Genomic DNA, 56876 nt, shown 5'->3' with positions numbered 1-56876 from the left:
GCGGTGATGCGGTACCAGGTGAACCACCAGTCGATCGCGGCCACCCCGGCGATCACCAGCCCGACCGCCGCCCAGCTCAACGTGGTGATGACCAGGACCAGCGCGGGCACACCGGAGATCAGCATGACCGCCGCGGTCGGCACCAGCGGTGCCACCACCAAGGTGGCGACGGCGGCAATGGTCTTCGGGGCCAGGCGGTGCCACTGCCCGTCGATGACGGTGCTCATGTCGCGTCCCCCGGAGTTGCCTGGGTGATGGCCGTCAGCTGTTCGACCACTGCCACCGCGACTTCCCGGTCCAGTCCGCCGATCGTCAGCGGGCCGGCGGCGGAGGCCGTGGTGACGGTGACGCTGGAGAGGTTGAACATCTGCTGCAACGGGCCGCGCACGGTGTCCACGGTCTGGATCCGCGACATCGGCGCGATGCGCCACTCCTGGCGCAGCCATCCGGCGGCCGTGTAGACGGCGTCCTCGGTGGTTTCCCACCGGTGCACCCGGTATCGCCACTGCGGCATCACCAGGGTGTAGGGCACGCCGATGACGGCGACCACGACGAACGCGAGGATCAGCCAGAACCGCGCGGGTGGGATGAAAAGCGCCGTTACCGCCAACGCGATCAGCGGCGGCAGGACGAGCACCAGCGCCTGCGTCGTCCACCAGCCGATCGCGCGGCGTTCGACGCGGTTGCGCGGGGGCCGGAGCCGGAGCCCGGCCGAGTCGGTGTTGGGTTGGGTGGCCACGATCGGCCCCTCCTTCTTGCGCCTCGCTGAGGCCATTGTTGCAGCGCCTGAAAGCCTGTGGTCGAACTGGATTTGAGAACGGCTGCTTTCTACTCGAACTCGTTTTTGCGTGGCGGTGCGGGTGGCGGAACCACAGACGCCGTCACGACCCCGACATCACGAGAACAAGAGCAAAGACGCGCTCTCAGAGGTACCGGAGTTGTGGCCAGAGCTGCGCCCAGGTCCAGGTGCCCTGCTTGCCGGTGCACAGCCAGATCGGGACACTACCGGTCTGCACCTGGCGGACTTCGCTGAACAGCCGTCGCCCGTCCGCCGGATCCGAGCCGACGTACAGCACGGAGTCGATCTGCTCGGTCGGTGGCGCGAAGTAGCCGTAGCCGCGGTGCGGACTGTAGACGTTCGGCAGTTCGTGCTGCTCGCCACCGACTTCGAGCATCGCGGCCAGGATGTAGCTCTCGCTGATGACCGCGGTGCGCGCTCGCTGTTCGGATGGCAGTGCGGTGTAGGCGGCTGAGGCTTCGCGGGCCAACGAATCGGCCGTCGGCACCCCGAAGGTCGGGGTGAGCATTGTGGACAACCAGAGCAGGTAGCCCGCCGCCGCTGCCGACAGCGCGTAGACCGGCCACGCCGTCCACCCCCAGCGGGACGGCCTGGACTCCCGGCGGCGCTGCAACCCCACGATCCCGGCGGCCATCACCACGCCGTAGAGGCCGATCAGGTAGTAGGGACGCGCCGCGGTGATGACGAACAGGCCGTACAGCAGCACGGTCGTCACCGCGAAGAACCGGTACGAGCGCAGCTCCGGGGAGCGCATCAGCCGCCACAACCCGATCAGGAACAGCGTGGCACCCACGACCCCGGCGTAGAGCACGAGGCTGATCGCCGTGCCGCTGCGACCGCCGGAGAGCAGCGGCGACTCGCTGGCCACCACCGCGCCCATCTTCAGCTGCGGCCAGCCGTTGAACGCCTGCCACAGCAGCGTCGGCAGGGCGAGCACCGCCGCGATACCGACCCCGCCCCAGAACATCGGGCGGCGCAGGATGTCGCGCGGCCCGACCGCGAGCACGCTGATCAGCAACGCCACGCACAGGATCGCCACCTGGAACTTCGCCTGCATCGTGATGCCGAGGAGCACCCCGAACCACAGCAGCAGCCGATCGTCGGGACGTCCCAGATCGCGCAGGCGCACCCAGCGCACCAGCAGCCAGCTCAGCCCCAGCCACAACACCGGTTCGAAGGTGTACGGGGTGACGAAGTGCCCGACCAGCGCGGTCCACAACCCGGTCGCACCGGCACCGGCGGCCAGCACCTGGGCCCGCCGGTCGCCGCCGAACTCGCGGGCCAGCAGCGCGGTCAGCACGACCACCGCGGCGGTCGCGAGCACCGCGGGCACCCGCAGCGCGAGCAGCGATCCCGGCGCCAGCCAGCCCATCGCCGCGGCGATCAGCGGCACCAGCGGTGGCTGATCGACGTACCCCCAGTCCAGGTGGTACTTCCCGGCGGCGAGCATGTACACCTCGTCGATCCAGTAACCACCGAACGGGGTGAACGCCAGGTGCGCGACCGCGACGAGACCGGCGATGGTGAACACCGGCCACTTCCACAGCGGCGGCGGTTCGGATCTGATCGGCGTGGGTGACTGCGGGTCGAGCACAGCCGAGCTCATCGTTTCCCCCAGGTGTCGGTTGGAAGGTAACTCCATTCAAGCCCGGCTGATCATCTCGCCGACACTGCGCTTGGTAGTGGATGGGCCAACCGAAAGTCGTGATCAGTCGGACCGGCTGCAACTTTCGTCTATGTCTGACCCGACCAGCGGTCGCTTTCGGCGGTTTCCGCTGGCCGGGTGACTAGCGTGTGCCACGTGAAGCGCCCGCTGTGGCGGCTGCTGTGGGACTCCAAGCGGGAGGCCGCGTTCGACGTGGTGCTCGTGATCGGGTTGCACTTGCTGGGCCGCGTACTAGTTGTCCTCTTCCCCATGGACACCCCGCCGGGGGCGTACGCCTGGGTCGGCGGGCAGTGGGTGAACGACGTGCTGATGATCGGCCTGAACGTGGCCCTGCTGGCGCGTCGGCGCTTCCCGGTGATGCTGATGTCGGTGGTCGCGGTGCTGTCTATCGCGCAGGTGCTGCTGATCGAGTTCGGGCCCGGCCCGCTGTTGGTGATCAACCGGACCGTTGACCCGTGGATCCCGGGCCTGACGCCGTGGGTGATCTACGCGGTGGTCGTTTACACCCGCGGCCGGACCTGGCGGTTCTTCGCCTGGGACCTGGTCAGCATCGTGTCCCTCATCGCGGTCCGGCCGTGGGAGCAGCCGGGCGGCGACAGGATCGTCAACGCCATCGTGTGGACCATCCTGCCCGCCATCCTCGGGCTGTACGTCGGCGCGCGACGCCGCCTGGTGGGCGCGTTGCGGGAGCGCGCCGAACGAGCCGAACACGAGCAGGAGTTGCTCGCCGAGCAGGCGCGGGCCGACGAGCGGACCCGGCTGGCCACCGAGATGCACGACGTCGTCACGCACCGGGTGAGCCTGATGGTGCTGCAGGCGGGCGCGCTGGGCGTGGCGGCCAAGGATCCGGAGATCCGGCAGGCCGCCGAGGAACTGCGCACCAGCGGTTGCCAGGCGCTGGAAGAACTGCGCGATCTCGTCGGCGTGCTGCGGCGCGGCTCGGCGGAAGCGGACAACGTCCCGGAAGTGACCCCGCCGACCGACGTTCCGGATCTGACCGAGCTGATCGGGCAGTCCGAGGCGGTCGGGGTGCGGGTGGAGTTCACTGTGGACGGTGATCCGACGATGGTCTCGTCCGCCGTCGGGCGAACGGCCTACCGGGTGGTGCAGGAGGCGCTGACCAACGTGCACAAGCACGCCTTCGGTTCCCGGGTGACCGTGCACGTGGTCTACAGCGACGACCGGATGCGGCTGGTCATCCGCAACTCCGAGCCGCCGGTCGGGGCCGCCGCGGATCTGGCGGGCAGCGGATCGGGGTCGGGCTTGCTGGGGCTGCAACAGCGGGTTGAGCTGGTCGGCGGCACGTTCCACGCCGGGGTCGGTGCCGACGGCGGATTCGAGGTCGATGTGATACTTCCTGCGTACGTGCCAACGGGGGAGGCGATCGTCGATGAGTGACGCCATCCGGGTCGTCGTCGTGGACGACGAGCCGATGGTCTGCGCGCACCTGCGCACCATCCTCGGCTCGGCCGACGACATCGAAGTGGTCGACGACGCGCAGGACGGCGCGGCGGCGGTCGAGTGCGTGGTGCGGCACCGGCCGCACGTGGTGCTGATGGACCTGCGGATGCCGGGGGTGGACGGGCTGACCGGGATCGAGCGGATCTGCAAGCTGCCCGATCCGCCCGCCGTGGTCGCGCTGACCACCTTCGACGCCGACAAGTACGTGCTGCGGGCGTTGCGGGCCGGGGCGGCCGGTTTCCTGGTCAAGTCGACGCCGCCGGAGGATCTGATCGGCCTGGTGCGGGTCGCCGCCGACGGGCACACGGTGTTGTCCCAGGAGGCGAAGAAGCGGTTGCTGGCGGCGTCCACCGACGAGCAGAGCACCCGGCAGCGCGCGGTGGAACTGGTGCGGGACCTCACCGACCGCGAGATCGAGGTGCTGACCTGCCTCGGGCAGGGGATGTCGAACGCGCAGATCGCCGCTCGCCTCTACCTGTCCGAGGCGACGGTGAAGGGCTACGTGTCGCGGATGCTGGTCAAGCTGTCCTGCGAGAACCGGCTGCAGGCCGGACTGCTCGCCTACGACGCCGGACTGGTGCCCAAATAACCCAGCTGACCAGCGAAGCAACGGCGATTCGGCGGCGTTAGGCCGACAGGTTGAATGATCAAAGTGCGGATCTCCGCCGATTGGCTCTGGAATATTCCACCGAAGATTAGGTACACCAGACACGGCACGTTCAGCACAGGGCGGTCGGGGCCTTGGAGCGTGCCTGCCGTCGGTTCGGGGATCGATGGCGAACACCGGTCGGAGGGGTCCGGCCGCGGTTGGAGGTGTCCCCGGTGCAATCGGGGTGCGCCGGGGACACTTCCGAGGTTTCCCAGCTGTGCGGTCGTTTTCGGCATCGGCGGAGCAGGGCGATCTCGGATTGTCCGATGCGTGGCGTCGAGATCGTCCTGATCGCGGCGTCGGCACCGGCGGATTTCGCTTGCGGTGCAAGGGAAGCCGCAGTACGGCGCTGGCGGGCGCGCTCCCGATGCCGATCATGTCCGACTTCCGATCTACGGAAAGTGCTTGTCGTACTGGTTAAAACGGCAAATTCAGGTGCTTTCCCGCCAGGTGCGGGCGCCTATATCGTGCGATCAAGTTCGTCGCTGTGCGTAACCGCTCGGGGGAAGGCAGGCCGCCGGGCTCGACGTGCAACGACCCTTGGACGACAAGGAGAAGCACGATGGTCGATGCCCCACATCGCCTGGCCCGGCTCGCCGGAGTCGCCGCGATCGCCGTCGCCGCCCTGACCACGGCATCCGTTGCGCACGCGCAGCCAACGGACGTCACCCCGAAGATCATCGGCGGAGAAGACGCCGACATCGCGGACCACCCGTTCACCGTCGCGCTGGTCACCCCGGATGGGCAGCAGTTCTGCGGCGGTTCGCTGGTGGCCCCGACAAAGGTCGTCACCGCCGCGCACTGCACCGTCGGCTCGCAGCCCGGCGACATCAACGTGGTAAGCGGTCGCACCGAGATGAGCTCGCAGGACGGCACCGTCTCGCCGGTGACCGACATCTGGGTGCACCCCGAATACACCGACGCCACCCAAGGATTCGACGTCTCGGTGCTCACCTTGGAGGCACCGGTCCAGGAGACGCCGATCGAGCTGGCCACCGCCGACGACCCGGGCTACGCACCGGACACCGAGGCGACCATCCTCGGCTGGGGCAACACCTCCGAGGGCGGCCAGCAGTCGGACCACCTGCAGCGCGCCGCCGTGCCGGTGAGCTCCGACGAGACCTGCCAGGGTGCGTACGCGGAGTACAACCCGGACGCGATGGTGTGCGCCGGACTGCCGGAGGGCGGCGTGGACACCTGCCAGGGTGACTCGGGCGGCCCGATGGTCGTGAACAACAAGCTGATCGGCGTCACGTCCTGGGGCGAGGGTTGCGCGCGGCCCGGCAAGCCCGGCGTTTACGCCCGCGTCGGTTCGTACTACGACGACCTGACCGCACAGATCGGCTGACTTTTTCCGCCGCGAACTCGTTTTGCGCAGCACCGCAGGCCGTGGGTGGCATCGCCGCCCGCGGCCTGCTCACTTCCCGCCGCTCTTGCGCAACCACACCGCCAGGCCCAGGTCCGGATCGACGTGTTCGGTGAAATCCGCTGCGGGCGCGGTGGATTCGGCGATGTCGACGGCCAGCACGGCGGCGGCGATCTCAGCGGCGTGCGCGCGCAGCGCCTCGCGCAGCTCGCCACCCGCCTGCCAGCGCAGCACGATCCGGTCCACCACGTCCAGCCCGGCCTGCTTGCGGCCGTCCTGCACGAAGCGGATGGCCTCGCGAGCCAGCCCAGCCCGCTTGAGCTCCGGGGTGATCGTGGTGTCCAGCGCGATGGTCACGTCGCGCTGCGATTCCACCACCCAGCCGGTGCGGGGCACTTCGCTGATGGTCACGTCCTCGGCGGTGACCTGCTCCGGCTGCCCGTCCAAATCGATTGCGGCGCGCCCGGTCGAGCGCAGTTCCCGCGCCAGTGCGGCGGGATCCGCTGCGCTGACGGCCGCCGCGGCCTGCTGGGTGCGGTTGCCGAATCGCTTGCCCAAGGACCGGAAGTTCGGCTTCACCGACACGTCCAGCACTTCGGCCCCCTCGGCGGCGGCGCTGCCGAGCGGGTCGATGCGGCGGACGTTGAGCTCATCGGCGAGGTCGGTGAGCAGCTCCGCCGGTAGCGCGGCGCTGACCAGTACGCGGCCGAGCGGCTGCCGGACCTTGATGCCGCTGCTCTTGCGCGCCGCCCGACCGGCCTCGGCGAGCTGTCGTTCGGTGTCCACTTGGGACAGCAGAGTGCTGTCGACGAGTCCGAGGTCCGGGTCCGGCCAGGTGGCCAGGTGCACTGATTCGGGCGAATCCGGTGCGCCGGGCCGGATGACGTCCTGCCACACCTGCTCGGTGATGAACGGCACGAACGGCGCGAGCAGCCTGGTGAGCACGTCGAGGCACTCGTACAGCGTGCACAGCGCGTTGCGGTCGCCGTCCCAGAAGCGCTGCCGCGAGCGGCGGACGTACCAGTTCGACAGGTCGTCGACGAACTCGGTGAGTGCTCGTCCGGCCCCCGCGGTGTCGTAATCCTCCATCCGCGCGTCCACCTGTTCGGCGAGCCGGTTGACCTTCGCGAGCACCCAGCGGTCCAGAAACGGGCGCTGGGCGGGCGGATCCGCATCCGACGGGATCCAGTCGACGAGTGCGGCGTAGCGGCTGAAGAACGACGCGGTGTTCCAGTACGTCATGAGCACCTTGCGGACGATCTCCCGCAGCGGCCCGTGCCCCACCCGCCGATCCGACCAGGGCGAACCCGTGCACAGCATGAACCACCGCAGGGCGTCGGCGCCGTGCGACTCCATCAGCGGCAACGGCTCCAGCACGTTGCCGAGGTGCTTGCTCATCTTGCGGCCGTCCTCGGCCACGATGTGCCCCAGGCACACGACGTTCTCGTACGCGGAGCGGTCGAACAGCACCGTTCCGACCGCCATCAGGGTGTAGAACCAGCCGCGCGTCTGGTCGATCGCTTCGCAGATGTACCGCGCCGGATAGCTCTTCGCCAACTCCGCGACGCTGCCGGGAGCGTGCGGATAGCCGAGCTGCGCGAAGGGCATCGAGCCCGAGTCGAACCACGCGTCGATGACCTCGGGCACCCGCGTGGCGGTGCGCCCGCAGGTCGGGCAGGGGAACTCGATCTCGTCGAGGTAGGGCCGGTGCGGGTCGAGATCGGTGCTGTCCCGGCCGGTCAACTCGCCCAGTTCGGCGCGTGATCCGATCGCGGTGAGGTGGCCCTCGGCGCAGCGCCACAGCGGCAGCGGTGTGCCCCAGTACCGGGTTCGCGACAGCGCCCAGTCGACGTTGTTGTCCAGCCAATCCCCGTAACGGCCGTGCTTGACGTGTTCCGGGTACCAGTTCGTGCGCTCGTTCTCCCGTTGCAGCGCTTGGCGAACCGAGGTGGTCCGGATGTACCAGGACAGCTGCGCGTAGTGCATCAGCGGCGTGTGGCAGCGCCAGCAGTGCGGGTACGGGTGCTCGAACGTGCTGTACCGCAACAGCAGATCGCGGTGCTGGAGGTCGGCGATCAGCACCTCGTCGGCGTCCTTGAAGAACATGCCGCCGACCAGCGGTACGTCGTCGAAGAACCGGCCGTCCCGGCCGATCGGGTTCACCACGGGCAGCTCGTTGTCCCGGCCGACCGCCAGGTCGTCGGCGCCGAAAGCGGGTGCCTGGTGCACCAATCCGGTGCCGTCCGAGGTGGACACGTACTCGGCGAGCACCACGCGATGCGCGTTCGGGATGTCGACCAGGTCGAACGGCCGTCGGTAGCGCAACCCGGCCAACTCGGTGCCCGGCAGCGTCGCCAGCACTTCGCCGTCCGTACCCAGCACCGCGTCGACCAGCGGTGCGGCCACCACGAAGGTGCCGCGCACGGTCCGCACCACGGAGTAGTCGACGGCCGGGTGCACCGCGACCGCGGTGTTGGACACCAGCGTCCACGGGGTGGTCGTCCAGATCAGCAGGTCGACGCATCGGTGCCCGGCGACCGGGCCGTCGACCGGGAACCGCACGTAGGCCGACGGGTCGTGCACGTTCTCGTAGCCCTGCGCCACCTCGTGGTCGGACAACGTGGTCCCGTCCCGCGGGCAGTACGGGGCCACCCGGTAGTCCTCGACCAGCAGACCGGCGGCGAAGATCTGCTTCAGCGCCCACCAGACGCTGTCGATGTAGTCCGACGACATCGTCCAGTAGGCCTCGGACAGGTCGATCCAGTAACCCATCCGCCTCGTCACCGCCTCGAACGCGCCGACGTAGCGCTGCACCGACTCCCGGCAGCGCGCGTTGAACTCGGCGACGCCGAACCGCTCGATGTCCGGCCTTCCGTTGAGCCCCAACTCCTGCTCGACCGCGAGTTCCACCGGCAGACCGTGGCAGTCCCAACCGGCCCGGCGCGGCACGGAGCAGCCCTTCATCGTCTTGAACCGGGGGAAGACGTCCTTGAACGCCCGTGCTTCGACGTGGTGCGTGCCGGGCAGTCCGTTCGCCGTCGGCGGGCCTTCGTAGAACACCCAGCGCGGACCGCTGGCGGACTGGGCGAGACTGCGCTCGAACACCTCGTGGGTGCGCCACCAGTCGATGATGCGCCGCTCCATGGCTGGCAGTTCGATCGTGGGCGCGACCAGCCGAAACGGTGTACCGGACTGCTCCATCCCTATATGCTCACACCTTCGCCGCGCGCGGACCCGGTGGATTTTGGTGGAGGTGCGATGTCGCTGCCGGTGGTCTCCGAGGAGGTCCGGCAGGCCGTTTCCGACGGTCGTCCGGTCGTGGCGCTGGAGTCGACGATCATCACCCACGGTCTGCCGCGACCGGACAACGGCGAGGTCGCGCGGGCGGCGGAACAGCAGATCCGGGAAGCCGGGGCGGTGCCCGCGACGATCGGTGTCGTCGGCGGAACCGCGGTGGTCGGTCTCCGCGAGGCGCAGCTCGACCGGTTGGCCAGCGATCCCAGCGCGGCGAAGGCGAGCGTGCGGGACCTGCCGATCGCGGCGGCGAAGCGGATCAACGCGGGCACCACCGTCGCGGCGACGTCGTTTCTGGCGCACCGCGCGGGAATCCGGGTGTTCGCCACCGGCGGGATCGGTGGGGTGCACCACGGCGCGGCGGCCAGCTTCGACGAATCGGCCGACCTGGTGGCCCTGGCGGCCACCCCGCTGGTGGTGGTCAGCGCCGGGGTGAAGTCCATTTTGGATGTTGCCGCCACGCTGGAACGCTTGGAGACGCTGAACATCCCGGTGCTCGGCTACCGGACGCTGCGCTTCCCGGGGTTCTACGTGGCCGATTCCGGCCATCCGATCGAGCACCGCGCCGATGCGCCCGAGGAAGTCGCGGACGTGGTGACCGCGCGGGACGCGTTGGGCCTTCCGGCGGCGGTGCTGGTGGCGAACCCGGTGCCGACGGCCGAGCAGTTGGATCCGGAACTGCACGACCGGGCGCTGGCCGAGGCGTGGCGGTTGGCCGCGCAGCAGGGCGTCAGCGGTCACGAGATCACGCCGTTCCTGCTCGACCGCATCCGAACCGCCACCGGCGGGCGGAGCCTGGCGGTCAACATCGCGGTCTACCGGAACAACATCGCGCTGGCGATCGACATCGCGAGTGCGTTGTCCGCGGCCTAGGATGCGTCGGCTGCGCTGGTCAGCCGTCGTGAGTGCGGTGCGTGAAGAGCACTCGCGGGGCGCCGCAAGGGGAAACGGCGCGGCGCTGGGTCGGCTCGGGCGGACGAGCTGCGCGTACCTGGCGCTCCCGCTGTACTGTTCAGTAGGCCGTGCGGGGGCTAGTGCGGCGGGCAGCGGAGCAGGAGGAAATTCGGCGTGAAGGCGGAACCGGCCACCGCTGAACAGGCGGGCAGCGGGCAGAGCGTGGTCAAATCCGCCGATCGCGCGCTGGTGATCCTGGAGTTGCTCTCCCGAGGTCGGCATCGGCTCAGCGACATCGCCGAGACGCTGCGGCTACCGCTGTCCAGCGTCCACGGCCTGCTCGGCACCCTGGTGCACCGCGGGTTCGTCGAGTTCGACCAGACCACCCGGACCTACGGCCTGGGGTTGAAGGCCTGGACGGTCGGGCAGGGCTACACGGGGCACCGCGACATCGTGGGCCTGGCGCTGCCGCTGATGGAGCGGCTCGCCCAGGAGACCGGTGAGACGGTGCAGCTGTCCCGGCTGGACGGCATCGAGAACGTCTACATCGCGATCGCCGAGTCGCCGCAGCCGATGAAGCTGGTGTCCGCGGTGGGGATGCGGCTGCCCGCGCACGCGGTGGGGTTGGGCAAGGCGCTGCTGGCCGGGCTGCCGGACGACGAGCTGGGCCGCCGCTACCACGATGTGGCGTTGGAGCGCTTCACCGAGAACACCGTGAGCGAGTTGTCCGAATTGTTCGCCGAGATCGAGCAGACCCGGGCGCGCGGCTACGCCGTCGATGACGAGGAGTACATCATCGGCTGCCGCTGCGTGGCGATGCCGATTCGCGACCATTCCGGCGATGTCGTCGCCGCCATGTCGGTCTCGGCGCCGACGCCGCGCTGCGGGCCGAACTGGACCGACGAAACCCGCGCACCGCTGTCCACTGTGGTCGCATCAGTGGAGCAGCAGCTCCGCCGCTGACGCGCCGGGCGTTTTGTCCTTGTTCTTGAAGCGAAGGTACTGCTCACGAGCCGAACTGGACCGATCGTTTGGCCAGGCCTCGCCAGAATCCGTCGATGGCGCTGTGCGGCTGGTCGAGGTCCGCTCCGGCCGCGCCCAGCGTCACGAACAGCGGCACGAAGTGGTCGGGGCGCGGGTGGGCGAGTCGGATGGCGGGGGCTTTGTGCTCGAAATCGAGCAGGGCGTCGACGTCGCGCGCTTCGAGCGCCTTCTTGCCCCAGTCGTCGAACTCCATCGACCAGCTCGGGGTGGTCTTGGCGACCAGCGCGGCGAGGTTGTGGGTGAAGAAGCCGCTGCCCACGATGAGCACGCCTTCCTCGCGCAACGGCCGCAGCGCCGCACCGATGTGCATCAGGTGCTCCGGCCGCATGTTCGGCATGGACAGCTGCAACACCGGCACATCGGCGTCGGGATACATCTGCGTCAGCGGCACGTACGCGCCGCGGTCGAGGCCGCGCTCCGGGAACTCCTCCACCGGGGTGTCCGGTTTCTGCAGCAGGCCGCGGACGTGCGCGGCGAGGTCCGGGGCGCCCGGCGCGGTGTACTGGACCGCGTAGAAGCGATCGGGGAAACCCCAGAAGTCGTGGATGAGCGGCACGCTCGTGGTCGCGCCGATCGCCAGCGGGGCGTGTTCCCAGTGCGCCGAGACGATCAGGATCGCCTTCGGCTGGGGTAGCTGGCGGGCCCAGCAGGCGAGCTGGCCCGGCCACACCGGATCGTCGGCCAGTGCTGGAAAGCCGTGGCTGAGATAGATGGCGGGCATCCGGCTGGACGGCGCATCGACCATCGCGGTCCTCCCGGTTCTGGGTTGCCTTGCAGAGGCTAGCCGCTGGTTCGGGTTCGGGGAACTGGACGTGACGAAGCTGGCGCGGTGGGTCACGGCGTGGTGAGACGCGTGCCTCGCGCGGCTGAGCGCACTTGACGGGTGCCGGAATGACCTGCTCAAATTTTCATGAGATTGAACTTTGTTCATACATGTGAAGTTGATCTGGTTGGCATGAGGGGATCCGATGCGCGCTCTGGTGTTCCACGGTCCGGGATCGATCGCCGTCGAGCAGCGCCCGGACCCGGCACCCGGTCCGGGCGAAGTGCTGCTGGAGATCATCGCGACCGGGATCTGCGGCTCCGACGTGCACGGGTTCACCGGCGAGAACGGGCGGCGGCACCCGAACCAGGTGATGGGCCACGAGACGGTCGCGCGGGTGCGCGGCGGCGAGCCATCAGCCGGGACATCGGTCGGCGACGTCGTGACGGTGAACCCGGTCATCGGCTGCGGGCACTGCCCGACCTGCGCGGCAGGTGAGGAGCAGGCCTGCCCGCAGCGCCGGGTGATCGGAGTGGATCCGACGATCAGCTCCGCCTTCGCGGATCTCATGGTCGTGCCGACCCGCAACGTGGTCCCGCTGCCCGCCGGAGTTCCCGAGGAGCACGGCGCCCTCGTCGAGCCGCTCGCGGTCGGCTTCCACGCCGCCCGGCGCGGCCGGTGCAGCGGTGCGGACGCGGTGCTGGTGCTCGGCGGTGGGCCGATCGGTCAGGCGTGCGTGCTCGCCGCCAGGCGGCTGGGCGCCCAGCGGATCGTGGTCAGCGAGCCCGACCCGCAGCGGGCCGCGCTGGTCGCGGCCCTGGGCGCCCGACTGGTCACCCCGAGCACGGTCGGCACCGAGGCGGAGCGGCTGCTCGGCGGCAAACCGACCCTGGTGCTCGACGCGGTCGGCGCCACGGCCACCCTCGCGGTTGCGCTGGAGGTGGCCGCCCGCGCCGCCCGCATCGTGCTGGTCGGCATGAGCGAACCCAGCGTGACGCTGCCCGCCTACGAGATCAGCACTTCGGAACGTGAGCTGATCGGCGCTTTCTGCTACAACCGCGAGGATTTCGCCAGCACCGCGGCCTGGATCGCCGAGGCCGGGGCGCAGCTGGATCAGCTCATCAACAGCCGGGTCGGCTGGTCCGGCGCGCCCGGGGCGTTCCGCGACCTGGCCGCCGGAACCGCGCAGGCCAGCAAGATCCTCGTCGTACCCGCGAACCCATGAGGCCTTGCCTTCACCACCGGTTCCGATAGAAGGTCTTGGGGAAGCTGAATCGTGCTGGTCCAGGGGTGTGTCGCACCTCACCCGGCCCGTACCAGCCGGTGGTGCGGCGGCAGTGCCGATGTTCCGGTACCCGCACCGCCGAGCGAGATGTGCCGCGCACAGGTTAAGGAGTGAGATGAAGTTTCTCAGGTTGGGTCCGTTCGGGGCGGAGCGGCCGCACGTCGCGGACGACCAGGGCCGGGTGTTCGATCTGAGCCCGATCACGGGCGACATCGACGCCGAGTTCCTCAGCGGCGATGGCATCCAGCGGGCCCGCGCCGCGCTGGCCGCCGGTGAGCTCCCCGCGGTCGACGACCCAGGTGACGGCACCGGCCTGCGGGTCGGCGCGCCGATCGCCCGGCCGATGGCGGTGCTGTGCATCGGCCAGAACTACGTCGCGCACGCCGCCGAGTCCGGTTCGGCTCCGCCGGAGGTGCCGATCCTGTTCTTCAAGCACCCGAACACGGTCGTCGGACCCTACGACGAGGTGCTGATCCCGCGCGGCGCCGAGCAGACCGACTGGGAGGTGGAGTTGGGTGTGGTGATCGGGCGCCGGGCCCGCTACCTGGAAAGCGCCGAACAAGCGCTGGAGTGCATCGCCGGGTTCGTGGTGTCCAACGACGTGTCCGAGCGGGCCTTCCAGAAGGAGCAGTCCGGCGGGCAGTGGTCCAAGGGCAAGTGCTGCGAGACGTTCAACCCGGTCGGCCCGTGGCTGGTTCCGGCCGACGAGGTCGCCGATCCGCAGGCGTTGCGGCTGCGGTCCTGGGTCAACGGCGAATCGCGGCAGGACTCCAACACCGCGGACATGATCTTCGGTGTGGCGGAGATCATCCGGGATCTCTCGCAGTACCTGGTGATGGAGCCGGGCGACCTGGTCAACACCGGAACTCCGGAGGGCGTCGCGATGTCCGGGCGGTTCCCGTACCTGGCGGCCGGTGACGTGGTGGAGATGGAGATCGACGGTCTCGGCCGCCAGCGCCAGCAGCTCAAGTCGGCCTGACCGACTGGTCCTGATCCACGACCGTGCCCGATTCAACAAATGTGCCCGATCAACAAGCAGAACGGCCCGGCACCGAAGTTCTCGGTGCCGGGCCGCTCCCGTGTTGGTGAAGAAATGTCGCGGTGAGCCCCGCGCCATTGCGAAGGCGCACCGCGATTTCCAGCGTCGACCCCCAAACACGACGCTGCCTCTGGTGGCTCAGACAGCCAGCTTGCGGGCCTTCGCGTAACGGCCGTTCGCTGGCAGCCAGCACAGCACGATGGAGATGATCGCCGTCGCCAAGCCGACGAAGCCCATGATCTGCAGCATCGCCAGCCCCGGGCCGCTGGTGGCCGCGACCAGGTGCCCGATCAGCGAGAACACCGCGAAGATGGTGATCAGCACGCGGGCCCAGGTCGCGCCGTTGATGGCCAACAGCGTGAACAGCAGCACCGGCACGATGAAGACCAGCAGCAGGATCGACTTGAGGATGAGCTCCGCGTGCGCCGTCGAGATCAGCGTGTCCCACATGTCGAACTCCTTGAGCGTGGCGATCACGTCATCGGTGCCCGAGCCGCCGGTGACCGCGAGGAGTTCGTCGACCCCGAGTTCTTCGGGGTTGCTGTTGATGACGGCCGTCGCGTAGCTCTCGGCGAGCCCGCGGCCGCCAGCTAGGGCATAGATCGCGCCGATCAGGCCGGAGAGCGCGGAGATCCCGGCGATCACCAGCAGCGCCATCAGGGTGGCGGGGCGCTTGAGCGCGGATTTGGGGGTGCCGCTCATCGGGGGAGCGGTCGGGGATTGCGTCACGGCTTGTTTCTCCTTGCCAAGATTCAATGAAAGGGGGGATTTGAGTCGGGGTCCGCGAACGCGGCCGTCACCTCGACCTGTGGTCGTGATGCCGTCGGCCTGGTCGGCCGGGGTGACTTTCGCCGCAGCACTTCCCAGCGGCAGCGGGCTGTTCCCAGGTGGAGAACAGGTCGAGGCAGCCGGTAGCCGTGCTGGCCACCGCGCGCCGCTGCTGTTGCTCGACACGGCCATCTGCAGCGCGGACCCCCGCGCTGTCCGAACAGCCCTCAGCCGACGTCGCGCTCCCGTGGAGCGCAACGATGGTGGTGCGCATGGTGCTTCGCGAATCCTTTCCGTGCAGGCTGCGGTGCTCACGCCACCGCAGGCCCGCGTCCGTGCGAAATGCCCCGATGTCACCGGCTGGGTGCGAACCGAGCCGGGCGGTCGATGAAGGACCGCCGTTGGGGCGAGGCAGATCATTACACCGCGCTGCACCGGTTTCCAGCGCTTCGCGGAAAAATTCCGGAGATTATTAGTTCTGGCACGCGGATCAGTTCGGCGCACTACACTCCGATCCGAAAACGGAAGAGAGGGAAGCATGCCGTGCCGTTAGCCGGAACCACCAGTCTGCCCGCGACGGACTTGCGAAGTCGATTGCTCCAGTCGCCGGCCGCGCTGCTGGATACCACAATGGACCAGCTACGAACGCTGATTCTGGTGCATGAAGCAGGAACCGCGCTTGCTGCGGCGCGCTTGCTGGGACGCGAACAGTCCAGCGTGCAGAAGCAGTTGGACACGTTGAACCGCAACTTCAAGCAGCTCTGCGGGGAACCGCTGGTCATCAAACAGGGACGCGGAAAGCATGTGTTGTTCACCGCTTCCGGGAACGCCTTCGTGGAGATCGCGCGCGACACCTTGCAGGACTGGCTCGACGGGGTGCACGAATCGCGACGACTGCGCGGAGAAATGGTTACTGTCGGCACCACTCGCTTCACTCTCGGTTTCCTGGTTGCGGCCGGAGAGCACGTTGCCGACGAATTCCACGAACGCGGGATCGAACTGCGCGTTACGCACTTGCGGACCCGTGAACTGCTGGCGGCGTTGCGCACGAAACAAGCCGACCTGGTCTGCGGCAGCGTGCTGATCTCCGACGACGACCAGGAAGCGCTGGCGGACTTTGACGTGATGGAGTGGCGGCGCAGCGGGTTGAGCCTGGTCACGAACCTGACCGCCGAACAGTTGCCGAACCGGGTGATCGGGGTCAGCGATCTGCGTTCGGTGCCGCTGGTGATCCCGGCCAGCGGTTTGATCTCGGGATTCCTGCACGGCTGGTTCGGCACCGACTTCCGGGAGAAGCTCGACATCGCCGCCGAAATCGACGACGTGCGCTACGGATTCGACCTGCTGCGCTCGGAACTGCTGCACGGCTGCATGATCGTCACCCAAGGCGTGGGTGAGGCCGCCGGGGACGGGCGGCTGCCAGAGGGCAGGGGGCTGCGCACCGTCGAGCTGGTCAACGACATCGGCCCGCGGATGCACGTGCTGGTCGGCGCATTCACGCGGCGCGGCGAACGGCAGAGCTACTACGCGGAACATCCGTTGAATCTGCTGTGGAGGGCGCTGGAGTTGGAGAACGCGAAGTGGAAGCGGGGCGAGCTCTCCACCGCCAAAGCCTCCTGACTCGGCATCGATTTAGGGAGTGCGCGGGTTGGTTTGCTCTCGCGGTGCGGGTAGCGGAACCTCAGTGCCTGTCTTTGAAGTGGTCGTGTCGGGCAGTCCGCCTCGGGTGAGGTGGGCGATTTCGCGCGAAATCGCCGTCTCCCCTGCGGGGCGGGTGGCGATTTCGCGCGAAATCGCCAGGTCTGCCACTCGCACCGCGAAGCAGGACGAGTTCGAAGACAGGCTCTCAGAGGTCTTCTCGTCTCCGGGATCCCTGACTTGTGTATGTCCGATACACCAGGTCGTGGCTGTCCTCGCGAGATAACTCGGGGTGCGGGGTGTCCCCGCATGGCACTGCCTGAGAACCCGCGGCGGTGCCAGCTGCGAGGGTGGCGGGAAGCGGCTGACGCCGCTTGCCTGACGACCACCTGCGGTCCCGCCCAATCCGCGCGAGCTCTTAGTTGAAAACAGTGGGAGTTGTCCACGGGTTTCTACGGCCCGACACAGCTGATGCGGTAATCGCGGGCGGTTTTCCCTGGTTCCTTCGGGTTTTCGCGTTGGACTGTACGGCGCAATCCAAATGTGAGCGTCTTTCATTCTTACTGTTGAGTAGTTAGCGTCCAGGATCGGTGACAACCGATCGAGAGGACCTGGCATGCCGCGACGTTCGCGCACCACGGCCGCGCTGAGCGCCGCGGCAACAGTCGGTTCGCTGTTGATCGCACCGGCCTCCGCCGCCGCGGTAGTCCCCGAACCCGCCCCGGACTACTGCGGCCAGCAGTGCCACCACATCCTGCCGCCCGGCCAGAACGGCAACGCCACCTTCGCCGACCTCGTCGCGCACATGCTGGTGGGCACCCGGCCGCCGCACTCCGACGACCAACTCGCCAAGTACGCCGGACTCGCCGGGGGCTACTCGGAACTGACCACCGCGACCATCGAGGAGTTCTTCAACGACAACTCCTTCGGCGTGCGGCCCGACGACGTCGAACGGACCTACCAGCCTCGCGAGGACGTCACCATCGTCCGGGACAAGACCGCCGGAGTTCCGCACATCTACGGCACCACGCGGTCCGGCACCACCTTCGGCGCGGGCTACGCGACAGCCGAGGACAAGCTGTTCCTGATGGACGCGATGCGCCGGGCCGGGCGCGGTGAGGTGACCCCGTTCGCCGGTGGCGCACCGGCCAACCGCGAGCTGGAGCAGCGGTTCTTCGCCGCCGCCCCGTACACCGAGCAGGAGTTGCGGCAGCAGATCGACGCGGCCGCCCAATGGGGCGAGCGCGGGCGGCAGGCGCTGGACGACGCGAAGTCCTACGTGGACGGGATCAACAGCTACATCGAGGAATCGCACCGCGGCCGCTACTTCCCCGGTGAGTACGTCGCCACCGGGCACATCGACCCGATCACCAACGAGGGGCGGATCGAGCCGTTCGAGCTCACCGACCTGGTGGTGCTCGCGTCGCTGGTCGGCGCCCAGTTCGGCGGTGGTGGCGGCAACGAGGTGCAGAACGCGGTTGCGCGGATGTCGCTGCACGAGCGGTTCGGCCCGGAGCGCGGCGAGCAGATCTGGTCCGCGTTCCGCGCCGAGAACGACCCCGAGGCCATCAGCACCATCCACGATGGACAGTCGTTTCCCTACGGCGGTGCGCCGGAGGACCCGCAAGGCGCCGCGCTGCCGGATCCCGGATCCGTTGCCCCGCAACAACTGGTGTTCGACCCGACGGGTTCGGCAGCGGAACCAGCGGAACCGGACACCCAGGCTGAATCGGGCAATCCGCCGCCGACGACCGACGATCCGGTGGAGGGCCTGCGCGGCATCTTCGACGACGGCGTGGTGCCAGCCGACATGGGACAACCGCGCGGCATGTCCAATGCGCTCGTGGTATCCGGGGCGCACACCGAAAGCGGCCACCCGGTAGCCGTTTTCGGGCCGCAGACCGGCTACTTCTCACCGCAACTGCTGACCCTGCAGGAACTCCAGGGGCCGGGCATCTCGTCGAAGGGCGCCTCCTTCGCCGGGCTGAGCTTCTACACCTTGCTCGGCCGCGGCCAGGACTACGCCTGGAGCGCCACCACCGCGTCGCAGGACATGATCGACACCTACGCCGTCGAGCTTTGCGAACCCGACGGTCGCCCGGCGACGAAGGACTCGAACTCCTACCGCTTCCGCGGCGAATGCCTGCCGATGCAGACGGTGGAACGCGACAACGCCTGGCAGCCGAACCTCGGCGACGACACCCCGCAGGGCTCCTACCGGCTGGTGTCCTTCCGTACCCGCTACGGCCCGGTGACGCATCGGGCGACCATCGCCGGGTTGCCCGTCGCGTACACCACCGCCCGCTCCACCTTCCTGCACGAGGTCGACTCGATCATCGGGTTCCAGAAGTTCAACGACCCGAGCGCGATCACCTCGGCGCAGGACTTCCAACGCGCCGCCTACGACATCAACTACACGTTCAACTGGTTCTACGCGGACGCCAACGACACGGCCTACTTCAACTCCGGGGCCAACGTGGTGCGCAAGCCGACGGTCGACCCGAGCATGCCGGTCGTCGCCGACCCGGCGTTCGAGTGGCAGGGGTGGAACCCGGCTGACAACACCGCCGCCTACACGCCGTGGCGGGAACATCCGAACTCGATCAACCAGGACTACTACATCAGCTGGAACAACAAGCAGGCGCCCGGAACCGCTGGCGACCGGGCGGAGAAGAGCGCGGTGCAGCGCGGCGACCTGCTCGATCACCGCGTCGGCGAGCACCTGGCCGCCGGTGGCAAGTTCAACCGCGGCACGCTGACCCAGGCGATGGCCGACGCGGGGGTCACCGACCTGCGCGCCGAACGCGTGCTGCCCGACCTGTTCCGGTTGATCGACAGCCAGCCGATCGCCGATCCGCAGACGGCGGCGTTGGTCGACGAACTCCGCGCGTGGCTCGCAGCTGGCGGCAAGCGGGTGGAGACCGAACCGGGCAGCCAGCGGTACGCGCACGCCGACGCCATCGAGCTGCTGGACGCGTGGTGGCCGCTGCTGGTGCGCGGCGAATTCGAACCCGTGCTGGGCGCCCCGGCGTACCAGGCGCTGACCGACATGATGCAGATCAACGAGTCGCCGTCGGGTTGGCAGAACGGCGAGCCCGGCCTGCACGTCGGCCAGGGCCACCAGGGCTCGTCGTTCCAATTCGGCTGGTACGGGCAGGTGTCCAAGGACATCCGCGCGGTGCTCGGCGAGCCGGTGCCCGGCGGGTTCGGACAGCCGCTGTGCGGCGGCGGCGATCCCGGCGCCTGTCGGCAGATGCTGCTGGACACCCTGCGATCGGCGGCGCAGACCCCGGCGGAGCAGACCTACCCCGGCGACGCCGACTGCGCGGCAGGCGACCAGTGGTGCGCGGACGCCATCTTGCAGACCAAGATCGGCGGCATCGCCCAGCACAAGATCAGCTGGCAGAACCGCCCCACCTACCAACAAATCATCGAGTTCCCAACCCACCGCTGATTTGCCGCCTTCGACCTAGTCTTGCGTTGCGGTGCGGGCCAAGCGGCTGGCGCCGCGTCAAAGAAGCTCAAAGACAGGGCGCTGACCCGGTCGGGTGAGCAGTGTTGGGCACCTTTGACCGGCTTACTCGGTCAAAGGTGCCCTTCACCTGTTCAACAACTCTGGTGTGGGTGGGTTATCGCGCTTACCGTCGGGGTGGACGAACGGAGGGTGCTGTGGCTGATCTTGGTGCTGTGCTGGGCCGACTCGATGACATCCGGGATGATCTGACCGCTCTCTACAAGGATTTGCACGCCAATCCCGAGCTGTCCTTCGGCGAACACCGGACCGCCGCTGAGGTTGCGCGCCGCCTGCGAGCCCTGGGCCTGGAGGTCACCACGGGCGTGGGCCGCACCGGTGTGGTTGGGGTGCTGCGCAACGGCGAAGGGCCGACGGTGCTGCTGCGCGCGGACTTCGACGCGCTGCCGGTGCTGGAGCAGACCGGCCTCGACTACGCCAGCACCCAGCGCGGCACCGACCCGGACGGCAACGATGTTCCGGTGATGCACGCATGTGGCCACGACATGCACGTCACCTGCCAGCTCGGCGCGCTCGACCTGCTGGTCACCGCCCGCGACCGGTGGTCCGGCACGATCATGGCGATCTTCCAGCCAGCCGAGGAGATCGGTGCCGGCGCCCAGGCGATGATCGACGACGGATTGTTCGACCGGTTCGCCAAACCCGACGTGTGCCTCGGCCAGCACGTGTTCCCGTTCCAGTCCGGATCGGTGGGCACGATCAGCGGCCCCAGCATGTCCGCGGCGGATGGGCTGAAGATCACCATGTTCGGCCGTGGCGCGCACGGTTCGCAGCCGCAGAACGCCATCGACCCGGTCGTGATGGCGTCGGCGACCGTGATGCGGCTGCAGACCGTGGTGTCCCGCGAGGTCGCCGGGGACGACACCGCGGTGGTCACCGTCGGCGCGATCAGGGCGGGCACCAAGGACAACATCATCCCGGACCAGGCCGAACTGCGGGTCAACATCCGGTCGTTCGACGAGCAGGTCCGGGAGCGGATGATCGGTGCGGTCAAGCGGATCGTGCACGCCGAGGCGCTGGCTTCCGGGGCCGAACGCGAGCCGGAGTTCGAACGCCTCACCGACTTCCCGGTGCTGGTGAACGACCCCGAGGCCACCGACCGGACCACGGCGGCGCTGCGCAAGCAGCTCGGCGACGAGCACGTGTACCAGCTGGATCCGGTGACCGGCAGCGAGGACGTCGGCCTGTTCGGCACCGCGGCCGGTGTGCCGACCTGCTACTGGTTCTTCGGCGGCGTCGAGCAAGCGGAGTACCTGGCGGCGAAGCAGGCGGGCACGCTCAGCCGCGACATCCCGTCCAACCACTCGCCGTTCTTCGCCCCGGTCATCGAGCCGACGCTCACCACCGGAGTCACCGCGATGACCACCGCGGCCCTGGAGTGGCTGGCCGCCCGGTGACCGGTGCCGCCCGCCAGCAGTTCACGTGCCTGTGTTGCCGTCGATGCGTTCGCGCAGCAGGTCGGCGTGGCCGTTGTGCCGCGCGTACTCGGCGAGCAGCTGGCACATGACCCAACGCAGCGAGATCGGCTCGCCGGTGCAACGGCGAACGCCGGTCTCGTCCAGCGAGGCGGCCGCCGCCACGATCTCGCGGGAGCGCGCGCACTCCGCCTGCCAGATCTCCAGCGCGGTCGCGAAGTCGCCGCCCACGTCGTCGAAGTCCTGGTCCGGATCGTCGTCCGAGTAGTAGAGCAGCGGAACGTCTTCCTGGGCGAACTGGATCCGGAACCACCACCGCTCGACCCCGGCCAGGTGGCGCACCAAACCGTGCAGCGACAGCCCGGACGGCTCGATCAACCGCGCGGAAAGCTGCGCGGGCGGTACATCGGCGCACTTGAGCGCCAAGGTCTCCCGATGCCAGTCCAGGAAAGCGCTGAGCGTCTCCAGCTCGGTCCCGGTGGTCGGCGGCTCGGCACGCGAACCCCCCTGGCCCCACCGCTGCGAAGTGAAAACCACCGATTCCGCCATACCCAACCTCCAACTCAACCACCCCCAACCCTCCCACCACCCCCCGACACCCCACCGCCCCCGAGCCCGACGAGCGCGGTTGTGACGAGGGTTTGGGGGGCGGGGTTCGGGGTTTCGGTGAAGTGGTGGAAGAAGGCGTTCTGGAGGCAGGCGCCGAGGAGTAGGGCGGCGGCCGCTGCGGGGTCGGCTTCGGGGTTGATCGCGCCTGCTCGTTGTTCGGCGGCGAGGTAGGCCGCCAGGGCGTCGCGGGCCACGTGGGGGCCGAGGTGCCGGTCTCGCAGTGCGTTGCGGTGTGCTGCCAGCAGGTTCGGCTCGGAGAACAGGGACGCCGCGATCGGGAAGGTTTCGGCGTTAGTGAACACTCACCAACCCAGTGGGGAAACCATGCGGATCACGATCTTCGGCGCCACCGGGGGCACCGGAAAGCACCTGCTCGAACAGGCCTGCGCGGCGGGGCACCAGGTCACCGCCGTGGTGCGGGACCCGGCACGGCTGACCTACGCGCACCCGGAACTGTCGGTGGTGCGGGCCGACGTGATGGATCCCGCCGCGATCCGACCGCACCTGGCCGGGCGGGACGCGGTGCTCTCGGCGATCGGTGCGCGCAGCACCAAGCCGCCGATCACGGTCCAGACCGACAGCACGACCAGCATCCTCACGGCGATGGCCGACGCGGGCGTGCGCAGGTTCCTCGTGGTCAGCACCAGCGGCATGCTCACCGACGGCGACGGTCCGATGAGCAAGTACGTGGTCAAGCCGATCCTGTGGCGCATCCTGAAGCACCCGTGGACCGACATGGGGCACATGGAGGACGTCGTCCGGGCCAGCGAGTCGGACTGGACGATCATCCGGCCGCCGATGCTCACCGACGGGCCGCGCACCACCCGCTACCGGACCGCGACGAACCGGAACGTTCGCGGCGGCAACCGGATCTCGCGCGCGGATCTGGCCGACTGCGTGCTGCGCCAGCTGTCCGATCCGGACTCGATCCGCGCTGCGATCTCGGTCGCCGACTAGGAGCTCGCCCTCGTCCGCACCGGTAGAGCCCCGGCACGAAGCCCGGCCTACTGGGTGATCAGACCGATGTCGAGGTTCGGCACCTGGTTGATCTTGCCGTCGACCAGCTCGATCACGGCGGTCGCGGTGCCGTCGGCCGGATCGGCATCGGAGTCGGTCTCGGGGGCACCGACGTGCTGCGGTGCGAACGCCATGCCCTCGGGTGGCACGAAGCGCAGGACGTAGGTGCTGGTTCCCTCGTTCCGCAACGCGTAGTTCCCGGTGCCGTCGCTGCCGCTGCCCCACCGGCCGATCCAGAACTGGATGTTCGGCAGCAGCGGCTCATCCGGCTGGCGCTGTCCGTCGGCGTTGACGTCGTGCCAGGTCACGCCGGTGATGTCGGCGCCGAGCTTGCCGAAGTCGGCGACGCTGGTACCGCCCGCGGTCACGTCGACGACGACCTCGCTCGGGGTGGTCAGCTGGTAGCCGATCGGGTTGATCCCGACCAGGTACCGACCGGGCGGCACATCGGGAATCTCGTACGTGGCATCGGGATTCGTCCCGACGGTCGCCACCGACGTGCCGTCCAGGTGGTACAGGCCAACGGCGCTGAAGGCGCTGGGCTCGCCGGTCTGCCACCGGCCGTCGACGTTTCGGTCGTAGAAGTTCAATCCGCGCACCGTTGCGGTGTCCGTCGGCTGGGCTGTCGCCGGAACCGCCGCCCCCAGCAGCGCCAGCGCGCCAGCGGCCACGAACATCGTGCGCTTCCCGCATTTCCCGACCATCACGTCTCCGATCGCAGGTGAGAACCGTCCTGCTGGCGTAGACGCGCGATGCCCCCCTCCCGGTTGCCACCGGTTGCGCCCGGCGTTATCGGGTCGCCGGGCCGGGTTTCGATTCGACCTGTTCCGCGAGGTCCATCGTCGGGGGCGGGGTGCGGAACAGGCGGGTCAGGTAGGTGAGGTAGATGATGCCCGCGGCCAGCCAGATCGAGCCGAGCACCAGCGCGGCCCGGTCGAGGTTGACCAGCAGCCAGACGTCGACCACCGCGCCGATCACCGGCACCACGACGTGCGACAGGATCTGGGGCCGTCGGCCCGCCACGCGTTCGTGCAGGAACAGGGCCAGCACGCTCACGTTCACCGCGGTGAAGGCGACGAACGCGCCGAAGTTGATGAACGAGGTCGACGTCGACACGTCCAGCATGAGGGCGATGAGCCCGATCACGCCGGTGAGCACGATGTTGAACACCGGAGTGCCGAAGCGGGCGTGCAGGTAGCCGAACACCTTGCGCGGCAGCACCCCGTCGCGGCCCATGGCGAACAGCAGTCGAGCGGCACTCGCCTGCGCCGCGAGCCCGGAGGCGAACTGCGCGACGACGAGTCCCGCGAGGAACACCGCGGCGAACAGGTCCCCGGCGATGGTCGTGGCGATCTGGAAGGCCGCCGAGTCCGGCTCCGCGAAGCTACCGGGGTGCACCAGCTGCGTCGTGTAGGCGACGAGGACGAAGATGCCGCCGCCGATGAGCGCGATGAGCAGGATGGCCCGCGGCATGGTGCGGCGCGGGTCGACGGTCTCCTCGGTCAGCGTGGTCACCGCGTCGAAGCCGAGGAACGAATACGCGGCCAGCGCCGCACCCGCCGAAACGCCGCCCCAGGTGGTCAAACCGTTCGCGAACGGCGCGCCGCTGAACCATGCGCCCGGACCATCGGCGACGAGCAGGTGCCGCAGCGACAGCACCACGAAGATCGCCACCACCAGCAGCTGGAAGGCCATCAGCAGGAAGTTGGCCTTGTTCGCCACCTTGATGCCCAGCACGTTCAGGCACGTCGTGGCGGCGATGAAGGCGAGGATCCAGATCGAGAACGGCACCGAGGGGAACTGGGCCTGCAGGTAGGTGGCGCCGATCAGCCAGATGACCATCGGCAGGAAGAAGTAGTCGAGCAGCACCACCCACCCGACGAGGAAACCAACCCGGGAGTCGATGGTGCGGCGCACGTAGGTGTAGGCGGATCCGGCCACCGGGTGGGCGCGCGCCATGGTGCCGTAGCTGTAGGCGGTGAACAGCATGGCGACGAGTGCGAGCAGGTAGGCCGACGGCGTGGCGCCGCTGGTGAGTTCCGAGACGATGCCGAAGGTGCCGAGCACGATCAGCGGTGTCATGTAGGCGAGGCCGAAGAGGACGACCGACCCGAGCCGCAGCGAACGGCGCAGGGACGGGGTGGCGTCGGGCATTGCTGGCTCCAGCTGTCGGGACATCGTGGTGGTGCGCTCAGCGTGGCGGTTCCGGGGTCGCCGGAGTCCAGCGGTGGGCCTCGATGCGGCCTTGGTAGAGCGGTAGTTCCAATGGTGCGTCCGCGTCGGTGAAGTGCGCCCACATGCGGTTGAGCCCGGCGGTGCCGACCTCGCGGGTGCGGGTGACGGCGTCGAGGTCGAGCACGTCGGTGAGCAGGGTGGCACCCGAGCCGGGTGCTTGCGCGCGGACCTGGCCCTCGGGGTCGACGACGAGGCTGTGACCGGTGCCGACCGGTCCGGCCGCGTTGACGCTCAGCACGTATACCTGGTTCATGATCGCGTTGGCGCGGGCCAGGACGATTTCCTGCGCGCGGTCGCTGGTGGTCGTCTGCACCGGGTTCACGATCACCTCGGCGCCCAGCCAGGCCAGCTGCCTGGCGGTCTCCGGGAACCAGGCGTCGTAGCAGATCGAGAAGCCGAGGCGGCCGATCCCGGCGGCGTCGAAGACCACGAAGTGATCGCCGGGGTCGTAGGGCTCGTAGGGCCGCCACGGGAACACCTTGCGGTAGGCGGCCGCCAGTTCGCCCTGCGGCGAGAACGCCAGCGCGGTGTTGAACAGCTCACCGTTGTCGCCGCGCTCGCACACGCTGCCCGGCAGCAGCCAGATGCCCAGGTCGCCCGCCAGTTCGGCGAGCTGCTTGGTGCGCGGGCCGGACAGCGGTTCGGCGGCGGCGTTGAGCTGGGCGTCCCGCTCGGCCCTGGTGCCCGACACCCCGCAGAGGTGCAGCTCGGGGTAGGTCAGGAGTGCGCCGCGGGACGACAGGCTGGCGGCCAGCGTCTCGACCTCTGCGGCGAAGCCCGAGAAGGGCGCAGTGGCCGCGACGGGCGTTGCCTGGGCGAGTGCAACGGGCAGTGGTCGAGGCATGCCAAAAAAATAGAGCAAGATGAGCAGTTAAACAAGAGTGCTCATTTCGATCAGTTTTCTCGGCATGCACGGTTAGAGTGGGATTCATGCGTGGCAGCATCGACGCGAACACCAGCCAGCCTGTGGTGTCTCCGGGCAGGCTCACCGCACCGGAGCTGTCCGGAATCCGCCGACTCTCCGCCTTGGAGACCGTGCGCGCGCGCATCGCGCTGGCCGTGGAGCTCGACCTGCTGAAGCCGGGCGAGTGGTTACCGACCAGCGACCAGATCGCCGCGGCGCTGGAGGTCTCCGAGATCACCGCGCGGCGTGCGCTCGTGTCGCTCGTCGGCGACGGCGTGCTGGAGCGGATCAGGGGGCGGGGCGGCGGAACGCGCGTCGCCGCGCGGCCCGCGCAGTCGGCGGTGAGCGCGACGGCGATCTACCAGTCGGCGGCGGCCGAAGTGCGCAAGCTCATCGACCATCGCCTCGTGCTGGAATGCGGCATCACGCATCTCGCGGCGGCCCACGCCAACCAGCAGCACCTGGACGGGCTCGCCGCGCTGGTCGAGGCGATGGACGCGGCGCAGAGCTGGGCCGAGTTCCACGGCTACGACGAGCAGTTCCACCTCGCGGTCGCGGCGGCCAGCGGCGTCCCGTCGGCCATCGAGCAGTACGGGCAGGCGCTGCGCGAGCTCTACCGCTTCTACCTGCCGTATCCGTTGGACTACCTGCGCGAGTCCAACGACGAGCACCGCCGTCTCGTCGCCGCTCTGCGCGACCGCGACCCCGCCACCGCGGTCGACATCGCCGACCGCCACGTCCGAGTACTCCACGAGACGATGTTCATCGGGCTACCCGAGCCCGGGTCGTGAGCCGTCAGGTGAGTTCGAGGCCGCCGTCGACGGTGAGGACCTGGCCGGTCAGCCAGGTGGTGGTGGGGTCGGCGAGGCGCACGATCCATTCGGCGACTTCGGTCGGTTCGCCGCGTCGGCCGAGCGGAACGCGGCTCGCCTCCTCCTGTTCGAGCGAGGTGACGGCGTCGGCGGAAAGGCCGGACGAGGCCAGCGCTTCGCTTTCGGTGGGACCCGGCGCGACGGAGTTGACCCTGATGCGGTCGCCAGCGAGTTCGAGCGCCCAGCTGCGGGTGAGCTGTTCGACGGCGGCCTTGGTCGCGGCGTAGTGCGCCGCGCCGGGCAGCGGCCGGTGCCCGAAGGTGCTGGAGACGTTGACGATCGAGCCCCGGGACTCCCGCAGGTGGGGCAGCGCGGCTCTGGCGAGCAGGCTGGGCGCCGTGACGTTGAGGGCGAACAGGTCGTTGACGCGTGCCGCGGTCGTCTCGGCCAGCGGCATGAACGTGGTGGCACCGGCGTTGTTGACCAGGACGTCGATTCGGCCCCACCGATCAGCCGCCGCGTCGATGACCGCCCGCGGTGCGTCGTCGGCCCGGATGTCGGCGGACAACGTCGCGATGCCCGGGTGAACGGCTGCGGTGTCGGCCAGCGCGTCCTGGCGGCGCCCGACACCGAGGACCCGGGCACCGGCATGCGCGAACGCGATCGCCGTGGCGCGGCCGATCCCGGACCCAGCTCCTGTGACGATCACGACCCGATCAGCGAAGTCGACCATCCGCGCAACGCCCCTTTCCGGGTCTGCCTTCCGCTCTGCTACCGGCACGAGTTGGAGGGCAGACCATCGTTCGATGTTCGTAGAACATCGAACAAGGTAACATCGGCAGCATGCGACAGCCACCGCATCCCCGCATCGGCGAGATCCAGCTGACCGATGTCCTGGGCGCGCTCAGCGACCCCATCCGGGTCGGGTTGGTGCGGCTGCTCTCCGACGGTCAGGAGCGCGGCTGGGGCGAACTGCGGGCGCCGGTCGCGAAATCCACCCTGAGCCACCACCTGCGGGTGCTGCGCGATGCCGGGATCACCTTGACCCGCAAGGAAGGCACCCGCTGCTTCGTCGTGCTGCGCCGCGCGGATCTCGACGGCCGGTTCCCCGGCCTCCTCAAGTCGGTCCTCGACGCCGCGGCGGGCGACGACGTGGGCCAGCAGGTCCACGCGGCGACCGAGCTCCAGCCGCTCGGCGGCGCTTGCTGACAGTGTTCCGGTGCGGACGATCTTCCGCCCTGGGGTGGCGGCCGCGGACCGGTTCGGCAGCAGCGCCGCGATCGGTCCTCGCGCCGGGCGTAGCTGATGCGGGTCGCCCCCGGAGAGCACCAGGGCGAGTGCTCGGCTCGGAACACGACTTTCGTTGCGGGTGCGGAGCTGATCGCCGGGGCCTCAAGCCGGGCATTCGGCGTCGATCAACGCGACCGCTGCGCTGCGCGCATCGCTGATCATGCTTTTGTCGTCACAGGAAGTGGACAGTGCGGTCGCGCCCTCGAACAGGACGGCCAAATGCCTGCCGAGTCGCTCCGGGTTGGTGGCACCTGCTTGGCCCGCGGCCTCGATCAGCCGTTGGCGGAACGTCTCCTTGTGCTCTGCCACCAGGCGTGCGACTTCGGGCATCGCCCCGGCGGCTTCCACGGCCGCGTTGTGGAACGGGCAGCCTCGGACGGTGCCGCCATGATCCTCTTCGAGCCGGTCGAAGATCGCCAGCAGGCGGTCTCGCGGTGTGAGGTCCGTGCGCAGCACCTGCTGCTCGGCGGTGCGTCGGCTCTCCATGTCCAACCGGCGCAGATAGGCCGCAACGAGATCGTTCTTGCTCTTGAAGTGCTGGTACAGGGTCCGGATGGAAACGTGTGCCACCTCGGCGATCTGGGCGACGCCGGTGGCGTGGATGCCTTGGTCGTAGAACAGCTCGACGGCCGTTTCGAGGATCCGCTCACGTGCCCCGCGGCCGCCGCGTCGCGGTGCGGTGTTCGATGCCAGCTGGGTTCCCATGCGCCAAGTATAGCGATCGTTGTACAAGTTTTCGCCGTTGTGCTACGGTCGAAGTAGAGCGATCGATGTACATCGGTGTTGATCGTCGGCCTCCGCGCTGCTGATCCACGCTGCAGCCCCGTCTCGCAGAAAGCCAGTCGCCATGCAGCACTTCACCTTCGGCCGGAACAACGGATTGCGCGTCTCCGAACTGGCCCTCGGCACCGGGAACTTCGGCACGCGTTGGGGCGTGGGCGCGGATGCGGCCGAGGCCCGCAAGATCCTCGACCGGTTCGCCGAAGCAGGCGGGACCTTCCTGGACACCGCGGAGTCCTACCAGGCCGGGCAGTCGGAGGAGATCCTCGGCGAACTGCTGGTCGGCAGGCGGGATCAGTTCACCCTGGCCACCAAGTTCGCCATCGGAGGCACGCCCGACCAGGGCGTGCTGGCCACCGGGAACGGACGCCGGAGCATGGTTCTCGCCGTCGAGCAGAGCCTGCGGCGGCTCAACACCGACCGGATCGAACTGCTGTGGGTGCACTACCCGGACGGCGTCACCCCGATCGAGGAGATCGTTCGGGGTTTCGACGATCTGGTCCGAGCGGGCAAGATCCTCTACGGCGGCCTGTCGAACTTCCCCGCTTGGCGCACGGCCCGGGCCGCGACCATCGCCGAACTGCGCGGCTACAGCCCGATCGCCGCCGTGCAGCTGGAGTACAGCCTCGTCGAGCGGACCGGCGACCGCGACATCCTGCCCATGGCGCAGGCGCTCGGGCTGGGGGCCGCGTTCTACTCGCCGCTGGCCGGTGGCCTGATGACCGGCAAGTACCGCAGCGGGCAGGACGGCCGGATCTCCGCGCTCCCGTCCCTCGTGCGCACCGAGACCAGCGAGCAGGCCACGCGCATCGTGGACGCCGTGCTGGCCACCGCCGCGGAGCTGGCGATCCCGCCTGGGCAAGTCGCCACGGCCTGGCTCCGGCAGCTGGGCGAACGCGCCGCGACGCCGTACGTGACGGTCATCGGACCGCGCACCCCGGAGCAGTTGGACGACTACCTCGGTTCGCTGGACGTCCGGCTCGACGACGACCAGTTCGCGCACCTGGACGAGGTCAGCCGCGTCTCGCTCGGCCAACCGCACGACCTGCTGCTGGCGAGGCGCCACCAAACCCTCGGCGGCCCCGACGCGAACTTCCGCCCGCCGCACAGCCCCGTCGCCTGACACCGCAGGTCCGGGCGATCGCCACTTCGCGCGCTGCCAGCGGACGCGGGCTGAGCAGCTCCGCCCGACCGCGGATCTCGATAGGCGAGAAGCCGATGAGAGGTGACCACCGCACCGTGAGGTCGGCCCCCGCGGTGGCCGGTTCAGCTGAGCTTGCTGAAGCGGATGGTGCCCGCGCCGGACGTGCCTGAGGCGGGTGCGTTTCGCGGAATATCCCCAACGTCGTTGGGGTACCAATGCCCGACCAGGTTGGCGTACGTCGGTGAGCTGCGGAGCAACATTCCGTGCGTGCCAGCGTGAAGACCCGTGTTGTCCAGCAGCAGGACCCGATCCGCCCGCAGCGCCGAGCTGATCCGGTGCGCGATCACGACGAGGGTGCCGGAACGACGCGCGAAAGCACGTTCGGCGCGCTCTTCGACCGCCGGGTCCAAGTGGCACGTCGCCTCGTCCAGGATGATGACGCGCGCCGGGGACAGGTAAACCCTTGCCAGGGTCACCAGCTGCTGCTGGCCTCCGGTGAGCGCATCGGGGTTGATCTCCCCGTCATAGCCGCCGTGCTCGGCAACGAGTTCTTCCAGCCCGATCACGAGCACCGCCTCGTCCAGTTTAGCGTCCGCTGCCTCCGGTGCGAGGTAGGTGAGGTTTTCCCGCACAGTGCCCGCGAAGACGTACGCCTGCTGTGGGACCAGTGCGATCACCGATCGCAGCCACGGGGCGCGGAGCCTGTCCAGTTCGATCCCGCCCAGTCGGACCACACCTTCTTGCGGTGACTCCAAGCCCGCGAGCAAACTGGCCAAAGTGGACTTCCCGATGCCGCTGGTACCGAGGACGGCGATGTGTTCCCCTTCGCGGATGCGGAGGTTGGCCTCCCGCAACACGGGGTGGGCATGCGGGCCGTAGCGGAAGGTCACGCGCTCCAGCCCGAGGTCGTAGCGATCCACCGATAGGGTGCCGCCCGGCAGGAGTTCGTGAGCGACGCTGTACCGAGCGAGCCGGTTCAACACGGTGACCAGTTCCAGACCTACGTTGCCGACCGTGTTGATCAGCGTCCGCAGCGCCGGTTCCAGCCCGGACATCAGGTATGTCGCCGCGCCGAGCAGTGCTCCCGCGCTGAGCTGGCCCGACGACAGCAGCCACGGGGCGAGGATGAAAAGCATCACCAGCGGGACTCGACCGGTTAGGCCGATGACGCCGACCCTGATCCCGCCGATGCTGGCTACCTTGGTCAATGCACCGGCATGCGTCCTAAGTACGTCGTCCAAATCGGACTCGGCGCGCTTGCTGCCATCGTTGGCGATGACATCCCGCAGCGCGCCGAGGACGTCACCGGCACGCTCGCTGAGTCGTTCCTCGGTCCGAAGCGCCTGCTCGTAGCGCCGCTTCCACACTCGGGATATGCAGGCGATCAGGAGCCCGGAAATGGCCGATGTCGCAAGGATGATCAAGCTGACCACCGGCACCAGCGAGAACATGCCGATCGTTGCCGCGACGAGGGTGAGCGCGACCGAGCTCGTCGAGATCAGCAGCCCGGAGCTGAGCTGCCGGACCTTTTCGGTCTGGCTGGTGATCCGCGCGACCGTGCCCAGCTCGCCAGGCAGGTCGTCCCGCACCGCGTTGTAAAGGCTCCCGCGGACCAGCGATCTCACGAGGTGATCGCGCAATGCCTCGACTATCCGTGACATCGGTCGAACAGCCTGCCGCTTCGAGGTCTGCGGGGGCTCGGCCCCCGCAACCAACAAGCCGGGCAACGGCGAAGCCGCAGCTGCGGCGAGCAGCGTTCGCCGCCTCGTGGGGCCGGTGGGACTCGAACCCACACTGGCTAGGACCTAAACCTAGTGCCTCTGCCAATTGGGCTACGGCCCCGCTTTGCACAGCCTAGCGGGTGCGGTGATCTTCGTTGGCAGGCGTTCCCCGACCGGGTGCCGGGCACGACACGCGAACCGCTGGTGCGTCGCCGGTTCGGCGGTGCTCTACGGTGTCAGCAGCCAGGTGAACGTGAGGAGGACACGTGGCCCGTGATCCAGACACCATCGAGCGCGACATCGAGCAAGCGCGTGAAGCGCTGGCCGCGACGCTCGACCAGTTGAGCGTCAAGGCGGATCCGAAGCGGTTCGTCGAGCAGGGCAAGTCCAGCGTGCAGGAGAAGCTCAGCGACCCGAGGGTGCGCTACGTCCTGATCGGTGTCGGCGCGATCGTCACCATTGCGTTGGTGCGCAAGCTGTTTCGGTGAGGTGAGCGGGTCTTCGGGGGTGCGCCGCCCCGGAGACCCGCGAAGGTTCTACGACACCGACACGGTGTCGCCCTGGTGCACCACGCCTGGTCGGGTCACGCGCATGATCACACCGAACTTGTTGTCGTGTCGGCCGATCAGGTGGGTTTGCAGGTCCCGCCACCGCTGTCGGCCTTCGGCGTCCCAGCTCGGGACCGCGCAGCGGATGCACGGTCCCGAATAGTCGCCGGTGACCGTCAGTTCCGCTTCTCCCGCGGTGAGCACGGTGCCGGGTTCCCAGTCCTCTTCGGCGAACGCCGGTTGGTCGGCGGCCACGTGCAGGTTCGTCCGGAACCGGCGGAGATCGATGTCGGCGCCCAGCTCCTCGCCCAGCTCGGCGCGGGAGGCTTCGAAGGTGACGAGCACGGTCGGCCCGCGGTCCTGTTGTCCGTCGGCGGCGCGCAGGCTGAGCGGAATTCCCAGCGACTCGGCGAGGACGTCGGTGAGTTTTGGATCCTGCCAGGACCATTCGGCGCCGTCCGGGGCTCGCAGGGTCGGTGGTCCGGTCGGGTCGGCGGTGTCGCCGTAGCTGGCCGCCCAGCCGAGCATCTCGGGATTCTGCCGGACCGTCAGCACGTTGCCAGCGCGCGTGGGGCGCTCGTCGAGCAGTGCGTAGGCGCGGTCACCAGCCATGCCGCGCGCATCGAAGCGGGCGGCGCTGATGTGCTCGCCGCGCAGCGATTTCACCGGCCAGCGGCTCAGTCCCGATACCGATCCGTGCGTCACGCAGACCTCCTATCACCGCGTGCCACCCTAGCCCGCGATTTTCGGTTCGGTCAGCGAATTTCCGCACCGCGGCGGCGGTCACGCCCCCGGTGCGGATCGGCCGCGCAGCAGCGGCAGCAGCGCCTCGCGCAGCAGTCGGTCCACGAAGCGGGTGTCCAGTGGTTCGCCGGTGAGCATCAGGCGGTGGATCAGCCCCGCACCGGCGAGTTCGACGACCGTGTCGATCGGTGCGTCGGCGCGGATCTCGCCGCGCCGCACGCCGCGCTCGATGATTCGGCGCAGCACGTCGCGTTGCGGCAGCAGGAAGGATTCGCGGAACGCGGCGGCCAGTTCGGGTTCGTGCGGCAGCTCGCCGACCAGCGCCTGGGCGGCCTTGCCCGCCGGGCCGGTGAGGAAGGTGGCGAAGCCGCGGAGGAATTCGCCGAGGTCGCCTTCGATGGAGCCCTGGTCCGGTTCCGGAATGCTGCGCTGCACCAGCTGGTTGCAGGTGTCGATGACCAGGTCGAGCTTGGAGTCCCAGCGGCGGTAGATGGTGGCCTTGCCGGCTCGCGCGTGCGCGGCCACGGCGTCCATGGTCAGCGCGCGGTAGCCGACCTGGGCCAACACCTCCATGGCGGCCTGGCGCAGCGCGGCGTCGCGGGTGGCATCCCGCGGGCGGCCCCGACCGGCGGCAGGGCGGCTCGGTTCGGCGCTGGCCAACGCTGCTTCCTCCTCGCGTGCACTTGTCATCGGCGCGTTCACGACGGACATCCTAGAGTCCGGGCACGATTCGTCCACTGTGCACGCAGTCAGGATGTCGCGCGCGCTCACCGGGTGCCGCGGGTGCCACGTGAGCTGCGCGTGTTGCCCACTGCGGCAGCTGCTGCCTGGCGGGTCGCCTCGTCGGACAGACCGTGCCGGGCCTGCAGGTAGGCGGTGGTGAAGGCGAAGCCGTCGCCGGCGAGCAGGTGGATCACCACGCGGCCCGTCGAGTTCGGGGCGAGCTGCTCGATGAGCTGGTCGGCTTGGTCCCGCGCCGCGATCAGCCCGGGTGCGCGGGCCGTGCGGCGGTCGGAACCGGTCGTGACGGTGACCAGCCAGTCTTCTCCGTCGCGCACGTAGTTGGCGGTGATGTGTCCGTTTGCCATGAATGCCTCTGCCTCGGACTCGCTCGGGCTGTCGTGTGATGTCGATCACGGAAACTGGGATGTGTCGGGAGCAATCCGGCACTACGCAGAGTACCGCGTCGGTCACGCGTGGCAGTCGACTCTACGGGTTGATCCGGCGGAGGTCTTCGGGTTCGTCGATATCGAAGCCTTCTGATACATCGTCGCAAAACACCAGTGCGACTTCGCGCCCCTTCAGGTAGCCGCGGGCACCGGCATCACCGGTGGCCGCGGCGCGGGCACCGGCCCAGTGGTCCCGACCGAGCAGCACCGGGTGGCTGCGCGTGTCGTGGTGTGCGGCGGCGGCGAGAGCGCTGGTGCTGGCGTGCGCGGCGACGCGGCGAACGGCTTCCGGACCGATGCCTGGCATGTCCACCGGCAGCACGAGGGCGGCGACCGCATCGGTCTGCGCGAGCGCGTCGAGCGCGGTGCGCAGGGACGAACCCATGCCGCTGGGCCAGTCCGGGTTGATCACGACGGTCGCCCCGGTCAGCTCGGCGCGCTCGCGGACCTCGTCGGCGGCGGCGCCGAGGACCACCACGACCGGCGCGCAGCCCCCTGCGGCGAGGACCTGCGCGGCGCGGTCGACCAGCAGCGTCCCTTGGTACTCCACCAGCGCTTTCGGCATCCCGAAGCGGCGCCCCGCGCCCGCTGCCAGCACGACTCCCGCGACACCTGTGCACGCACCCACCCAACGGACAGTACCGCCGGTCACCGCACCAGGGCTTCGATGCCCTCGACACCGAAGTACAGCGCGAACACCGCGGCGAGCACGCCGACCAGCCAGCCGATCTCCCGGACCTTGCCGCGCGCGACCTTGATCACCGCGAAGGCGATCAGCCCGGCACCGATGCCGTTGGTGATCATGTAGGTGAACGGGATGACCGCGATGGTCAGGAACACCGGGATGACGTAGTCCGCGTCCTCCCACGGGATGTGCCGGGCCTGCGCCATCATCAGCCCGCCGACGATCACCAGCGCCGGTGCGGCGGCCTGCGCGGGTACTACCGCGGCCAGCGGCGTGAACAGCAGCGTCGCGCAGAACAGCAGGCCGGTGACCACGCTGGCCAGGCCGGTGCGCGCGCCTTCGGCGACGCCGGTCGCCGACTCCAGGAACACCGTGTTCGGCGCCGATCCGGCCAGCCCGCCCGCAGCCGCGGCCACCCCGTCGACGGCCAGGATCCGGCCCATGCCCTCGACCTTGCCGCCGCGGACCAGCCCGGCCTCCGACGAGACGCTGGTGATGGTGCCCATCGCGTCGAAGAACCCGGAAAGCACCAGGGTGAACAGGAAGACGGTGGCCGCGATGCCACCGGCCGAGGCGAACCCGCCGAAGAGGTCGACGTTGCCGAACAGGCTGAAGTCCGGGCTGCCGACGAGGTGGTCCGGCAGTTCCGGCACGATCGTGCCCCAGTCCTTCGGGTCGATGCCGAAGGCGGCGCCCGCCGCGATCGCGATCGCGGTGCTCACGGCGATGCCGATCAGGATCGCGCCAGGTACCCGGCGGGCCAGCAGCACCAGCATGATCAGCAGGCTCAGGCAGAAGATCGCGATCGGCACGCCGACCAGGTGACCTTCGGTGCCCTGGCCCATCTGGACCGGCACCGTGGTGTTGGCCGCATCCGGCTTCCGGGTCACGAATCCGGCGCTGACCAGCCCGATCAGCGCGATGTAGAGGCCGATGCCAACGGTCAGCGCGGTTTTCAGCGGCGCCGGGATGGCGTTGATGATCTTCTCCCGGATGCCGCTGACCGCCAGGACGACGATCACGATGCCTTCCAGCACCACCAGGCCGAAGGCCTGCGCCCAGGTCATGGCGGGCGCGATGGTGAAGGCGACGACCGCGTTCACACCGAGCCCGGCGGCCAGCGCCAGCGGCGCGTTGCCGACCAGGCCCATCACGATGGTCATCACCCCGGCGGTGGCCGCGGTGGCGGTGGTCAGCTGTTCCGGGGTCAGCTGGGCGCCGGTGGCGTCCGCGGACGAGCCGAGGATCAGCGGGTTGAGCATCACGATGTAGGCCATCGCGACGAAGGTCGTCAGGCCGCCGCGCAATTCGCGGGAGAACGTGGAGCCGCGCGCGGTGATGCGGAAGAAGCGATCCAATCCGGATGTCCGGGTGGATTCCGCGGGTCGCAACTGCTGGGTCATTGAGCCCTCCCATGCCGGTGGGCGCCCCCGTGCGGCACCGCCGAAACCGCGGTCCCACCCGGACTGCTTTCCGGCGCCGTCCGGGCATGCGGGAGCCCGGCGGGAAATCGCCGAAATCGGTTCGGGGCGTTTGATCGATTGGATTTCTGCCGTCCCGCGAGGTTTTCGCAGTCGGCGGACGGACCAGGACCCGTCAATCGCGGGACCCGCCCGCAGGCGTCGGAGCGACCCGGTCGTCGGCCCGACACCTTTTCGCAAGGCGTCTCAGGAACTTCTTCAGCTGGTGGGAATTCGAGCGGTCAACGCTAGTAGTCCACCCGGTCGGCCTTGCCGCGCCAGGCGTCGAAAGCCGCGTTGCGGTTGGCCACCTCGACCCGGCGCACCGGCGTCGGGCACTTCGTTTCGGGATCCTTGAACGCCTCGTAGAAGGCGCGGTCGTCGAAGCCCGCATCGGCGGCGTCGTCCCGATCGGCGGCGAACAGCACCCGGTCGACCCGCGCCCACAGCGCCGAGGCCAGGCACATCGGGCACGGCTCGCACGAGGTCACCAGCACGCAGCCGGTGAGCCGGAACGTGCCCAGCACCCGGCAGGCGTTGCGGATCGCGGTGACTTCGGCGTGCGCGGTCGGGTCGAGGTCGACGGTCACCTGGTTGGTGCCGGTGGCGATGATCTCGCCCTTCCGGATGATCAACGCGCCGAAGGGACCACCGCCGGAGTCCACGTTGGTCGTGGCCAGCTCGATGGCGCGAGCCATCCAATCCTGCTCGGCGCCCGTCGCGACGTCCACGGACATTGGTTCACTCCTAGGGATTCCACGGATATTCGGAGATGCTGCGGCGACGGCCCGCCGCAACGGCTGGCGTCACACGATGTGCTCTGGGGCAACCGGGGTGTGCGCCAGTTCCTTGCCGGTGGCGGCGCGGATGGCCGCCACGACCGCCGGGGTGGTGGAGATCGTCGGCGGCTCGCCGACCCCGCGAACCCCGTACGGCGCGTTCGGGTCGCCGCGCTCGATGACGTCGATCTCCATCGGCGGCATGTCCAGGATCGTGGGGATCAGGTAGTCGGTGAACGAGGGGTTGCGGATGTGCCCGTCGGCGACCTTGATCTCCTCCATCACCGCCAGTCCCAAGCCCTGCGCCGAGCCGCCCTGGATCTGGCCGAGCACCGCGTCCGGGTTGATCGCCCGGCCGACGTCCTGGGCGCAGGCCAGCTGCACCACCTTCACCAGCCCGAGCTCCACGTCCACATCGACCACCGCGCGGTGCGCGGAGAACGCGTGCTGCACCTGCACCCGCTCGCTGCGTCCGGTGTCGTCCATCGGGAAGGTCTCCCGGTGGTGGAACTCGCGGGTCCGCTCGACCACGTCGTCGCCGAGCACCTGGACGAGATCGGCCAGCACCCCGGTGGCCGTGGACATGACCTTGCCGCCCTGCAACGAAAGCTGCGCGGGATCGGCGTCGTAGCGTTCGGCGACCCGCTCGAACAGCGCCTGCCGCACGGCGTCGCAGGCGGCCTTGACCGCGCCGCCGGTGACGTAGGTCTGCCGCGACGCGGAGCTGGACCCGGCCGGGCCGACGCTGGTGTCGTTGGGGTGGATGGTGACCCGTTCGACGCCGAGTTCGGAGCGGGCGATCTGCTGCTGCACCGTCACCAGGCCCTGCCCGACCTCGGCGGCGGCGGTGTGCACCATGGCCGCCGGTTCGCCGCCGATGACCTGCAGCCGCACCCGTGCGGTGGAGAAGTCGTCGGCGCCTTCGGCGTAGCAGATGTTCTTGAGCGTCACGCCGTAACCGACACCGCGCACCACGCCTTCGCCGTGCGTCGTGTTGGACGCCCCACCCGGCAGCTCCCGGATGTCCACCGGACCGGTGCGCTGCGGCGGCATCGGCAGCGCGCGCACCCGCTCCAGCAGTTCCGCGACCGGCGCCGGGTAGTCCAGCACCTGCCCGGTCGGGATCGAGTCGCCCTGTTCGATCGCGTTGCGGATGCGCACCTCGACCGGGTCCATGCCCAACGCGGCGGCGAGCTTGTCCATTTGGGACTCGTACGCGAAAGTCGGCTGCACGGCGCCGAGTCCGCGCATCGCACCGCACGGCGGGTTGTTGGTGTAGAGGCCCCAGCCCTCGATGTCCACGTTCGGCACGTCGTAGGGGCCGACGCCGAGTGTGGTGCCGTTGCCGACCACCACCGGGGTCTTCGACGCGTACGCACCGCCGTCGAAGTACTGCGTGGCCTTGACGTACACGAGCTTCCCGTCGCGCGTCGCGCCGTGCTCGTAGTACATCTTGGCCGGATGCCGGTGCACGTGGCCGTAGAACGACTCCTCGCGGTTGTAGACCATCTTGACCGGTTTGCCCAGGTGCAGCGCCAGCATGCACACGTGGACCTGGATCGACAGGTCCTCCCGGCCGCCGAACGCGCCGCCGACCCCGGACATCGTCATCCGCACCTTCTCCGGCGCAAGACCCAGCGCCCGCGCGGTTTGCCGCAGGTCGGAGTGCAGGTCTTGGGTCGCCAGGTACAGGTCGACGCCGCCGTCCTCCGCCGGGATGGCGAGCCCCGATTCCGGCCCCAGGAACGCCTGGTCCTGCATCCCGACGGTGTACACCCCCGACACCACGACTTCGGCGGTGGCGTTCGGGTCGCCCTTGCGGATCTTCTGGTGGCGCACCACGTTGCCGTCCGGGTGCAGCTTCGGCAGCGTGTCGTCGTGTGCGGCCCGCTCGGCGTCCACGACCGGCTCCAGCACCTCGTACTCGACGACGATCCGCGCCAGCGCGCGCCGCGCCGTTTCCGGGTGGTCGGCGGCGACCAGCGCGACCGCTTCGCCCTTGTAGCGCACCACGTCCGCGGCCAGCACCGGCTGGTCGGCGTGCTTCAGGCCGTAGCGGTTCTCGCCCGGCACGTCTTCGGCGGTGAGCACGGTCTGCACCCCGGCCATCCGCATCGCCGGACCGATGTCGATCGACTTGATCCGCGCGTACGGGTGCGGGCTGCGCAGCGTGGCTCCCCACAGCATGTCCTCGGCCCACAGGTCCGAGGCGTAGGCGAACTCCCCGCGCACCTTGATCGCGCTGTCCGGCCGCAGCGGGGATTCGCCGATGCCGCCGCCGATGGTGTCGTTGAGCTCCTGCGGACTGCGAGCAGGCGCGTGGCTGCTCATGCGGACACCTCCGGTGGATTGCGGGACATCCGCACCCGGTCGGCTCGTCATGCGCGAGGGGGAAGGGTTTTCGCTCATGACGCCTCCAGGGTGCGGATTCGGGCGCTGGCCCGGTGGAGTTCTCGGGTGAGATCGGCTTCCGGCGCCGTGACCAGCCGACCGTTCTCGACGACGGCGGTGCCGCCGCGCAGCAGGCGCGCCAGCTTCGGCAGCCGGCCGAGCACCAGCGCGGCGACCGGGTCGGCGATGCCCGCGTGGTCGAGGCCGTGCAGCTGCCAGACGGCGATGTCGGCGAGCTTGCCGGGCTGCAACGAACCCAGCTCGTCGTCCCTGCCGAGGCAGCGCGCGCCGCCACGGGTGGCCAGCCACAGCGCATCCCGCACCGACAGCGCCCATGGTCCGTAGCGGGCGCGTGCGCTCAGCAAGGCCTGCCGCAGCTCCTCGCCGAGACCACCGGCCTCGTTGGAGGCGACCCCGTCGACTCCCAGCCCGACGGGGGCACCTGCGTCCATCAGCTGCCGGACCGGCGCGACCCCGGCGCCCAGCCGTCCGTTGGAGCTCGGGCAGTGCGCGGCGCCGGTGCCGGTCTCGCCGATCCTGGCTATCGCCTTGTCGGACAGGTGAATCGTGTGCGCCAGCCACACGTCCGGACCGAGCCAGCCGAGCTCGTCGGCGTACTCGACCGGGGTGCGGCCGAACTCGGCCCGGCACCGCTGCTCCTCGTCGGCGGTCTCGGCGAGGTGGGTGTGCAGCCGGACCCCGTTGCGGCGAGCCAGTTCGGCGGCCTGGCGCATCAGGTCCGTGCTCACCGAGAACGGCGAGCACGGGCCAACCGCGACCCGCACCTGCGCGCCCGGCTCCGGGTCGTGGAACCGGTCGATCGCTTCCTGGGTCCCGGCCAGCGCGTCGTCGAGGTCCTCGACGACGGAGTCCGGGGGCAGCCCGCCGTGCGCGCGGCCCCGGTCCATCGAGCCGCGCACCGCGTGCAGCCGCACGCCGATCCGCTCGGCGGCGGCGACCACCGCGCCGAACACGTCGCCGCCGTCTCGCGGGAATACGTAGTGGTGGTCGGCGGCCGTGGTGCAGCCCGACAACGCCATCCGGGCCAGGCCCGCCGACGCGGCGGCGTGCGTGATCTCCTCGTCGAGGCGCGCCCACACCGGGTACAGCTCGGTCAGCCAGTCGAACAGCGTCGCGTCGGCCGCGTAGCCGCGGGTGGCCCACTGGTAGAGGTGGTGGTGGGTGTTGATCAGACCGGGTGTGACCAGGCAACCGGCCGCGTCGATGCGCCGCACCGGGCCGTGCTGCGCGGGCGCCGAACCGGGGCCGACCGCCGCGATGCGGTCACCCTCGACGACGACGTGGCCCTCGGTGAACTCGGTGCCCGCGTCGTCTACGGCGACCACGGCGCCGCCCTCGATGACGGTCTGTCCCGCCTCTCCGCGATTTGCAGTGGTGGTGACGTCCAGCCCAATTCTTCCGTTTTGCGGTTTCTTGTGGCTGGGTTGCGTCACGGTCCCCTGGGGTGCGGTTGAGCGGGGGACTGGGGTTGGCACGGCGTTGCTCATGCGTTGGCCTTCCGCTGGGCAGCGAGCCGCACCGCATCCATGATCTTCTCGTAACCGGTGCAGCGGCACAGGTTCCCGGCCAGCGCCTCCCGGATCTCCGCATCGGAGGGATTCGGCGTGCGGGCCAACAGGTCGTGGGTCTGCACCAGCAGGCCCGGCGTGCAGAAACCGCACTGGACCGCGCCGGTCTCGATGAACGCCTGCTGCACCTCGTCGAGCCGCTCGCCGTCGGCCAGCCCCTCCACGGTGCGCACTTCGCGCCCCTCGGCCTGTCCGGCCGCGACCATGCAGGCGCACGCCGCGACACCGTCCAGGTAGACCGTGCAGGAGCCGCATTCGCCCTGTTCGCAAGCATTCTTCGAGCCGGGCAGGCCGAGCCGCTCGCGCAGCACGTACAGCAGGCTTTCGCCCTCCCACACGTCGTCGGCCTGGTGCGGTTGTCCGTTGACGGTGAACTTCAGGCGCATTCCTGCCTCCCGGAACAGTGCTCGTGCCAGACCCAGGTCAGGGTCCGCCGGGCCATCACGGCCAGGGCGTGTCGGCGGTAGTCGGCGGTGCCGCGCACGTCGTCGATCGGCGCGGCGGCCTGCGCGACGAGTTCGCCGAATCGGCGGGCGGCCCCCTCCGCCAGCGGCCGTCGCCGCCGCCAGTCCAGTTCGGCGCCCAGGAACTCCTCGGCCGCCAGAGCGCGCAGCGGCGTCGGAGCGGCCGAACCGATCCCGGTGCCGACCCGCTGCTCGTCGGGGTGCAGCGCGATCGCGAAGGTGCACACCGCGATGACCATCGCGTTGCGGGTGCCGACCTTGGAGAACTGCTGCGGCCCGGTGGCCGGGGCGAGGTGCACGGCGGCGATCAGCTCGTCGGCGGCCAGCGCGTTGCGCTTGACGCCGGTGAAGAATTCCGTCGCCGGGATCAACCGCGCGCCGCGCACCGACTCGACCTCGATCTGCGCGTCGCTGGCCAGCAGCGGCGGGTGGCCGTCGCCGGCGGGGGAGGCGGAGCCGAGGTTGCCGCCGAGCGTGCCGCGGTTGCGGATCTGCGGTGAGCCGACGGTGCGGCTGGCGATCGCCAAGCCCGGCACCCGCTCGCCGAGTTCGTCGATCAGGCGGGTGTAGGACAGGCCCGCGCCGATGCGCAGCCGCCCGCCCACCTCCGACCAGTCCGCCAGCTCGGGGATCCGGGTGAGGTCGAGCAGCGCGCTGGCGCGGTGGCGGGCGAAGTTGATCTCGACCATCACATCGGTGCCGCCCGCGATCGGTGTCGCGTCCGGCTGCGCGGCCTTGGCTTCGAGCGCCTCCCGCCACGAGGCGGGGCGGAGGAATTCCACTGCTGGTCTCCTTGTCACGGCTGGTGAAAAGGTGTGAGTCAGTACACAACCGGGGGACTGGCGTTGACTAGCGGTGGAAGGCCCGAAAAAGCCTTCCGGTAGCCGGGCTGGAGTTGTATGTTTCTCCAAATACGCATGGCTGCGCTGCGCAGTCCGGCTCAGCCGCACGACGCGCAGCGGAGTTCTCACCGGAACAGATGCCTGCCTCGGGCCGGAGGTTGCGACCGACGGCCGCCGCGACCCGGCTGGACGCAGGTTCCCCGCGCCTCCACAGGTGTGGAGCGCGGGCCCGAACTCTGAGGTGCGCAGGTGCTGCTAAGCGATCTCCTTTCCGATCCGGATCTCGGATTGGTGCTGCTCAACGGCGCGGAGCAGATGGATCGGCCGGTCCGCGGCGTTTACATCACCGATCTGCTCGACCCCCGGCGCTACCTGGACGGCGGCGAGCTGGTGCTCAGCGGGCTGGTCTGGCGCAACGACCCGAGCGATTCGGAGAAGTTCGTCGCCGCGCTGGTCGATGCGGGTGTGGCGGGGCTCGCGGCGGGCACCGCGCGGTTGGGCCACGCCCCGCCGGACCTCGTCGAAGCCTGCCGACGGCACGGCCTACCGGCCTTCGAGGTGCCGTTGGCGGTCAGCTTCAACGCCCTCGCCGACCGGATCCAACGCCGCGCCGCGCCGCGCCGGGAACTGGTCTCCGCGGTTGCCGCCGGGGCCGACCTGGACCGGGTGCTGCGGATGGCCGCCGACGAGCTCGGCGCGGACTGCTGGGTGCTGTCCGCGGCTGGCTGGGTCGTCGGCGGCACCGCCGAGCTGTCCGAGGCGACGCGGCGCGCTGCGCTGCGCGATTTCGCGACCGGCCACCTGCCCCGCACGGTGCGCGCCACCGAGACCTGCGTGCTGTGGCCGGTGGAATCCGACGCCGAGCCGCGCGCCGCGCGCTGGTTCGTGCTGGCCCGCGGCGATCTTTCCGGCTGGGACGAGGAGAAAGAGGCAGTCGCCACCGACCTGGGCACCGTCGTGGCGCTGGTGCGTGCGCGGGTCGACGAGGCGCGCCGGATCGCGGGCCGGTCGGTGGCGGCGGCGCTGCGGCGACTGCTCGACGGCACCTCCACCCCGACCGAGGTCGCAGCCCGGTTGGAGACCGCCGGGCTGCCGACGGACGAGCCGCTGCGAGCGGTCGCACTGCGGCTCGGTGACCTGGGCATCGGGGACCCGGGCATCGGTGACCCAGCCGAGTCGACGACGCTGCTGCGCGAGATCGCCGCGGCCACCGGCATGGCCTCGGTCACCGCTGCGCTCGGCGACGGCGCGGCGGCGTTGTTCGTCGACGACGAGGCCCACCTGGCGGAACTCGACGCGCAGCTGCGCCGCATAGTCGCCGACACCGAAGCGGGCCTCGGCGACCGGCGCCTGGCGGTCGGCGTCAGCGACGTCAGCCCGGCGACCGCGCTGCGCGGTGCGCTGGAAGAGGCGGGCTATGCCCGACGGCTCGCGCAGCGCCGCCCAGGCCGCGCCGAGGTCGTCGCGGCGACCGAGCTCGCGTCGCACGAGGTGCTGCTCGCGTCGACGCCCGACGAACTGCGCCGGTCCTACCGGCAGCGGCTGCTGGCGGAGCTGGTGGCCTACGACGCGGCGCACAGCTCGGACCTGGTGCACACCCTGCGGACCTTCCTGGACTGCTCGGGATCGTGGTCGCGCTGCGCCAAGCAGCTCCACGTGCACGTCAACACGCTGCGCTACCGGATCCAGCGGATCGAGGAGATCACCGGTCGGGACCTCGCCGAGTTCCCGACCCGCGTGGACTTCTACCTCGCCCTGGAACTCGACCGCGAACCGTCCTGAGTGCGCTCGTCCACTCACGACTACGCAACGCGACCTCGTAGCCGCTTGTCAGTGGGAGTGCTCACACTCGATTCCGCTGTCCGGGGGAAGCGTCGGACGCGGTTCGAAATCCGTAAGTGAGCGGGGTACTGTGCTTGGTCGCAGTTACGCTCGAAGAGTCGGCACCGCTGCCGAAAAACCCATCCCCACCAGCCGAGACGGAGGTACCGGGATTGACCGATCTGTCCGCCACCACCGGTGTGACGGACCGCCCGAGCGGCACCGCGCAGGTGACCGGATCAGCCGCTGCGGACCCGATTCTGCGGTTCCTCGACCAGCAGCGACCCGAAACCCCCTGCCTGGTCATGGATCTGGCGCAGGTGCGCGATCGCTACCGGCAGCTGCGAGCCGCGCTGCCGGACGCCCGGATCTGCTACGCGGTCAAGGCCAATCCCACTCCCGAAGTGGTCGGTGAACTCGTCGGCCTGGGCGCGTCCTTCGACGTCGCCAGCCCCGGCGAGATCGACCTGTGCCTGGTCAAGGGTGCCGCACCGGAGTCGATCTCCTACGGCAACACCATCAAGAAGCGCCGCGACATCGCCCGCGCCCACCAGCAGGGCGTGCGGCTGTTCGCCACCGACAGCGCCGCCGACCTGGCCAACATCGCCGAGGTCGCGCCGGGTTCGCAGGTGTTCTGCCGGGTCCTGGTGGACAACAAGGGCTCCCGCACGCCGTTCGGCCGCAAGTTCGGCTGCCCGCCCGAGACCGCCGCGCAGCTGCTGCGCCGCGCCGTCGAACTCGGCCTGGACGCCTGCGGCGTGTCGTTCCACATTGGATCGCAGCAGCTGGAGCCCGGTGCGTGGGACCACGGGATCAGCGCGGCCCGGCAGGTGTTCGCGCAGTGCGCCGAAGCGGGCGTGCGGCTGCGGATGGTGAACCTGGGCGGTGGATTGCCCGCCGAGTACACCGAATCCGCGCCACCGCTGGCCGACTACGTGCGGTGCGTCGAGGAGTCGTTGGACCGCAATTTCGGCGCCCAGCGGCCGGAACTGCTCATCGAGCCGGGCCGCCACATCGTCGGCGACGCGGGCGTGCTGCGCAGCGAAGTGGTGCTCGTCACCGACTCCTGCGACGGCGAACGCCGCTGGGTCTACCTGGATGTCGGCCGCTACAACGGGCTGGCCGAAACCGAAGGCGAGGCCATCACCTACCGGCTGCGCACCTCGCGCGACGGCGACCCGAGCGGTCCGGTCGTGCTGGCCGGGCCGAGCTGCGACGGCGATGACGTGCTCTACCAGCGGACCCGCTACGAGCTGCCGCACACGCTGCGCGGCGGTGACTGGGTGGACCTGCTCAGCGCCGGGGCCTACACCGCCAGCTATTCATCCGTGGGTTTCAACGGGTTCACCCCGCTGCCCACCTACTGCGTCGACGGCGACCACCGGCCGTGATCAGCTCGGCAGCGCTGTGCCCGAACCGTCAACTGAAAGATCGCGAGGAGGTTCGCGACCGCTCGCGCGATACGAGCCCGGGAAACCTCGACTGCTGGAAATCTGCTGAGTGATGGGAGGTCGATAGATGTCCGTTGACACCGGGACGCCGCCGGTCGGGTTGTTCACCGGCCGGCATGTCCTCGCCGAGCTGGAGGGCGTTGATCCGGAACTGCTCGACGACGAGCAGTTCCTGCGGGAAACCCTGCACGACGCGTTGAGCCAGTCGCACGCCACGGTGTGCCAGATGATCGCCAAGCGGTTCGAGCCGCAGGGCGTCACAGTGTTGGCGTTGCTGTCGGAGTCCCACGCTTCACTGCACACGTACCCGGAGGATGGTTCGATTTTCATCGATGTGTTCACCTGCGGGCACACCGCTGAACCGGAGCGCGCGGTGCAGGTCCTCGCCGCGGCGCTGAAACCGGCCGCGCAGCACGTCCGAACCATTCACCGCGGTCGGGACTACGCCGAACTGGCCTCGTGACCGGGCCGCGGCCGTCCAGCTGCCTGCGTGGTGGAAGCAGTGTCATCGCTGATCAGGCACGCCCTTGGCGGGCGACGCAATTCGAGGAGGAGCACCGTTGATGGAACTCGACGGGCACCGGTGGATCAAGGAACCGTTGGGCGAGGACCTGCAGCGCCTGTGGCGGGTCGACGAGGTGCTGTGGGAGGGCGACACCCCCTACCAGCACGTGGTCGTCGGCCGCACCGGCCAGGGGATCTCGTTGTTCTGCGACGACGACCGGCAGAGCACCGAGTTCTCCCAGCTGGTCTACCACGAGGCGATGGTGGTGCCGGCCTTCCTGCTCGCGGAGCGGGTCGAGCAGGTGCTGATCATCGGCTCCAGCGAGGGGGTGGCCAGCCAACTGGCGGTGGCGGCCGGGGCCAGCCGGGTCGATCACGTCGACATCGACGAGCAGTGCGTGCGCGTCTGCGCCGAGCACCTGCCGTACGGCTACAGCACCGAGGAACTGGCCCGCGTCGAGCGGGGTGACGGGCCGATCAAGCTGCACTACGCGGACGGCTGGGGATTCCTCGACCAGGCGCCGCCGGAGGGCTACGACATCGTGGTCGTGGATCTCCCCGACGAGCGGGCCGACGAGGCCGATGGTCAGCACAACCGGCTGTACGGGCTGGAGTTCCTGCAGCGCTGCCAGGCGGTGCTCGCGGCAGGGGGCGTGGTCGCGTTCCAGGCGGGCTGCCCGACGATCTGGCGCAACAAGACGCTGGTCCGCGCCTACAACCGGTTCCGGACGATGTTCGACACGGTGGCCTACTTCGGCTCCGACGAGCACGAGTGGGCGTTCCTGTTCGGGCGCGTCGAGCCGATCGACGACCCGACCAACGTGATGCTGGACGCCTTCGCGAAGTCCGCCTACCAACCGCGGACGATCGACGAAGCCAGCCTGATCGGCTCCACGGTCCCCCCGCACTCGATCCGCAACCAAACCTGAGCGCCTGCACCGCGGCACCCCTCAGGCACCCCGTTCGGGCGAGGAGTGAAGGGCACCTTTCGCCAACTTACTTGGTAAAAGGTGCCCTTCACCTCGCTACAGGGAGCCGAGGTAGGGGTGGCTGGCTGGGTTTCCACCGCGGGGGTTGAACCATTGGTCGAAGGCCAGGCCTCGGGCGTGCAGTTCGGCCTCCACCTTGGTCACCTGTTGTGCGGTTTCCGGCTCGGCGTCGGCGGCCAGGGACAGGTCCACTTCGTACAGCTCGTCGTGGTCGGTGTCGCCGAAGGCCCGGGCGGCGAACGCGTCGAACACCGGTTCGCTGGCGTCCCAGGTCATCAACTCCGCGGCCTCCAGCACCACGCGCGCCTCGTTGATGATCAGCCGCAACGCCAGCGCCTCCGCCACGGTGCGCGGCGGGGTCCACGCCGCCTCGGTCAGCCGCTGCGCCACCGGTGCCGAGGACAGCACGAACGCGCGGGCGAAGAAGGCGTCGTAGCGGTGGTCGTAGCAGGGCGGCAGCTCCTCCAGCACCAGCAGGCCGACGGCGTCGGCGACCGTCGCGTTGTTCACCGCCAGCGCCAGCTCGTCGTAGAAGATCTCGTCGGTGACCACCCGCACCGCGTGGATCAGCGCACCAGCGGGCAAGGTGTGCTCGCCGGGCTCGACGCCGAACGCACCGGCATCGAAGGCCCGCAACTGCGGCGCCAGCTCGGTGAGCCGGGCGCGCCAGTGCTCGACGTCCATCGCGGGCTCCGCCGAGGTCTCCAACGCCTCCTCGACGGCGGCCTCCAACGCGTTGTCCGCGCCCACGTCACCGGCGGCGGCCAGCCGCTGGTTGAACTCGTCCTCGGTGATCTGCACCTCCGAGTGGGCCACCAACCAGCCGGTGAGCACCTCGCTCTCGCCGATCAGCTCGTCGAGCACCGAGGCGGCGGCGTCCTCGGCGGCCAACAGCGACGGCGCGTCGAGGGCGAGCACCACGCTCGCGCCCGCCGGGTGCACCGTGATCCGGTAGTCCAACACGTCGATGTCCGCGTCGCCCGGCCCGGAAACCCCCTCGACCAGCGCGAGGTGGCGGTCCAACACGGCCGCGATCCCTTCCTGCTGCAGCGCGTCGAGCTCCACCACACCGGCTGGCGGTTCGAGCTCCGCTGTCACCGCGTAGTCCACCGCGTCTCGCCTTCTCCCGGTTCTCGGGTCGTCCTGCCCGCAGGGCGCTCCAGCGAAATGTCCGGCTGCGCCGAGTCGAGCACCTTCCCGGCGCGTCGCCGCCGGACGGGGTCATCGCAGCGCATCGGGCATGCTCAGGACAACCCCGGCAGCGCCGGTGACGGGCTGGGACGGCCGTACCGGACCACGACGTGAGCCATTTGAACCAGCCCTCTCCTCGACGGTTGGTCGGCATGCTACGTCGTCCAACGGTGCAGGACCCGTCAAGCTCTCGGGGCAACCCCATCGGCCATGATGAACCGCGTGACGACGACTGTGGCCGTATTCGGCAGCTGCAACATGGACTTGGTGGCCTACGTCGCAACCGCGCCGAAGCGGGGCGAGACGGTGCTCGGTCGGGAGTTCCACACGGTGCCCGGCGGCAAGGGCGCCAACCAGGCGATCGCCGCGGCGAAGGCGGGCGCGGCGGTGCACCTGATCGGCGCGGTCGGGCAGGACGACTTCGGCACCCAGATCCGCGAGACGCTGCGGGAGTCCACTGTAGACGTCAGCGGCCTGCGGACGGTGCCGGGGCGCAGCGGCACCGCGCACATCGTGGTCGACGACGAGGGCGGCAACTCCATCGTCGTGGTCCCGGCCGCGAACGGGACGGTCGACGCGCTCGCCGACGGCGACGAAGAACTGATCGCCGGAGCGCGGAGTTTGCTGCTGCAGCTGGAAATTCCGTTCACCGGGGTGGCAGCGGCCGCGGCGGCGGGCCGACGCAACGGCGTGCGCGTGGTGCTCACCCCTGCTCCGGCGGCGCCGCTGTCCGAGCACATCCTGTCGAACGTGGATCTGCTGGTGCCCAATGAACACGAGGCGGCGATCCTGGCCGGAGACGAAGACCCGGATCGCGCACTGGCGGCGCTGCTGGAACTCGTCCCCGAGGTGGTGATCACGCTAGGTGCGCGCGGCTCGCTTTACGGCAACCGGGACGGCGCGCGGGTGGCGGTGCCCAGCTTCCCGGTGGACGCGGTGGACACGACGGCCGCGGGCGACACCTTCGTCGGAGTGCTCAGCGCGGCGCTGGGTGAGGGCGCCGAAGTGCCTGAGGCACTGCGGCTGGCCTCGGCTGGGGCAGCGGTGTCGGTGCAGCGCAACGGCGCCAGCAGTTCGATGCCCACCCGCCAAGAAATCACCGACTTCCTGGCGACCAGATAAAGGATTCACGGCGGTCAATACCGATGGTTCACCGCCGTGCTACGAGGAGTCATTGCGCGAGTTTCACGGGCGGCCGGATTTGCCAGGGCTTCGAACCAGCCGCCCGTGCTGCCTGCTCACTGAGCGTTGTCGTATGCCTCGACGACCTCGGCCGGAATGCGACCCCGATCGGAAACCTGCATCCCCTGATTCCGGGCCCATTCCCGAATGGCCTGGTTGCGTTCCCGGTCTGCCGTGCTCGGCGTCGCCGACGGCTTGCCGGGCTTGGCGGTCGCGCGCTTGCGGCCACCGGTCTTCCGCGCGCTGGCCACGAAAGACGCCAGCGAGTCGCGGAGTTTGGCGGCATTATCGGCGGACAGGTCAATTGTGTAGTTCACCCCGTCCAAGGCGAACTCGACGGTGCTGTCGGCTGGTGTGCCGTCGACGTCGTCGACGAGCTGAACGGTGACTTTCTGCGCCACGGTAACCCTCGATTCCGGCTCGATTCCCCTTCTTCTCCGCACGCGCGGTGCGAAGAAGAGCGAGCGAACAATAAACGATCGCCACAAGAATGTTCCACCCGCCACCGGAATTTTCTGCGATGTGCGCTGGATTACTTTCTCGGATTGGCCCGTGGTGGTTACTGTCCGTTGGTGATGCCGGTGCTCGTGGGGTCAGTGCGCATGTGACCCACCCGGCGGTTATCGGCCGGTCGCAGAGCTGTTCTATGGTTAAGTACGAGACAACAGCGATGCCGCGTGCTACAACGTGGCCAGGGGCTAGCAGTAGTCTTACCTGCAAGTGTCGCGGATCGAGGCGGGGCACGTTCCCGAGACAGGTGATCATGGCCGAGCGGATTCAGGTCGAACTCGTCGATGACATCGACGGGTCGCCAGCCAACCACACCGTCACCTTTTCGCTGGATGGCGTGACGTACGAAATCGATCTGAGTGACGGTCACGCGCAGCAGTTGCGCGCCGTCTTCGACCGCTACATCAAGGCGGCCCGCGCCCCGAAACCCGCGCCGGTGCGCAGCACCCGTCAGCAGGAGCGCGAAGAGGAACAAACCCGGCAGGCCAACAAGCAGCTCACCGAGCAGATCCGCGGCGCCGCGCAGCGCACCCGCGAGCACCTGAGCAAGAAGGCCGCCGAGCCGACCCCGCCGGAACCGGTCGAAACGCCCGAATCCGCCGAGGAAACGCTGTTCGACGCGACCCCCACCGACGACGACCAGAAGTCGTCGGCCGCACGCGTCCCAGCGGTTTCGATGCCGCACTTCTCCTCCGCGGTCGACTGACCCGAGGCTTGTTCCGGGAGCGTTTCGCGCAGGTGCCGTTTCCGCGGTAATGCGTGACCACTGATTTCCGCTCGATGGCGGAACGATCACGGATATGGACATGGCGCCATCCGGGCAAATACGGTTTCCGCGTTTACCACTGAGGTTCGCGGGAGGCGTGTGTGACGGTGCGGTTCAGACGATGCCTCCCGGTCCTGTTGGCCGTGGTGCTCGGGGTGACCGGGTGTGCTCCGCTGGTGGATGTCGAGCAGACCGCCGCCCAGGTGCGCTCCTCGGTGCAGGCCCCGACGGTGCGCGGCGGCGAAGCGGTGATCGCCTTAGACCAGGAGCCGGACAAGCTCGATCCGACGCTGGCGTCGACGCTGGCCAGCCGCCAGATCTTCACCAGCATGTGCGAGAAGCTCTACGACGTCGACGAGTCCGTGCACATCGTGCCGCAACTCGCCGCGGCACTCCCGCAGGTCTCCCCGGACGGTCTGGAGATGACCATCCCGCTGCGGCAGGGCGTGGTGTTCAACGACGGCACCCCGTTCGACGCGCCCGCCGTCAAGAAGAGCCTTGACCGGCACCGGGAACTGGGTGGATCAAGCCGCAAGACCGAACTCAGCGCGGTCCGATCCGTGTCGGTGCTGGACCTCCAAACGGTGCGGTTGACCCTGTCCCGGCCCTACGCGCCGCTGACGAGCATGCTCGCCGACCGCGCCGGAATGGTCATGTCCCCGGCCAAGCTGGATGAACTCGGCGAGGACTTCACCAACGACCCGGTCTGCGTCGGCCCGTTCAAGTTCGTCGAACGCGTCGCGCAGGACCGGATCGTGCTGGACCGCAGCGAGTTCTACTACGACCGCGACAAGGTCAAGCTGGACCGGCTGATCTACCGGATCGTGGCGGACGACAACATCCGGATGGCCAACCTGCGCTCCGGCGAGTTCGACGTGATCTGGGAGGTGCCGACCCCCGAAGTGCCGATCCTGGTGCGGGACAGGGGGATCGTGCTGCTCAACCAGCCAACGCTGCAGTACTACGCGATCACGCCGAACATCCAGAACGTGGGCGGCGAAACCGGTGAGGTGACCGGTCCGCTCGCCGATGACCCCCGGGTGCGGGAGGCCCTCTCGCTGGCCATCGACCGCGGCACGCTCAACAAGATCGCCTTCAACGGCCTGTACCAACCCGCCTGCGGACCGATCCCGGACAGCAGCGAGTACGCCACCCCGAAAACCCAGGAATGCGTGCCCTACGACCCGAACCGGGCCCGCCAACTGCTCGCCGAGGCAGGCGTGCCGACCCCGGTGCGGTTCGAGATGACGTTGGCCAACGACCCGACCCAGATGCGGGCCGGGCAGATCATCCAGGCGATGGCCGCCGAGGCGGGCTTCGACGTCGTGCTGCGCCCGACCGAGTCGACGACCGCGATCGCCGAAGCGCGGGACGGCCAGTTCCAGACCTACTTCGGCGGCTGGTCCGGCCGACCGGACCCGGACGGCAACATCGCTTCCTTCCACGTCCAGGGCAGCTCGTCCAACTACAGCGGCTACTTCACCCCTGAACTGGATGACCTGATCAAACAGGCCGCCGCCGAACTGGACGTGCCCAGGCGCCGGGTTCTGTACGAGCAGATCGTCGACGAGCTGCACCGGCGCAACAGCGTCATCTACCTCTACCGCACGCAGTACTACGTAGCGCACACCGCGGAACTCGCGGGTGTGCAGATCTACCCGGACGGGATCATTCGGATGAATGCCGCCGGTTACGTCCAGGCGGGGGGATGACAATGCTGCGCAGCTACGCGCTCAACCGCATTCTGCAGTCCTTGGTGACCCTGGTGCTGGTGTCGCTGGTGATCTTCGTCGGACTCCGGGCGCTGCCCGGCGATCCGGCCATCGCGATCGCCGGAGCCGAGGCCGACGACGCCACCATCAACGAGATCCGCCAGTCGTACGGCCTGGACCAGCCGGTCTACGTGCAGTACGTGACCTGGCTCGGCCGCGCGTTGCAGGGCGATCTGGGCGAGTCGGCCAAAACCGGCCTGCCGATCACCGACATCATCCTCAGCCGATTACCGGTCACCCTGGAACTGGCCCTGCTGAGCCTGCTGTTCGCCGCGCTGATCGGCCTGACCAGCGGCGTGATCGCCGCCGTGCGCCGCGGCACCGCGCTGGACTGGCTGGGCAACGGCGTGTCGCTGTTCGGGCTGTCCATCCCGAACTTCTGGCTCGGCCTGGTGTGCGTGCTGGTGTTCGCCGTCTGGCTCGGCGTGCTGCCCGCCTCCGGATTCGTGCCGTTCACCGAATCCCCGCTGGGCAACCTGGAGCGCATGATCCTGCCCGCGTTCGTGCTGGGCAGCGGACTCGCGGCGGTGCTGATGCGGCAGATGCGATCGTCGATGTTGGACGCGTTGACCTCCGACTACGTCCGCACCGCGCGCGCCAAGGGCGCCGGGGAGTGGCGGGTGGTCGGCATCCACGGTCTGCGCAACAGCCTCATCACCGTGCTGACGATCCTCGGCCTGCAACTGGGCCTGCTGATCTCCGGGGCCGTGGTCACCGAGCAGATCTTCGTGCTGCCCGGTTTCGGAAAATTGATGGTCGATTCCGTGTTCACCCGCGACTACCTGGTGATCCAAGCCGCTGTGCTGGTCGCCGCGGTCGGCTACATCGTGGTGAACCTGCTGGTCGACCTGCTGTATTCGGTGGTGGATCCGCGAATCCGAGTCCGTGGAGGTGCGGCATGACCCAGGCAGTCGCGGATTTGCCGCAGGTGAGCGGCTCGCGCCGGGTGCTGCGCCGCCTGCTGCGGCACCGCACCGGCGTCGTCGGACTCGTGCTGTCCGCGCTCTTCGTGCTGATCGCCGTGCTGGTCCCGGTGATCGCGCCGGCCGACCCGGCCGCGGTCGACTTCGACCACGTCCTGCAACAGCCTTCGCTGGCCTGGCCGCTGGGCAGCGACGAACTCGGCCGCGACCAGCTCGCTCGCGTCTTCTACGGCATCCGGGCGTCGATCGTGGTGGGCGTGCTTTCGATCCTGCTCGCCATCGTCGTCGCGGTGCCGCTGGGTCTGATCGCCGGTTACTACCGAGGCATCGTCGACACCGTCGTCTCGCGCATCACCGACACCTTGCTGGCCTTCCCGTTCCTGGTGCTGGCGGTCGGACTGGCCGCGGTGATGGGCGCGTCGATGATGAACGCGGCCATCGCGATCGGCCTGTCCCAGGTGCCGAAGCTGATCCGGGTGGTGCGCGGCGAGACGCTGCGCCTGGCCAACGAGGACTACGTGGCCGCCTGCGTCGCCGCCGGTGCGCGCAGCACGACCGTGATGTTCCGGCACATCCTGCCGAACGCGGTGAACGCGCTGCTGGTGCAGATCACCGTCGCGATCCCGGAGGCGATCATCAGCGAGGCGCTGCTGTCGTTCCTGGGATTGGGCGTGCAGCCGCCCATTCCGTCGCTCGGCGTGATGTTGTCGTCGGCGCAGACGTACTTCGCGCAGGCACCCTGGCTGGTGGTCTTCCCCGGCCTGACGATCGTGATCGCCACCCTCGGGTTCAACCTGCTCGGCGATGGTTTGCGAGATGCCTTGGACCCGAAGGGAAACCGATGAGCGACGTGCTTTCCTTCACCGACCTGCGGGTGCGGTTCCGCACCGAGGACGGCGTCACCGACGCGGTCCGGGGGATCAGCTTCGGCATCGCGCCGGGCGAAATCCTCGCCGTGGTCGGCGAATCCGGCTCCGGCAAGAGCGTCACCGCGATGTCCGCGCTCGGGCTGCTCCCGCCGACCGCCGACGTCACCGGCGGCATCGCGCTGGAGGACCGCGAACTGCGCGGGCAGGACCTGCGGCGGGTTCGGGGCAAGGAGATCGCGATGATCTTCCAGGAGCCGATGACCTCGCTCAACCCGGTCTTCACCATCGGCTGGCAACTCGTCGAGGCGATCCGGCTGCACACCGATGTGCCCGCCGAACAGGCCCGCGAACGCGCCGTGGAACTGCTCGACGTCGTCGGGATCCCGGAGCCGCGGCGAAGGCTGAAGCACTACCCGCACCAGCTCTCCGGTGGGCAACGCCAGCGGGTCATGATCGCGATGGCGCTGGCCTGCGAACCCAAGGTGCTCATCGCCGACGAACCGACCACCGCGCTCGACGTGACGGTGCAGGCCGAGATCCTGGAGCTGCTGCGCGACCTGCGCGAACGCCTCGGTATGACGATCCTGCTGATCACCCACGACATGGGCGTCGTCGCGGACCTCGCCGACCGGGTGGTGGTGATGTACCGCGGCGAGGTCGTAGAGCAGGCGCCGGTGGAGCAGCTGTTCAGCGCACCCGAGCACGAGTACACCGAAGCACTGCTGGCCGCCGTGCCACGCCTTGAAGTCGGTGAGAGCACCGAGTCGGAGCCCGCCGAGCCGGTGCTGCGGATCGAGGACCTGGTGGTGAGCTACGCGGGGCACCGCGCGGTGGACGGGGTGTCGCTGCACATCGAGCGCGGCGAAGTCCTGGCGCTGGTGGGCGAATCCGGCTCCGGCAAGACGACCGTGGGCAAATGCGTGGCCCGGTTGGTGACCCCGGCGGACGGCCGAATCGTGCTGAACGGCCAGGACATCAGCCACCTGCCCGCTCGCCAGCTCCGCGCGGTGCGGCGCAACATCGGCATCGTCTTCCAGGACCCGGGCTCCTCGCTGGACCCCCGGATGAGCATCGCGGACAGCATCGCCGAACCGCTGCGCCTGCACCGGGTCGCCCGCGGGCGCGAACTCGACGACCGCGTCGACACCCTGCTCGACGCCGTGGAACTCGGTGCAAAGATGCGTCGCCGTTATCCGCACGAGCTCTCCGGCGGACAGCGCCAGCGGGTGAGCATCGCGCGTGCCCTGGCGCTGGAACCGGAGCTGCTGATCGCCGACGAGCCGACCAGTGCGCTGGACGTGTCGGTGCAGGACGCGGTGCTGGAGCTGCTCCAAGCACTGCAGGCCAAGCTCAACTTCAGCTGCCTGTTCATCAGCCACGACCTCGCGGTGGTGAACCTGCTCGCGCGCCGGGTCGCCGTCATGCACCAGGGAAAGGTCGTGGAGCAGGGCAATCGGGCCCAGGTGCTCGGCGACCCGCAGCACGCCTACACCCAGCGACTCCTGGCCGCTGCGCCAGTGCCGGACCCGGTGCGCCAGCGCGAGCGTCGGCTCGCGTCCCGATGAGGCAAACGAAACCGCACCGCGCCGCTTGATGTGGGCGCGGTGCGGCATTGGTTCGGGTCAGTCCTCGGCGCGATGACGTCGAGCCCGGCTGCGTGGTCCGGGACCGGTGCGAACCGCCTTCTTCGGCTCGGGCTGCGTCGCCCGGTCGACCGGTTCTGCCAGCGCTGCGGCGAACTCGGGCGGAGCGCTGGGGCCCCAGTTGCGGTCTTCTGGGTCTATCAGAGTTTTTCGCAGCTCGGTGTAGATCGGCGTCGAGTCCACTGCTACCCCCGTTCTGACGGTCGACTCGGAGGCTACCTGCGAGTCCGGGGCGAATCGCGACGACGAAGCAGGACCACACGAAGGTGGACATCGAGCTGGCCCGCCGAGCAGGTGCGCGGGGATGGCCCGGAACCTGCCTCAAGATCAGCTCTGACCTGGTGTTTTGTTGTTTTGTGGGGGGTGGTGTGTGGGGGTGTTTGGGGGGTGTGTAGATTTATTCAGGTCAGCGCGACACGGGCCGGGAAAATAGCCGGGCCGGGCGCGGCGTGGGTCTGC

At 69.2% G+C, this 56876-nt stretch carries 51 protein-coding genes and 1 tRNA gene (1 of these 52 running past the window's edge); 25 read left to right on the top strand and 27 right to left on the bottom strand.

Annotated features, from left to right (window positions below):
* The 3 genes from ACTWQN_RS29860 to ACTWQN_RS29850 all read right to left on the bottom strand — a co-directional run.
* On the bottom strand, window positions 1-227 hold the beginning of the coding sequence (locus ACTWQN_RS29860) for a PH domain-containing protein (protein WP_443206939.1). 1297 nt of this gene lie to the left of the window's left edge; only the first 227 of its 1524 coding nucleotides appear in the window; its start codon is at window positions 225-227; the stop codon falls past the left edge of the window.
* Complete coding sequence (locus ACTWQN_RS29855) at window positions 224-775, bottom strand: PH domain-containing protein (RefSeq protein WP_443206938.1); 552 nt, start codon at window positions 773-775, stop codon at window positions 224-226. Before ACTWQN_RS29855 ends, ACTWQN_RS29860 begins: the two co-directional genes overlap by 4 nt.
* Window positions 776-923: 148 nt before the next feature.
* Entirely contained in the window at window positions 924-2405 is a 1482-nt protein-coding gene (locus tag ACTWQN_RS29850) for an ArnT family glycosyltransferase (RefSeq protein WP_443206937.1), read from the bottom strand.
* Between the two features lie 195 nt (window positions 2406-2600).
* Between ACTWQN_RS29850 and ACTWQN_RS29845 the strand changes: the two genes are divergently transcribed.
* From ACTWQN_RS29845 to ACTWQN_RS29835, 3 genes are all read left to right on the top strand, one after another.
* Entirely contained in the window at window positions 2601-3863 is a 1263-nt protein-coding gene (locus tag ACTWQN_RS29845; protein ID WP_443206936.1) for a sensor histidine kinase, read from the top strand.
* Window positions 3856-4515, top strand: a complete 660-nt coding sequence (locus ACTWQN_RS29840) for a response regulator transcription factor (protein ID WP_443206935.1) — start codon at window positions 3856-3858, stop codon at window positions 4513-4515. Before ACTWQN_RS29845 ends, ACTWQN_RS29840 begins: the two co-directional genes overlap by 8 nt.
* 622 nt (window positions 4516-5137) lie before the next feature.
* A complete protein-coding gene (locus ACTWQN_RS29835; RefSeq protein WP_443206934.1) occupies window positions 5138-5923 on the top strand; it encodes a S1 family peptidase in 786 nt (261 codons plus the stop codon).
* A gap of 69 nt (window positions 5924-5992) precedes the next feature.
* On the opposite strand, the gene ileS is transcribed toward ACTWQN_RS29835, so the two are convergent.
* Window positions 5993-9142: an isoleucine--tRNA ligase gene (gene ileS, locus ACTWQN_RS29830; protein WP_443206933.1), complete on the bottom strand. Its 3150-nt coding sequence runs from the start codon at window positions 9140-9142 to the stop codon at window positions 5993-5995.
* 57 nt (window positions 9143-9199) lie between these two features.
* On the opposite strand from ileS, the gene ACTWQN_RS29825 reads away from it, so the two are divergent.
* Window positions 9200-10108: a pseudouridine-5'-phosphate glycosidase gene (locus ACTWQN_RS29825; protein WP_443206932.1), complete on the top strand. Its 909-nt coding sequence runs from the start codon at window positions 9200-9202 to the stop codon at window positions 10106-10108.
* A 195-nt stretch (window positions 10109-10303) separates the two neighbouring features.
* Window positions 10304-11092, top strand: coding sequence for an IclR family transcriptional regulator (locus ACTWQN_RS29820; protein ID WP_443206931.1), 789 nt, complete (start codon window positions 10304-10306; stop codon window positions 11090-11092).
* A 43-nt stretch (window positions 11093-11135) separates the two neighbouring features.
* Here ACTWQN_RS29820 and ACTWQN_RS29815 read toward each other — a convergent pair whose 3' ends face one another.
* Complete coding sequence (locus tag ACTWQN_RS29815; protein ID WP_443206930.1) at window positions 11136-11918, bottom strand: dioxygenase family protein; 783 nt, start codon at window positions 11916-11918, stop codon at window positions 11136-11138.
* 223 nt (window positions 11919-12141) lie between these two features.
* Here ACTWQN_RS29815 and ACTWQN_RS29810 point away from each other — a divergent pair, with 223 nt between their 5' ends.
* Together ACTWQN_RS29810 and ACTWQN_RS29805 are read left to right on the top strand one after the other, a co-directional pair.
* Window positions 12142-13161 carry a zinc-dependent alcohol dehydrogenase gene (locus ACTWQN_RS29810; RefSeq protein ID WP_443206929.1) on the top strand — a complete coding sequence of 340 codons (1020 nt, stop codon included), beginning with the start codon at window positions 12142-12144 and terminating at the stop codon, window positions 13159-13161.
* 175 nt (window positions 13162-13336) lie between these two features.
* Window positions 13337-14200 (top strand): fumarylacetoacetate hydrolase family protein, encoded by an 864-nt coding sequence (locus ACTWQN_RS29805; RefSeq protein ID WP_443206928.1) that lies wholly within the window; start codon window positions 13337-13339, stop codon window positions 14198-14200.
* A 198-nt stretch (window positions 14201-14398) separates the two neighbouring features.
* On the opposite strand, the gene ACTWQN_RS29800 is transcribed toward ACTWQN_RS29805, so the two are convergent.
* Entirely contained in the window at window positions 14399-14989 is a 591-nt protein-coding gene (locus ACTWQN_RS29800) for a hypothetical protein (protein ID WP_443206927.1), read from the bottom strand.
* A 426-nt stretch (window positions 14990-15415) separates the two neighbouring features.
* On the opposite strand from ACTWQN_RS29800, the gene ACTWQN_RS29795 reads away from it, so the two are divergent.
* The 3 genes from ACTWQN_RS29795 (at window position 15416) to ACTWQN_RS29785 (ending at window position 21595) form a co-directional block, all read left to right on the top strand.
* Window positions 15416-16648, top strand: a complete 1233-nt coding sequence (locus ACTWQN_RS29795; RefSeq protein WP_443206926.1) for a LysR family transcriptional regulator — start codon at window positions 15416-15418, stop codon at window positions 16646-16648.
* 634 nt (window positions 16649-17282) lie between these two features.
* Entirely contained in the window at window positions 17283-20120 is a 2838-nt protein-coding gene (locus ACTWQN_RS29790) for a penicillin acylase family protein (RefSeq protein WP_443206925.1), read from the top strand.
* A 215-nt stretch (window positions 20121-20335) separates the two neighbouring features.
* On the top strand, window positions 20336-21595 hold the full coding sequence (locus tag ACTWQN_RS29785; RefSeq protein ID WP_443206924.1) for an amidohydrolase: 1260 nt from the start codon (window positions 20336-20338) through the stop codon (window positions 21593-21595).
* A gap of 21 nt (window positions 21596-21616) precedes the next feature.
* Here ACTWQN_RS29785 and ACTWQN_RS29780 read toward each other — a convergent pair whose 3' ends face one another.
* Both ACTWQN_RS29780 and ACTWQN_RS29775 read right to left on the bottom strand, forming a co-directional pair.
* Window positions 21617-22162, bottom strand: a complete 546-nt coding sequence (locus ACTWQN_RS29780) for a DinB family protein (RefSeq protein WP_443206923.1) — start codon at window positions 22160-22162, stop codon at window positions 21617-21619.
* 14 nt (window positions 22163-22176) lie between these two features.
* Window positions 22177-22524: a hypothetical protein gene (locus tag ACTWQN_RS29775; protein WP_443206922.1), complete on the bottom strand. Its 348-nt coding sequence runs from the start codon at window positions 22522-22524 to the stop codon at window positions 22177-22179.
* A gap of 22 nt (window positions 22525-22546) precedes the next feature.
* Here ACTWQN_RS29775 and ACTWQN_RS29770 point away from each other — a divergent pair, with 22 nt between their 5' ends.
* Window positions 22547-23179 (top strand): NAD(P)-dependent oxidoreductase, encoded by a 633-nt coding sequence (locus ACTWQN_RS29770; RefSeq protein WP_443206921.1) that lies wholly within the window; start codon window positions 22547-22549, stop codon window positions 23177-23179.
* Window positions 23180-23226: 47 nt separating this feature from the next.
* Here the strand turns inward: ACTWQN_RS29770 and ACTWQN_RS29765 are convergent, their stop codons facing one another.
* The 3 genes from ACTWQN_RS29765 to ACTWQN_RS29755 form a co-directional block, all read right to left on the bottom strand.
* Entirely contained in the window at window positions 23227-23943 is a 717-nt protein-coding gene (locus tag ACTWQN_RS29765) for an SdrD B-like domain-containing protein (RefSeq protein ID WP_443207001.1), read from the bottom strand.
* Between the two features lie 85 nt (window positions 23944-24028).
* Window positions 24029-25393, bottom strand: coding sequence for an APC family permease (locus ACTWQN_RS29760; RefSeq protein ID WP_443206920.1), 1365 nt, complete (start codon window positions 25391-25393; stop codon window positions 24029-24031).
* 37 nt (window positions 25394-25430) lie between these two features.
* Window positions 25431-26318: a carbon-nitrogen hydrolase family protein gene (locus tag ACTWQN_RS29755; RefSeq protein ID WP_443206919.1), complete on the bottom strand. Its 888-nt coding sequence runs from the start codon at window positions 26316-26318 to the stop codon at window positions 25431-25433.
* A gap of 86 nt (window positions 26319-26404) precedes the next feature.
* Here ACTWQN_RS29755 and ACTWQN_RS29750 point away from each other — a divergent pair, with 86 nt between their 5' ends.
* Window positions 26405-27169, top strand: coding sequence for a FadR/GntR family transcriptional regulator (locus ACTWQN_RS29750; RefSeq protein ID WP_443206918.1), 765 nt, complete (start codon window positions 26405-26407; stop codon window positions 27167-27169).
* Window positions 27170-27173: 4 nt separating this feature from the next.
* Here the strand turns inward: ACTWQN_RS29750 and ACTWQN_RS29745 are convergent, their stop codons facing one another.
* Window positions 27174-27923: an SDR family NAD(P)-dependent oxidoreductase gene (locus ACTWQN_RS29745; protein WP_443206917.1), complete on the bottom strand. Its 750-nt coding sequence runs from the start codon at window positions 27921-27923 to the stop codon at window positions 27174-27176.
* A gap of 110 nt (window positions 27924-28033) precedes the next feature.
* Between ACTWQN_RS29745 and ACTWQN_RS29740 the strand changes: the two genes are divergently transcribed.
* Window positions 28034-28399 (top strand): ArsR/SmtB family transcription factor, encoded by a 366-nt coding sequence (locus ACTWQN_RS29740; protein ID WP_443206916.1) that lies wholly within the window; start codon window positions 28034-28036, stop codon window positions 28397-28399.
* A gap of 183 nt (window positions 28400-28582) precedes the next feature.
* Here the strand turns inward: ACTWQN_RS29740 and ACTWQN_RS29735 are convergent, their stop codons facing one another.
* Complete coding sequence (locus ACTWQN_RS29735; protein ID WP_443206915.1) at window positions 28583-29185, bottom strand: TetR/AcrR family transcriptional regulator; 603 nt, start codon at window positions 29183-29185, stop codon at window positions 28583-28585.
* A 142-nt stretch (window positions 29186-29327) separates the two neighbouring features.
* Here ACTWQN_RS29735 and ACTWQN_RS29730 point away from each other — a divergent pair, with 142 nt between their 5' ends.
* Complete coding sequence (locus ACTWQN_RS29730; RefSeq protein ID WP_443206914.1) at window positions 29328-30383, top strand: aldo/keto reductase; 1056 nt, start codon at window positions 29328-29330, stop codon at window positions 30381-30383.
* A 143-nt stretch (window positions 30384-30526) separates the two neighbouring features.
* Here the strand turns inward: ACTWQN_RS29730 and ACTWQN_RS29725 are convergent, their stop codons facing one another.
* Both ACTWQN_RS29725 and ACTWQN_RS29720 read right to left on the bottom strand, forming a co-directional pair.
* Window positions 30527-32029, bottom strand: coding sequence for an ATP-binding cassette domain-containing protein (locus ACTWQN_RS29725; RefSeq protein ID WP_443206913.1), 1503 nt, complete (start codon window positions 32027-32029; stop codon window positions 30527-30529).
* Window positions 32030-32172: 143 nt separating this feature from the next.
* A tRNA-Leu gene (locus ACTWQN_RS29720) sits at window positions 32173-32246 on the bottom strand.
* A 145-nt stretch (window positions 32247-32391) separates the two neighbouring features.
* Here ACTWQN_RS29720 and ACTWQN_RS29715 point away from each other — a divergent pair.
* On the top strand, window positions 32392-32613 hold the full coding sequence (locus tag ACTWQN_RS29715; RefSeq protein ID WP_443206912.1) for a DUF3618 domain-containing protein: 222 nt from the start codon (window positions 32392-32394) through the stop codon (window positions 32611-32613).
* A 48-nt stretch (window positions 32614-32661) separates the two neighbouring features.
* On the opposite strand, the gene ACTWQN_RS29710 is transcribed toward ACTWQN_RS29715, so the two are convergent.
* The 10 genes from ACTWQN_RS29710 to ACTWQN_RS29665 all read right to left on the bottom strand — a co-directional run bounded on the left by ACTWQN_RS29710 (window position 32662) and on the right by ACTWQN_RS29665 (window position 42736).
* Window positions 32662-33378, bottom strand: coding sequence for an MOSC domain-containing protein (locus ACTWQN_RS29710; protein ID WP_443206911.1), 717 nt, complete (start codon window positions 33376-33378; stop codon window positions 32662-32664).
* 78 nt (window positions 33379-33456) lie between these two features.
* On the bottom strand, window positions 33457-34119 hold the full coding sequence (locus ACTWQN_RS29705; RefSeq protein WP_443206910.1) for a TetR/AcrR family transcriptional regulator: 663 nt from the start codon (window positions 34117-34119) through the stop codon (window positions 33457-33459).
* Between the two features lie 65 nt (window positions 34120-34184).
* Window positions 34185-34505, bottom strand: a complete 321-nt coding sequence (locus ACTWQN_RS29700; RefSeq protein ID WP_443206909.1) for a hypothetical protein — start codon at window positions 34503-34505, stop codon at window positions 34185-34187.
* A gap of 121 nt (window positions 34506-34626) precedes the next feature.
* Complete coding sequence (locus ACTWQN_RS29695; RefSeq protein WP_443206908.1) at window positions 34627-35214, bottom strand: nucleotidyltransferase family protein; 588 nt, start codon at window positions 35212-35214, stop codon at window positions 34627-34629.
* Window positions 35215-35234: 20 nt separating this feature from the next.
* Entirely contained in the window at window positions 35235-36674 is a 1440-nt protein-coding gene (locus ACTWQN_RS29690; RefSeq protein ID WP_443206907.1) for an NCS2 family permease, read from the bottom strand.
* A gap of 305 nt (window positions 36675-36979) precedes the next feature.
* Window positions 36980-37468, bottom strand: coding sequence for a nucleoside deaminase (locus tag ACTWQN_RS29685; RefSeq protein ID WP_443206906.1), 489 nt, complete (start codon window positions 37466-37468; stop codon window positions 36980-36982).
* A gap of 69 nt (window positions 37469-37537) precedes the next feature.
* Window positions 37538-39841: a xanthine dehydrogenase subunit D gene (gene pucD, locus ACTWQN_RS29680; protein ID WP_443206905.1), complete on the bottom strand. Its 2304-nt coding sequence runs from the start codon at window positions 39839-39841 to the stop codon at window positions 37538-37540.
* A 74-nt stretch (window positions 39842-39915) separates the two neighbouring features.
* Complete coding sequence (locus ACTWQN_RS29675) at window positions 39916-41262, bottom strand: 8-oxoguanine deaminase (RefSeq protein ID WP_504230371.1); 1347 nt, start codon at window positions 41260-41262, stop codon at window positions 39916-39918.
* A 143-nt stretch (window positions 41263-41405) separates the two neighbouring features.
* Window positions 41406-41876 (bottom strand): (2Fe-2S)-binding protein, encoded by a 471-nt coding sequence (locus ACTWQN_RS29670; RefSeq protein ID WP_443206904.1) that lies wholly within the window; start codon window positions 41874-41876, stop codon window positions 41406-41408.
* Window positions 41867-42736: an FAD binding domain-containing protein gene (locus ACTWQN_RS29665; RefSeq protein WP_443206903.1), complete on the bottom strand. Its 870-nt coding sequence runs from the start codon at window positions 42734-42736 to the stop codon at window positions 41867-41869. The genes ACTWQN_RS29670 and ACTWQN_RS29665 overlap by 10 nt, the downstream gene beginning before the upstream one ends.
* A gap of 309 nt (window positions 42737-43045) precedes the next feature.
* On the opposite strand from ACTWQN_RS29665, the gene ACTWQN_RS29660 reads away from it, so the two are divergent.
* From ACTWQN_RS29660 to ACTWQN_RS29645, 4 genes are all read left to right on the top strand, one after another.
* Window positions 43046-44578: a PucR family transcriptional regulator gene (locus ACTWQN_RS29660; RefSeq protein ID WP_443206902.1), complete on the top strand. Its 1533-nt coding sequence runs from the start codon at window positions 43046-43048 to the stop codon at window positions 44576-44578.
* Between the two features lie 212 nt (window positions 44579-44790).
* Window positions 44791-46008, top strand: a complete 1218-nt coding sequence (locus tag ACTWQN_RS29655; RefSeq protein ID WP_443206901.1) for a type III PLP-dependent enzyme — start codon at window positions 44791-44793, stop codon at window positions 46006-46008.
* Window positions 46009-46135: 127 nt separating this feature from the next.
* On the top strand, window positions 46136-46531 hold the full coding sequence (speD, locus tag ACTWQN_RS29650; protein WP_443206900.1) for an adenosylmethionine decarboxylase: 396 nt from the start codon (window positions 46136-46138) through the stop codon (window positions 46529-46531).
* A gap of 100 nt (window positions 46532-46631) precedes the next feature.
* Window positions 46632-47501 carry a spermidine synthase gene (locus ACTWQN_RS29645; protein ID WP_443206999.1) on the top strand — a complete coding sequence of 290 codons (870 nt, stop codon included), beginning with the start codon at window positions 46632-46634 and terminating at the stop codon, window positions 47499-47501.
* 96 nt (window positions 47502-47597) lie between these two features.
* Here the strand turns inward: ACTWQN_RS29645 and ACTWQN_RS29640 are convergent, their stop codons facing one another.
* The gene (locus ACTWQN_RS29640; RefSeq protein ID WP_443206899.1) at window positions 47598-48671 is read right to left on the bottom strand and encodes a hypothetical protein; all 1074 of its coding nucleotides are present in this window, start codon (window positions 48669-48671) and stop codon (window positions 47598-47600) included.
* A gap of 303 nt (window positions 48672-48974) precedes the next feature.
* Between ACTWQN_RS29640 and rbsK the strand changes: the two genes are divergently transcribed.
* Complete coding sequence (gene rbsK, locus ACTWQN_RS29635; protein ID WP_443206898.1) at window positions 48975-49874, top strand: ribokinase; 900 nt, start codon at window positions 48975-48977, stop codon at window positions 49872-49874.
* Between the two features lie 116 nt (window positions 49875-49990).
* Here the strand turns inward: rbsK and ACTWQN_RS29630 are convergent, their stop codons facing one another.
* Entirely contained in the window at window positions 49991-50335 is a 345-nt protein-coding gene (locus ACTWQN_RS29630) for a histone-like nucleoid-structuring protein Lsr2 (RefSeq protein ID WP_443206897.1), read from the bottom strand.
* Between the two features lie 362 nt (window positions 50336-50697).
* Between ACTWQN_RS29630 and ACTWQN_RS29625 the strand changes: the two genes are divergently transcribed.
* From ACTWQN_RS29625 to ACTWQN_RS29605, 5 genes are all read left to right on the top strand, one after another.
* Window positions 50698-51150, top strand: a complete 453-nt coding sequence (locus tag ACTWQN_RS29625) for a histone-like nucleoid-structuring protein Lsr2 (RefSeq protein WP_443206896.1) — start codon at window positions 50698-50700, stop codon at window positions 51148-51150.
* Between the two features lie 161 nt (window positions 51151-51311).
* The gene (locus ACTWQN_RS29620) at window positions 51312-52922 is read left to right on the top strand and encodes an ABC transporter substrate-binding protein (RefSeq protein WP_443206895.1); all 1611 of its coding nucleotides are present in this window, start codon (window positions 51312-51314) and stop codon (window positions 52920-52922) included.
* Window positions 52919-53884 carry an ABC transporter permease gene (locus tag ACTWQN_RS29615; protein ID WP_443206894.1) on the top strand — a complete coding sequence of 322 codons (966 nt, stop codon included), beginning with the start codon at window positions 52919-52921 and terminating at the stop codon, window positions 53882-53884. Before ACTWQN_RS29620 ends, ACTWQN_RS29615 begins: the two co-directional genes overlap by 4 nt.
* A complete protein-coding gene (locus ACTWQN_RS29610) occupies window positions 53881-54750 on the top strand; it encodes an ABC transporter permease (RefSeq protein WP_443206893.1) in 870 nt (289 codons plus the stop codon). Before ACTWQN_RS29615 ends, ACTWQN_RS29610 begins: the two co-directional genes overlap by 4 nt.
* Window positions 54747-56339, top strand: coding sequence for an ABC transporter ATP-binding protein (locus ACTWQN_RS29605; RefSeq protein ID WP_443206892.1), 1593 nt, complete (start codon window positions 54747-54749; stop codon window positions 56337-56339). Before ACTWQN_RS29610 ends, ACTWQN_RS29605 begins: the two co-directional genes overlap by 4 nt.
* The last annotated feature ends 537 nt before the right edge of the window (window positions 56340-56876 follow it).

This window comes from Saccharopolyspora antiqui (assembly GCF_052246905.1).
GTDB lineage: Bacteria > Actinomycetota > Actinomycetes > Mycobacteriales > Pseudonocardiaceae > Saccharopolyspora.
This window is presented reverse-complemented; position numbering and strand designations above follow the sequence as displayed.

Excerpts from the sequence above, each read along its gene's own strand:
- ACTWQN_RS29855 (WP_443206938.1), bottom strand. The coding sequence starts at position 775 with ATGGCCTCAGCGAGGCGCAAGAAGGAGGGGCCGATCGTGGCCACCCAA.
- ACTWQN_RS29850 (WP_443206937.1), bottom strand. The coding sequence starts at position 2,405 with ATGAGCTCGGCTGTGCTCGACCCGCAGTCACCCACGCCGATCAGATCC.
- ACTWQN_RS29840 (WP_443206935.1), top strand. The coding sequence starts at position 3,856 with ATGAGTGACGCCATCCGGGTCGTCGTCGTGGACGACGAGCCGATGGTC.
- ACTWQN_RS29835 (WP_443206934.1), top strand. The coding sequence starts at position 5,138 with ATGGTCGATGCCCCACATCGCCTGGCCCGGCTCGCCGGAGTCGCCGCG.
- ileS (WP_443206933.1), bottom strand. The coding sequence starts at position 9,142 with ATGGAGCAGTCCGGTACACCGTTTCGGCTGGTCGCGCCCACGATCGAA.
- ACTWQN_RS29825 (WP_443206932.1), top strand. The coding sequence starts at position 9,200 with ATGTCGCTGCCGGTGGTCTCCGAGGAGGTCCGGCAGGCCGTTTCCGAC.
- ACTWQN_RS29815 (WP_443206930.1), bottom strand. The coding sequence starts at position 11,918 with ATGGTCGATGCGCCGTCCAGCCGGATGCCCGCCATCTATCTCAGCCAC.
- ACTWQN_RS29810 (WP_443206929.1), top strand. The coding sequence starts at position 12,142 with ATGCGCGCTCTGGTGTTCCACGGTCCGGGATCGATCGCCGTCGAGCAG.
- ACTWQN_RS29805 (WP_443206928.1), top strand. The coding sequence starts at position 13,337 with ATGAAGTTTCTCAGGTTGGGTCCGTTCGGGGCGGAGCGGCCGCACGTC.
- ACTWQN_RS29795 (WP_443206926.1), top strand. The coding sequence starts at position 15,416 with ATGAAGGACCGCCGTTGGGGCGAGGCAGATCATTACACCGCGCTGCAC.
- ACTWQN_RS29790 (WP_443206925.1), top strand. The coding sequence starts at position 17,283 with ATGCCGCGACGTTCGCGCACCACGGCCGCGCTGAGCGCCGCGGCAACA.
- ACTWQN_RS29780 (WP_443206923.1), bottom strand. The coding sequence starts at position 22,162 with ATGGCGGAATCGGTGGTTTTCACTTCGCAGCGGTGGGGCCAGGGGGGT.
- ACTWQN_RS29770 (WP_443206921.1), top strand. The coding sequence starts at position 22,547 with ATGCGGATCACGATCTTCGGCGCCACCGGGGGCACCGGAAAGCACCTG.
- ACTWQN_RS29765 (WP_443207001.1), bottom strand. The coding sequence starts at position 23,943 with ATGGTCGGGAAATGCGGGAAGCGCACGATGTTCGTGGCCGCTGGCGCG.
- ACTWQN_RS29760 (WP_443206920.1), bottom strand. The coding sequence starts at position 25,393 with ATGCCCGACGCCACCCCGTCCCTGCGCCGTTCGCTGCGGCTCGGGTCG.
- ACTWQN_RS29755 (WP_443206919.1), bottom strand. The coding sequence starts at position 26,318 with ATGCCTCGACCACTGCCCGTTGCACTCGCCCAGGCAACGCCCGTCGCG.
- ACTWQN_RS29750 (WP_443206918.1), top strand. The coding sequence starts at position 26,405 with ATGCGTGGCAGCATCGACGCGAACACCAGCCAGCCTGTGGTGTCTCCG.
- ACTWQN_RS29745 (WP_443206917.1), bottom strand. The coding sequence starts at position 27,923 with ATGGTCGACTTCGCTGATCGGGTCGTGATCGTCACAGGAGCTGGGTCC.
- ACTWQN_RS29740 (WP_443206916.1), top strand. The coding sequence starts at position 28,034 with ATGCGACAGCCACCGCATCCCCGCATCGGCGAGATCCAGCTGACCGAT.
- ACTWQN_RS29735 (WP_443206915.1), bottom strand. The coding sequence starts at position 29,185 with ATGGGAACCCAGCTGGCATCGAACACCGCACCGCGACGCGGCGGCCGC.
- ACTWQN_RS29730 (WP_443206914.1), top strand. The coding sequence starts at position 29,328 with ATGCAGCACTTCACCTTCGGCCGGAACAACGGATTGCGCGTCTCCGAA.
- ACTWQN_RS29700 (WP_443206909.1), bottom strand. The coding sequence starts at position 34,505 with ATGGCAAACGGACACATCACCGCCAACTACGTGCGCGACGGAGAAGAC.
- ACTWQN_RS29690 (WP_443206907.1), bottom strand. The coding sequence starts at position 36,674 with ATGACCCAGCAGTTGCGACCCGCGGAATCCACCCGGACATCCGGATTG.
- ACTWQN_RS29685 (WP_443206906.1), bottom strand. The coding sequence starts at position 37,468 with ATGTCCGTGGACGTCGCGACGGGCGCCGAGCAGGATTGGATGGCTCGC.
- pucD (WP_443206905.1), bottom strand. The coding sequence starts at position 39,841 with ATGAGCAGCCACGCGCCTGCTCGCAGTCCGCAGGAGCTCAACGACACC.
- ACTWQN_RS29670 (WP_443206904.1), bottom strand. The coding sequence starts at position 41,876 with ATGCGCCTGAAGTTCACCGTCAACGGACAACCGCACCAGGCCGACGAC.
- speD (WP_443206900.1), top strand. The coding sequence starts at position 46,136 with ATGTCCGTTGACACCGGGACGCCGCCGGTCGGGTTGTTCACCGGCCGG.
- ACTWQN_RS29645 (WP_443206999.1), top strand. The coding sequence starts at position 46,632 with ATGGAACTCGACGGGCACCGGTGGATCAAGGAACCGTTGGGCGAGGAC.
- ACTWQN_RS29625 (WP_443206896.1), top strand. The coding sequence starts at position 50,698 with ATGGCCGAGCGGATTCAGGTCGAACTCGTCGATGACATCGACGGGTCG.
- ACTWQN_RS29615 (WP_443206894.1), top strand. The coding sequence starts at position 52,919 with ATGACAATGCTGCGCAGCTACGCGCTCAACCGCATTCTGCAGTCCTTG.
- ACTWQN_RS29610 (WP_443206893.1), top strand. The coding sequence starts at position 53,881 with ATGACCCAGGCAGTCGCGGATTTGCCGCAGGTGAGCGGCTCGCGCCGG.
- ACTWQN_RS29605 (WP_443206892.1), top strand. The coding sequence starts at position 54,747 with ATGAGCGACGTGCTTTCCTTCACCGACCTGCGGGTGCGGTTCCGCACC.